This is a genomic window from Streptomyces sp. NBC_00554, from assembly GCF_041431135.1.
Lineage (GTDB): Bacteria > Actinomycetota > Actinomycetes > Streptomycetales > Streptomycetaceae > Streptomyces.
Genome location: NZ_CP107799.1, coordinates 2,297,037 through 2,353,306, shown reverse-complemented (window position 1 = coordinate 2,353,306; position 56,270 = coordinate 2,297,037). Strand labels below are relative to the sequence as shown.

General features: G+C 71.2%; 53 protein-coding genes and 1 pseudogene (2 of these 54 cut by a window edge). 29 read left to right on the top strand and 25 right to left on the bottom strand.

Annotation, left to right across the window (positions count from 1 at the left end):
• Positions 1-571 carry the 5' portion of a TetR/AcrR family transcriptional regulator gene (locus OG266_RS10335; RefSeq protein WP_371544877.1) on the bottom strand. Its footprint begins 74 nt before the window's first position, so 571 of the gene's 645 nt are visible here — the first part of the coding sequence; its start codon is at positions 569-571; the stop codon falls past the left edge of the window.
• A gap of 76 nt (positions 572-647) precedes the next feature.
• The gene (locus OG266_RS10330) at positions 648-1,397 is read right to left on the bottom strand and encodes a peptidyl-tRNA hydrolase (protein WP_371544874.1); all 750 of its coding nucleotides are present in this window, start codon (positions 1,395-1,397) and stop codon (positions 648-650) included.
• 62 nt (positions 1,398-1,459) lie between these two features.
• On the opposite strand from OG266_RS10330, the pseudogene OG266_RS10325 reads away from it, so the two are divergent.
• Together OG266_RS10325 and OG266_RS10320 are read left to right on the top strand one after the other, a co-directional pair.
• Positions 1,460-2,305 (top strand): annotated as a pseudogene (locus OG266_RS10325) (ATP-binding cassette domain-containing protein); the annotation flags it as partial.
• Positions 2,306-2,745: 440 nt separating this feature from the next.
• Complete coding sequence (locus OG266_RS10320) at positions 2,746-3,417, top strand: ABC transporter (RefSeq protein WP_371544871.1); 672 nt, start codon at positions 2,746-2,748, stop codon at positions 3,415-3,417.
• Here OG266_RS10320 and OG266_RS10315 read toward each other — a convergent pair.
• The 10 genes from OG266_RS10315 to zapE form a co-directional block, all read right to left on the bottom strand.
• Positions 3,409-3,600, bottom strand: a complete 192-nt coding sequence (locus OG266_RS10315) for a hypothetical protein (RefSeq protein WP_371544868.1) — start codon at positions 3,598-3,600, stop codon at positions 3,409-3,411. The two genes, OG266_RS10320 and OG266_RS10315, sit on opposite strands and share 9 nt — an antisense overlap.
• 31 nt (positions 3,601-3,631) lie before the next feature.
• Positions 3,632-4,477 carry a polysaccharide deacetylase family protein gene (locus tag OG266_RS10310; RefSeq protein WP_371544865.1) on the bottom strand — a complete coding sequence of 282 codons (846 nt, stop codon included), beginning with the start codon at positions 4,475-4,477 and terminating at the stop codon, positions 3,632-3,634.
• A 119-nt stretch (positions 4,478-4,596) separates the two neighbouring features.
• Positions 4,597-5,433 carry a PPK2 family polyphosphate kinase gene (locus tag OG266_RS10305; RefSeq protein ID WP_371552730.1) on the bottom strand — a complete coding sequence of 279 codons (837 nt, stop codon included), beginning with the start codon at positions 5,431-5,433 and terminating at the stop codon, positions 4,597-4,599.
• A gap of 141 nt (positions 5,434-5,574) precedes the next feature.
• Positions 5,575-5,742 (bottom strand): hypothetical protein, encoded by a 168-nt coding sequence (locus tag OG266_RS10300; RefSeq protein WP_371544863.1) that lies wholly within the window; start codon positions 5,740-5,742, stop codon positions 5,575-5,577.
• A gap of 127 nt (positions 5,743-5,869) precedes the next feature.
• Positions 5,870-7,252, bottom strand: a complete 1,383-nt coding sequence (locus OG266_RS10295; RefSeq protein WP_371544860.1) for a PhoX family protein — start codon at positions 7,250-7,252, stop codon at positions 5,870-5,872.
• Positions 7,253-7,341: 89 nt separating this feature from the next.
• Positions 7,342-8,256, bottom strand: coding sequence for a slipin family protein (locus OG266_RS10290; protein ID WP_371544856.1), 915 nt, complete (start codon positions 8,254-8,256; stop codon positions 7,342-7,344).
• A 110-nt stretch (positions 8,257-8,366) separates the two neighbouring features.
• Complete coding sequence (locus OG266_RS10285) at positions 8,367-9,821, bottom strand: SulP family inorganic anion transporter (protein ID WP_371544853.1); 1,455 nt, start codon at positions 9,819-9,821, stop codon at positions 8,367-8,369.
• A gap of 8 nt (positions 9,822-9,829) precedes the next feature.
• Entirely contained in the window at positions 9,830-10,408 is a 579-nt protein-coding gene (locus OG266_RS10280) for a carbonic anhydrase (RefSeq protein WP_371544850.1), read from the bottom strand.
• Between the two features lie 73 nt (positions 10,409-10,481).
• Complete coding sequence (locus tag OG266_RS10275) at positions 10,482-10,826, bottom strand: hypothetical protein (protein WP_371544847.1); 345 nt, start codon at positions 10,824-10,826, stop codon at positions 10,482-10,484.
• 134 nt (positions 10,827-10,960) lie between these two features.
• Positions 10,961-12,100: a cell division protein ZapE gene (zapE, locus tag OG266_RS10270; RefSeq protein ID WP_371544844.1), complete on the bottom strand. Its 1,140-nt coding sequence runs from the start codon at positions 12,098-12,100 to the stop codon at positions 10,961-10,963.
• Here zapE and OG266_RS10265 point away from each other — a divergent pair.
• The 6 genes from OG266_RS10265 to OG266_RS10240 all read left to right on the top strand — a co-directional run bounded on the left by OG266_RS10265 (position 12,099) and on the right by OG266_RS10240 (position 18,195).
• The gene (locus OG266_RS10265; protein WP_371544842.1) at positions 12,099-12,893 is read left to right on the top strand and encodes a pyrimidine reductase family protein; all 795 of its coding nucleotides are present in this window, start codon (positions 12,099-12,101) and stop codon (positions 12,891-12,893) included. The genes zapE and OG266_RS10265 overlap by 2 nt on opposite strands.
• A 133-nt stretch (positions 12,894-13,026) precedes the next feature.
• The gene (locus OG266_RS10260) at positions 13,027-13,500 is read left to right on the top strand and encodes an indole-3-glycerol phosphate synthase (RefSeq protein WP_371544839.1); all 474 of its coding nucleotides are present in this window, start codon (positions 13,027-13,029) and stop codon (positions 13,498-13,500) included.
• A 193-nt stretch (positions 13,501-13,693) separates the two neighbouring features.
• Positions 13,694-15,079, top strand: coding sequence for a UDP-N-acetylmuramate--L-alanine ligase (murC, locus tag OG266_RS10255; RefSeq protein WP_371544836.1), 1,386 nt, complete (start codon positions 13,694-13,696; stop codon positions 15,077-15,079).
• A gap of 28 nt (positions 15,080-15,107) precedes the next feature.
• Positions 15,108-15,527, top strand: coding sequence for a peptide-methionine (R)-S-oxide reductase MsrB (gene msrB, locus OG266_RS10250; RefSeq protein ID WP_266475032.1), 420 nt, complete (start codon positions 15,108-15,110; stop codon positions 15,525-15,527).
• A 195-nt stretch (positions 15,528-15,722) separates the two neighbouring features.
• The gene (locus OG266_RS10245; protein WP_371544833.1) at positions 15,723-16,685 is read left to right on the top strand and encodes an MHYT domain-containing protein; all 963 of its coding nucleotides are present in this window, start codon (positions 15,723-15,725) and stop codon (positions 16,683-16,685) included.
• Positions 16,686-16,911: 226 nt separating this feature from the next.
• The gene (locus OG266_RS10240) at positions 16,912-18,195 is read left to right on the top strand and encodes a pectate lyase (protein ID WP_371544830.1); all 1,284 of its coding nucleotides are present in this window, start codon (positions 16,912-16,914) and stop codon (positions 18,193-18,195) included.
• A 105-nt stretch (positions 18,196-18,300) separates the two neighbouring features.
• Here the strand turns inward: OG266_RS10240 and OG266_RS10235 are convergent, their stop codons facing one another.
• The 3 genes from OG266_RS10235 to OG266_RS10225 all read right to left on the bottom strand — a co-directional run bounded on the left by OG266_RS10235 (position 18,301) and on the right by OG266_RS10225 (position 23,189).
• Positions 18,301-19,266 (bottom strand): sugar ABC transporter substrate-binding protein, encoded by a 966-nt coding sequence (locus tag OG266_RS10235; protein ID WP_371544827.1) that lies wholly within the window; start codon positions 19,264-19,266, stop codon positions 18,301-18,303.
• A gap of 304 nt (positions 19,267-19,570) precedes the next feature.
• Entirely contained in the window at positions 19,571-20,593 is a 1,023-nt protein-coding gene (locus OG266_RS10230; RefSeq protein ID WP_371544825.1) for a YbhN family protein, read from the bottom strand.
• Between the two features lie 214 nt (positions 20,594-20,807).
• On the bottom strand, positions 20,808-23,189 hold the full coding sequence (locus tag OG266_RS10225) for a SpoIIE family protein phosphatase (protein WP_371544822.1): 2,382 nt from the start codon (positions 23,187-23,189) through the stop codon (positions 20,808-20,810).
• A 187-nt stretch (positions 23,190-23,376) separates the two neighbouring features.
• On the opposite strand from OG266_RS10225, the gene OG266_RS10220 reads away from it, so the two are divergent.
• Entirely contained in the window at positions 23,377-24,684 is a 1,308-nt protein-coding gene (locus OG266_RS10220; protein WP_371544820.1) for a YhgE/Pip domain-containing protein, read from the top strand.
• A gap of 15 nt (positions 24,685-24,699) precedes the next feature.
• Here the strand turns inward: OG266_RS10220 and OG266_RS10215 are convergent, their stop codons facing one another.
• Entirely contained in the window at positions 24,700-25,524 is an 825-nt protein-coding gene (locus OG266_RS10215; protein ID WP_371544817.1) for an SAM-dependent methyltransferase, read from the bottom strand.
• 252 nt (positions 25,525-25,776) lie between these two features.
• Here OG266_RS10215 and OG266_RS10210 point away from each other — a divergent pair, with 252 nt between their 5' ends.
• Positions 25,777-26,790, top strand: coding sequence for an alpha/beta hydrolase (locus tag OG266_RS10210; protein WP_371544813.1), 1,014 nt, complete (start codon positions 25,777-25,779; stop codon positions 26,788-26,790).
• Between the two features lie 52 nt (positions 26,791-26,842).
• Positions 26,843-28,372, top strand: a complete 1,530-nt coding sequence (locus tag OG266_RS10205) for a helix-turn-helix domain-containing protein (RefSeq protein ID WP_371544810.1) — start codon at positions 26,843-26,845, stop codon at positions 28,370-28,372.
• A gap of 70 nt (positions 28,373-28,442) precedes the next feature.
• On the opposite strand, the gene OG266_RS10200 is transcribed toward OG266_RS10205, so the two are convergent.
• The gene (locus OG266_RS10200) at positions 28,443-29,420 is read right to left on the bottom strand and encodes a helix-turn-helix domain-containing protein (RefSeq protein WP_266474083.1); all 978 of its coding nucleotides are present in this window, start codon (positions 29,418-29,420) and stop codon (positions 28,443-28,445) included.
• A 255-nt stretch (positions 29,421-29,675) separates the two neighbouring features.
• Here OG266_RS10200 and OG266_RS10195 point away from each other — a divergent pair, with 255 nt between their 5' ends.
• The 5 genes from OG266_RS10195 to OG266_RS10175 are packed head-to-tail and all read left to right on the top strand — an operon-like array spanning position 29,676 to position 33,702.
• Positions 29,676-31,004, top strand: coding sequence for a sensor histidine kinase (locus OG266_RS10195; RefSeq protein WP_371544806.1), 1,329 nt, complete (start codon positions 29,676-29,678; stop codon positions 31,002-31,004).
• Entirely contained in the window at positions 31,001-31,414 is a 414-nt protein-coding gene (locus OG266_RS10190) for a roadblock/LC7 domain-containing protein (RefSeq protein ID WP_266474081.1), read from the top strand. Before OG266_RS10195 ends, OG266_RS10190 begins: the two co-directional genes overlap by 4 nt.
• Positions 31,411-31,773 (top strand): DUF742 domain-containing protein, encoded by a 363-nt coding sequence (locus OG266_RS10185; RefSeq protein ID WP_266474080.1) that lies wholly within the window; start codon positions 31,411-31,413, stop codon positions 31,771-31,773. Before OG266_RS10190 ends, OG266_RS10185 begins: the two co-directional genes overlap by 4 nt.
• Entirely contained in the window at positions 31,751-32,353 is a 603-nt protein-coding gene (locus OG266_RS10180; protein ID WP_371544803.1) for an ATP/GTP-binding protein, read from the top strand. Before OG266_RS10185 ends, OG266_RS10180 begins: the two co-directional genes overlap by 23 nt.
• The gene (locus tag OG266_RS10175; RefSeq protein WP_371544800.1) at positions 32,350-33,702 is read left to right on the top strand and encodes a cytochrome P450; all 1,353 of its coding nucleotides are present in this window, start codon (positions 32,350-32,352) and stop codon (positions 33,700-33,702) included. The genes OG266_RS10180 and OG266_RS10175 overlap by 4 nt, the downstream gene beginning before the upstream one ends.
• 10 nt (positions 33,703-33,712) lie before the next feature.
• Here the strand turns inward: OG266_RS10175 and OG266_RS10170 are convergent, their stop codons facing one another.
• The 3 genes from OG266_RS10170 to OG266_RS10160 all read right to left on the bottom strand — a co-directional run bounded on the left by OG266_RS10170 (position 33,713) and on the right by OG266_RS10160 (position 36,305).
• On the bottom strand, positions 33,713-34,957 hold the full coding sequence (locus OG266_RS10170; protein WP_371544797.1) for a cytochrome P450: 1,245 nt from the start codon (positions 34,955-34,957) through the stop codon (positions 33,713-33,715).
• 251 nt (positions 34,958-35,208) lie between these two features.
• Positions 35,209-35,622 (bottom strand): DUF6114 domain-containing protein, encoded by a 414-nt coding sequence (locus tag OG266_RS10165; protein ID WP_371544796.1) that lies wholly within the window; start codon positions 35,620-35,622, stop codon positions 35,209-35,211.
• On the bottom strand, positions 35,622-36,305 hold the full coding sequence (locus OG266_RS10160) for a DUF6230 family protein (RefSeq protein WP_266474072.1): 684 nt from the start codon (positions 36,303-36,305) through the stop codon (positions 35,622-35,624). Before OG266_RS10160 ends, OG266_RS10165 begins: the two co-directional genes overlap by 1 nt.
• Positions 36,306-37,003: 698 nt before the next feature.
• On the opposite strand from OG266_RS10160, the gene OG266_RS10155 reads away from it, so the two are divergent.
• Complete coding sequence (locus OG266_RS10155; RefSeq protein ID WP_371544794.1) at positions 37,004-37,669, top strand: Tat pathway signal sequence domain protein; 666 nt, start codon at positions 37,004-37,006, stop codon at positions 37,667-37,669.
• An 18-nt stretch (positions 37,670-37,687) separates the two neighbouring features.
• Here the strand turns inward: OG266_RS10155 and OG266_RS10150 are convergent, their stop codons facing one another.
• Positions 37,688-38,623 carry a lytic polysaccharide monooxygenase gene (locus tag OG266_RS10150; protein WP_371544791.1) on the bottom strand — a complete coding sequence of 312 codons (936 nt, stop codon included), beginning with the start codon at positions 38,621-38,623 and terminating at the stop codon, positions 37,688-37,690.
• Positions 38,624-39,118: 495 nt separating this feature from the next.
• Here OG266_RS10150 and OG266_RS10145 point away from each other — a divergent pair, with 495 nt between their 5' ends.
• The 5 genes from OG266_RS10145 to OG266_RS10125 all read left to right on the top strand — a co-directional run bounded on the left by OG266_RS10145 (position 39,119) and on the right by OG266_RS10125 (position 44,145).
• Positions 39,119-40,927 carry a S8 family serine peptidase gene (locus OG266_RS10145; protein WP_371544787.1) on the top strand — a complete coding sequence of 603 codons (1,809 nt, stop codon included), beginning with the start codon at positions 39,119-39,121 and terminating at the stop codon, positions 40,925-40,927.
• 95 nt (positions 40,928-41,022) lie between these two features.
• Positions 41,023-41,652, top strand: coding sequence for a hypothetical protein (locus OG266_RS10140; protein ID WP_371544786.1), 630 nt, complete (start codon positions 41,023-41,025; stop codon positions 41,650-41,652).
• A complete protein-coding gene (locus tag OG266_RS10135) occupies positions 41,645-42,808 on the top strand; it encodes a damage-control phosphatase ARMT1 family protein (RefSeq protein WP_371544783.1) in 1,164 nt (387 codons plus the stop codon). The genes OG266_RS10140 and OG266_RS10135 overlap by 8 nt, the downstream gene beginning before the upstream one ends.
• Before the next feature lie 67 nt (positions 42,809-42,875).
• Complete coding sequence (locus OG266_RS10130) at positions 42,876-43,277, top strand: MerR family transcriptional regulator (RefSeq protein ID WP_371544780.1); 402 nt, start codon at positions 42,876-42,878, stop codon at positions 43,275-43,277.
• 4 nt (positions 43,278-43,281) lie between these two features.
• Complete coding sequence (locus tag OG266_RS10125) at positions 43,282-44,145, top strand: TIGR03619 family F420-dependent LLM class oxidoreductase (RefSeq protein WP_371544777.1); 864 nt, start codon at positions 43,282-43,284, stop codon at positions 44,143-44,145.
• A gap of 44 nt (positions 44,146-44,189) precedes the next feature.
• Here the strand turns inward: OG266_RS10125 and OG266_RS10120 are convergent, their stop codons facing one another.
• Positions 44,190-45,437, bottom strand: coding sequence for an endonuclease/exonuclease/phosphatase family protein (locus tag OG266_RS10120; RefSeq protein WP_371544775.1), 1,248 nt, complete (start codon positions 45,435-45,437; stop codon positions 44,190-44,192).
• 272 nt (positions 45,438-45,709) lie between these two features.
• Here OG266_RS10120 and cyc2 point away from each other — a divergent pair, with 272 nt between their 5' ends.
• Positions 45,710-47,893 (top strand): germacradienol/geosmin synthase Cyc2, encoded by a 2,184-nt coding sequence (gene cyc2 / locus OG266_RS10115; RefSeq protein WP_371544772.1) that lies wholly within the window; start codon positions 45,710-45,712, stop codon positions 47,891-47,893.
• On the opposite strand, the gene OG266_RS10110 is transcribed toward cyc2, so the two are convergent.
• Positions 47,856-48,620: a hypothetical protein gene (locus OG266_RS10110; RefSeq protein WP_371544769.1), complete on the bottom strand. Its 765-nt coding sequence runs from the start codon at positions 48,618-48,620 to the stop codon at positions 47,856-47,858. The genes cyc2 and OG266_RS10110 overlap by 38 nt on opposite strands.
• Positions 48,621-48,714: 94 nt before the next feature.
• On the opposite strand from OG266_RS10110, the gene OG266_RS10105 reads away from it, so the two are divergent.
• Positions 48,715-49,581 carry a LysR family transcriptional regulator gene (locus OG266_RS10105; protein ID WP_371544767.1) on the top strand — a complete coding sequence of 289 codons (867 nt, stop codon included), beginning with the start codon at positions 48,715-48,717 and terminating at the stop codon, positions 49,579-49,581.
• A gap of 92 nt (positions 49,582-49,673) precedes the next feature.
• Complete coding sequence (locus OG266_RS10100; protein WP_371544765.1) at positions 49,674-50,336, top strand: PDZ domain-containing protein; 663 nt, start codon at positions 49,674-49,676, stop codon at positions 50,334-50,336.
• Positions 50,337-50,338: 2 nt separating this feature from the next.
• On the opposite strand, the gene OG266_RS10095 is transcribed toward OG266_RS10100, so the two are convergent.
• The gene (locus tag OG266_RS10095; RefSeq protein WP_371544762.1) at positions 50,339-51,091 is read right to left on the bottom strand and encodes a phosphodiesterase; all 753 of its coding nucleotides are present in this window, start codon (positions 51,089-51,091) and stop codon (positions 50,339-50,341) included.
• Positions 51,092-51,226: 135 nt separating this feature from the next.
• On the opposite strand from OG266_RS10095, the gene OG266_RS10090 reads away from it, so the two are divergent.
• The 3 genes from OG266_RS10090 to OG266_RS10080 all read left to right on the top strand — a co-directional run bounded on the left by OG266_RS10090 (position 51,227) and on the right by OG266_RS10080 (position 54,067).
• On the top strand, positions 51,227-51,850 hold the full coding sequence (locus OG266_RS10090; protein ID WP_371544759.1) for a LysE family translocator: 624 nt from the start codon (positions 51,227-51,229) through the stop codon (positions 51,848-51,850).
• A gap of 93 nt (positions 51,851-51,943) precedes the next feature.
• Positions 51,944-53,059, top strand: coding sequence for an aminopeptidase P family protein (locus OG266_RS10085; protein WP_371544757.1), 1,116 nt, complete (start codon positions 51,944-51,946; stop codon positions 53,057-53,059).
• A 78-nt stretch (positions 53,060-53,137) separates the two neighbouring features.
• Entirely contained in the window at positions 53,138-54,067 is a 930-nt protein-coding gene (locus tag OG266_RS10080; protein WP_266474038.1) for an aminoglycoside phosphotransferase family protein, read from the top strand.
• Positions 54,068-54,105: 38 nt separating this feature from the next.
• Here OG266_RS10080 and treZ read toward each other — a convergent pair whose 3' ends face one another.
• On the bottom strand, positions 54,106-55,851 hold the full coding sequence (treZ, locus tag OG266_RS10075) for a malto-oligosyltrehalose trehalohydrolase (protein WP_371544754.1): 1,746 nt from the start codon (positions 55,849-55,851) through the stop codon (positions 54,106-54,108).
• Between the two features lie 210 nt (positions 55,852-56,061).
• Here treZ and OG266_RS10070 point away from each other — a divergent pair, with 210 nt between their 5' ends.
• A protein-coding gene (locus OG266_RS10070) for a DUF1707 and FHA domain-containing protein (protein WP_266474034.1) crosses the window boundary here: on the top strand, positions 56,062-56,270 show its beginning. It continues 343 nt past the right edge of the window; the window shows 209 of its 552 coding nt (coding positions 1-209); it begins with the start codon at positions 56,062-56,064; its stop codon lies off the right edge, out of view.

Sequence of the window (56,270 nt, the reverse complement as noted above, 5' to 3'; positions counted from 1 at the left end):
TTCGGTAGGCGGTCGTCTCGTCGTGCAGGACGGAGACGACGTTGGCCGTCTCCATCAACGCGACGAGTTCGAAGGCGAGTTGGGGAGCGTCCGTGCCGGGGTGGAGGTCGCCGAGTTCGCGGGCCTCCGCGATGGTGGCCTCCACGTGTTCCGTCCAGTCCCGCTGGGCGCGTACGACCGCGTCGTGCACGGGGCCGGAACGGGCGTCGAACTCGGCGACGACCTCGTAGAAGAAGCAGCCGCCGGGGAAGACCCGGCCCTGGGAGTAGTCGAGCCAGAGCGTGCACAGCCGCCAGAGCCGGTCGATCCCGGCCGGGGTCTCGGCCGCGGGCCGGACGATCCGCTCCATGTAGATGCGCGCCGCCTCCCGTACGGTCGCGAGCTGGAGCTCCTGCTTGGAACCGAAGAGCGCGAAGACCCCGCTCTTGCTGAGTTCGAGCTCGGTGGCCAGCCGGCCGACGGACAGCGCGTCGAGTCCCTCGACCGAGGCGATGTCGACGGTACGGCGGAGCACCAACTGCCGCGTCCGGTTGCCGCGTTCGACCCTGCCGTCCAGCCGGGTCCCGGCCATGGTGACCTCCGCATACGTCGTGAACGTGCCGCAAGCGTAGCCGCGGTGTGGCAACAGGCGTCCGGTGCCGGGGCGGTCAGTCGTGGCGCAGCGCCGGATGGTCCGCGACCACCGTGTACGACCCCGGCGCGATCTCCGTGAAGCCCGCGTCGCGGACCAACGGGAGCCCGGAGGTGGTGAGTTCACGCCAGCGGGCCGGGTCCGCGGTACGGACGGCGAGCGGGAAGCCGGCGTCGCGCCAGGCCGCCCGCTCCTCGTCCGACAGTTCCCACCAGGCGAGTTGGGCGCCGTGCCCCGCCTGCGCCATCGTCTTGCCCGCCGACATGTCGAGGTCCGGGTTGAGCCACAGCACCGGGGCCGCCAGGTCGGCGTCCATCGGCGGCTCGGGGTCTTCGAGGTCGGTGCCGGAGACCTGGAGCTTGGCGAGTTCCTTGGGCCAGCCGTCCAGCGGGACCGGCGGGAAGACACGCACCTCGGCGGACTTCCCGGTCACCGTGATCCCCGGCAGCGCCTCGGCCCGCCGCCACTCGGCGCCGCGCGCCCGCCGCACGACCTTGCGGATCCTGGCGTCCTGCCAGTCATGGATGGCCTGCGCCCACTCGCCGGCGCTCTCGCCGTCCCCGAGCGACCGCTCGTCGCTGAGGATGGTCAGCACGGCGCGGGCCGCGCTCTCCAGCGCGTCGGTACGGGCCGGGGGATCGGCCTTCTCGATGCGCACGACCAGGGGCAGCACGTACTGCGGTGCCTCGTCGCGCGCGGTGCGCTCGGAACGGAAGGGGCCATCGCCGTTGGAGGTCGGGTCGACTGCGGTCGGGTCGCTGCTCACGCCCTCCAGTCTGCCAGGCGGAAGATCGGTTCTTCTGCGGGCGCCCGTACGCCCACGCGAGGATGGCCCCCACGAATGGTGATCTGCGGCTGGAGGGCGTCGGCCGACGTTACGGGCTCCGCGGCCCCTGGGTCCTGCGCGGCGTCGACCTCGATGTGACCCCCGGCACCCTGGTCCGCGTGGACGGCGCCAACGGCACCGGCAAGTCCACCCTGCTGAGACTCCTCGCCGGGATCGACGCGCCCTCCGAGGGCCGGATCACCGGTCGCCCGCGCACGGCGTACGTCCCCGAGCGCTTCCCCGCCGCCCTCCCCTTCACCGCGTCCGGGTACCTCACCCACCTCGGCGCCGTCCACGGCCTCTCGCGTCCGGCCGCCGCCCGTGCCGCCGACGAGTGGCTGGAACGCCTCGGCGCCGCCGCGTACGCCCGTACGCCCATGGCGGAACTGTCCAAGGGCAGCAGCCAGAAGGTCGCCGTCGCCCAGGCACTGCTCGCCGAGCCGGAACTCCTCGTCCTCGACGAGGCCTGGACCGGCCTCGACACCGCCGCCCGCGCCGAACTGGAACGCGCCGTCGCGGAACGTACCGCCGCCGGCGCCGCGGTGGTCTTCGTCGACCACGACCCGCGGCGGCTGGCGGGGGTGCCCGACGCCACGTACACCGTCGTCGACGGCGCGCTCGATCTCCGTACGCCACAGGGCACTTCGGCCGGTCCGGCGGCCCCGCACGTCGTCGTCGAGGCCGAGGGTCCGGCGGGCGCGGAACCTCCCCCCGAGGCGCTGGGGCTCTCGACGTCCGTGGAACGGACCGCGGCGGGGTCCTTCCGCCTCACCGCACCCGAGTCCCACTCGGACGTGCTGCTCAGGTCGCTCCTTGGCGCACGGCCGCCGTGGCATGTGGTGGGGGTGGGGCGGTTGCCGGGCGGCGGGGAAGCGGGTGCGCCGGACGGTGATGCGCGGGGTCCGGCGGTACCGGACGTCGATGTGCGGTACTTGGCCGCACCGGGCGTCGACGTGCAGGGCTCGGTTGCGCCCGACAGGGGCGAACAGGGCCCGCCCGCGCCTGGCGACGGCGCCGAGTCGCGCACCAGGGTGCCCGTTGCTGACGCCGCTGCAGGCGCCGCGTCCAGCCCGTCAGTGCCGGGCGCAGTGGCGGCGGGTTCTGCCGGGTCGCGCGCCGGCGTGCCCGCCTCTGTCGCTTCTGCTGCCGAGCCGGCTGTAGGCGTCGAGTCCAGCCCGTCAGCGCCGGGTTCCGCGGCGTCGAGCCCCACGGCGTCAGGTGTCTCCGCGCCGCCCCCGCAGCCCGCATCCCCGGACGCCCGCCCCCTCCGACCCGAAGGCCCCCGCCAGTGAACGCCCTGATCCGCTACCAGGCCGCCCTTCTGCTGCGCTCGCAGCGCTGGCTGCCGCCGTTCATCCTGTACGCGGCCTTTCTCGGGATCGGCGTTCAGAGCGGGCAGCCAGTGCTCGACTCGCTCGGCTACTCGGCCGCCGCCGTGCTCCCCGTAGCCGCTTGGCTCGTCCGGATCTGTGCCACCAACGAGCCGCCCGCGGCGCGGAGTTGTGTGGGCGCGGCGGTCGGCCCCGGACGGGCGCACCTCGCCTGTCTGCTCGTCGCGCTGTCGGCGGCCGTTCTCATCGGGGCCGCGTCGACGCTGTTCGTCGCGGTGATCAGCGACCCGACGAGCACGGACCACCAGAAGGAGGTGCCGGTGGTCGCGGCGGGCGGCGCGGGACTCCTGGCCGCGCTCGTGTGCGCGCTGCTCGGCACCGCCGTCGGCGCGCTCACGACCTGGCCGCTGCTGCGCTCGCCGGGCCGCGCGGTCCCCGCGATGCTGCTCGCGGCGCTGCTCACGCTGGTGACCTCGGGCTCACCGGCCCAGGCGGCCCTCACCGACCTGATCACCGGCTCGCGGGCGGGCACGGTCCCCGCCCCGCTGCTGCCGCTGGCCGCCGCCGCGCTGCTCACGGCCGGCGCGCTCGCCGTGGCCTGCGCGCTCACCACCCGCCGGTCAGCCTGAACACGCGGTGCGCTGCGCCTCCTGCCACTCGCAGACGGGGCACAGCGTGATCCCCTTGTACGACTCCGGGTACTCCGTCGGCTTCCGGCACAGCACGCACTCGGCGAACGGCGGCCCGTCGGTCGTGGAGGCCGTGGGTGCCACGGGCGCCGGGTCCGCCTCGGCGCCGCAGTAGTCGCTCATGGTTCCAGCGTAAGGCGGACCACGGGACGGCCTACCGGTGGCGGCCGGCCGCCCCGATCAGCTCCGACACCTTCACGAAGCGGTACCCCTTCTTCCGCAGCTCGGGAACGATCGTCCGCACCGCCTCCTCGGTCGCCGGAGCCGCACTCCGCGTGCAGTGCATGACGACGACGGACCCGGGCCGCACGCCGTCGAGGACCTGCTGGGCCACGGCGTCGGCGTCCGTCGCGAACGCGTCCCCGCTGACCACGTCCCACTGCACCGCGGTCACCCCGGCCGCGCTCAGCGTCCGCAGCGCCCGCTGGTCGTAACATCCGCCCGGGAAACGGAAGTACGGCATCGCACGGGGCACCCCTGCCTTCTTGAAGGCGGCGAACGCCCGCTCCACGTCCGACCGCATCCGGTCCTCGGGCACGGTCGGCAGCCCGTAGCAGTCGTCCGTGAAGGCGTAGTGGCTGTACGAGTGATTTGCGACCTCGAAGAGCGGGTCCCGCCCGATGGCCCTGGCCTCCTGCGGGTACTCGTCCGCCCACCGCCCCGTCATGAACACGGTGGCCGGCACCTTGTACGCCCGCAGCGTCGAGATCAGCCGCGGATTGTCGAAGTGCTCCCCGGCCGCCGCCCGCGCCCCCTGATCGGCGGTCATGTCCGCGTCGAAGGTCAGCGCGACGGTCTTGTCCCGCGTCCGCGGGCCGTTCTTGAAGACGGGGGTCAGTCCGGCGGGGCCCGGGGCGAGTGTAGGGGGCTCTGATGCCGTGGCGCTGGCGGGAGCGGGTTGCCCTTGGCGGGCGGCGTGCGGGGTGTGCGGGGCCCCGCAGGCGGCGAGCGCGGCGCCCAGGGCGCAGGCTGCGGCGATTCGTCGTACAAGAATGGTCACCGCGTGAAGATAAGCGGGTAAATGCGACTAATCACCCATCGCGCGCTGGCGTCCGGCGAATGCGGCCGCGAACTCACCCGCCCAGGTGAGCGACTACCAGGTCTCCGCCTCGCGGAGGCTCAGCCGTCCTTCAGGAGCCGCCTCCGGCTCTCCTCCACATCGAAGTCCGCCTTGGGGTACTGCGGGTCGAGGGCCTCAAGGTGTTCCAGGAGGAGCTTGCTGATCGCCCAGTTCCGGTACCACTTGCGGTCGGCGGGGACCAGGTACCAGGGGGCCTCCGGCGTGGAGCAGCGCTCGATGGCGATCTCGTACGCCCTCTGGTACGCGGGCCACAGTGTGCGCTCCTCGATGTCGCCGACGTTGAACTTCCAGTGTTTGTCGGGGTTGTCGAGGCGTTCGAGGAGGCGGCGGCGCTGCTGTTCGTAGGAGATGTGGAGGAAGACCTTCACGACGGTGACGCCGTCGTCCGTGAGGGACTTCTCGAAGCGGTTGATCTCGGCGTAGCGGCGGTCGATCTCCTCGGGTGGGGCCAGTTCGCGGACGCGGGCGATCAGGACGTCCTCGTAGTGAGAGCGGTCGAAGATGCCGATCTCGCCGGGCTCCGGAAGCGCCTTCCTGATCCGCCAGAGGAAGGAGTGCTTCCGCTCCTCGGGGGTCGGTGCCTTGAAGGCCCGGATGCGGCAGCCGGAGGGGTTGAACAGCCCGATGACATGCTTGACCGTGCCGCCCTTGCCGCTGGTGTCCATGCCCTGGAGGACCAGGAGAATGCGCCGCCGTTCACCCGCCGTACTCGTGGCCCACAGGCGTTCTTGCAGGTCGGCGAGGTGTTCGCCCATCAGGGCGGTGGCGGCGAGACCGGCGGCCTTGTCGCGCGGGCCGGCGGGTGTCGCATCGGCCGCGTACGAGGAGAGGTCGACTCCGGCGCCGCCCGGGACGCGCAGCAGCTCGCGGAGCAGCGCGGGTGCCCCTGCGGGCTTCGGTCGTTCTTCGTCCCGCCCGCCGTCCTTCTTCTTGCTGTCTGTCCTGGCGTCCTTCTTCGGCACCGCGTGCCCCTTCCGGCCGTGTCCCTCGATGGTGCGGCGGAGGGCTGCTGTCCGCTACTCGCCGCAAAGCGCGGGCATCTGGTCGATCAGGTCGGTGCTGCGGGCATCGATCATCATTCCGATGCGGTGCAGGACCTCGGCGGCGGGCTGGGCGTCGAGGAGGCGGCCGTCGCGCAGGCGCAGGGCGACCTGGTTGTCGGCCGCCTCCCTGGGTCCGATCACCGCCTGGGTACGGGACGAGCCGGGCGGCGCGGAGGCGGGAGCCCAGGGTGCCCTGCTCGGGGCCGGCCAGGTGGGCCCGGAGTCCCTGGTCACCGGGGCGGGCGCGGCAATTTCTGCGGGCGGGCGCTCAGTTGCGCCAACGTCCCGTCACCGCGAACGTCGTCCCGGGCGTATAGCAGTTCACGTACATCGTCTCGCCGTCCGGCGAGAAGGTGACGCCCGCGAACTCGCCCCACTCGGGCGCCTCCGGGGTGCCGATGTTCTGGGCGCCGCGGGCCATGGCGTACACCTCGCCCTTGCGGGTCACGCCGTACACATGCTGCGCACCGTTGCCGTCCTCGCACACCATGAGGCCGCCGCTCGGTGCGAGGCAGATGTTGTCCGGGGACTCGCCGGGGAGTTGTACGTCGGTGTCCGGGCCGAAGACGATCACGAGCGTGAGGCGGCGGGTCGACGGGTCGTAGCGCCAGATCTGGCCGAAGTGGTCCGCGGCCGAGCCCTCCGCGCTGTGTGCGAAGGACGAGACGAAGTACACGGACTTTCCGCCCCAGTAGCAGCCCTCCAGCTTCTGGGCGTGCGTGATGCCCTTCGGGCCGAAGTCCTGGAGCCGGATGGGGGTTTGGGCGGCGAGCGGGTCCGGGACGTCCACCCACTCGATGCCGTCGAAGGTCGCGCCGGTCTCCTGGATGGAGGAGAGGTCCGGTACGCCGGGGACGCGCATCGCCTGGAGTCTGCCTCCCGCGCGCAGTGAACCGATGCCGCCCTCAGGCTTGTTGGGGAGGAAGCGGTAGAACAGACCGAAGGGTGTGAGGAACGCGTCTTCGGTCTCGTAGACGATGCCCCGCCACGGGTCGACGGCGATCGCCTCGTGCTGGAAGCGGCCCATCGCCGTGAGCGGGACGGCCCCCGTGCGACGGGGATCCACCGGATCGACCTCGAAGATGAATCCGTGGTCCTTGGTGTAGCCGTTGGTGCCCGCCTTCTCCTCGGTCTCCTCGCAGGTCAGCCATGTGCCCCAAGGGGTCGGCCCGCCCGCGCAGTTGACCGCGGTTCCGGCGATGGCGACCCGTTCGGACAGGACGCGGTTGCGGCTGTCCAGGGTCAGCGCCGTACAGCCGCCCTTGCCCATCGGGTCGTACGTCAGGCTCTCGATCGTCGGGACCGGGATCCTGGCGGTGTTGCGGTTCTCGTGGTTGCGGACCAGGTGGACGCGGCCGTGACTGCCCGCGAAGGCCGACATGCCGTCGTGGTTGCTCGGCACCAGGCCCTCCCCGGAGCGGAGCTGGTCGCCCTCGCGGGACAGCACCCGGTAGCGGAAACCTTCCGGCAGGTCGAGCAGTCCGTTCGGGTCGGGGACCAGGGGGCCGTACCCGCTGTGGCCGAGGCCCTGCGCGGCGGCGGTGCCCGCGAAGAGGTCGCCGAGGCTTCCGGCGAAGGCGATCGACGCGCCCAACACACCTGTGCGGGCGAGCATCTGACGACGTGTCGCGGAGCGAACGTTTTCTGGCATGGGGCAACCTTCCTGTTGGCGGACAGGACTGTGACCCGCCTGTGTGTATCACGGGGGCGAGGCGGCCGGAACCACGCGCGTAGCAGGTGTCACACGTCGGCTTCGGGCTTTCCGGGCTCGGCCTCGGGGATCCCCGACTCGATCTCGGGCTTCTCGGCGTCGACCTCAGCCGTGACCTCGACCTCGGCCGTGACCTCTGGCTTCTCGGACCTCGGGGGTGCCGACTGCTCAACCGCCGGCTGCCCCTGTTGCGCCCGCTCCAGGAACCGCAGCAGCTCCACCGGGAAGGGCAGCACGAGCGTGGAGTTCTTCTCGGCCGCGACCGCCACCACCGTCTGCAGCAGCCGCAGTTGGAGCGCCGCGGGCTGCTCGGACATCACCCCGGCGGCCTCCGCCAGCTTCTTGGACGCCTGAAGTTCCGCGTCGGCGTTGATGATCCGGGCGCGGCGCTCTCGGTCGGCCTCGGCCTGCCGGGCCATCGAGCGTTTCATGGTCTCCGGCAGCGACACGTCCTTGATCTCGACGCGGTCGATCTGCACACCCCAGCCCATCGCCGGGCTGTCGATCATCAACTCCAGGCCCTGGTTGAGCTTTTCGCGGTTGGAGAGCAGATCGTCGAGATCGCTCTTGCCGATGATGGAGCGGAGCGATGTCTGCGCCATCTGCGAGACCGCGAAGCGGTAGTCCTCGACCTGGATGACGGCGTCGGCGGCGTCGATCACCTTGAAGTAGATGACGGCGTCCACCCGGACCGTGACGTTGTCCCTGGTGATGCCGTCCTGCGCCGGCACCGGCATCGTCACGATCTGCATATTGACCTTGTGCAGCTTGTCGACGCCCGGGACGATCATGGTGAACCCCGGGGCGCGCACGGCTCCCGCGAGCCGCCCGAGCCGGAGGACCACGCCTCGCTCGTACTGCTTGATGACCCGGGCCGCCGCCGCGACGTACACCACCCCGGCGGAAGCGACTGCCGCGCCTGCGACCAGCAGCTCCTCGAGCATTGCGACCCCCTTTCGAGCCGCCCAGTATGACCAATATGTCCACTGTACGTCGCAGGGCTGGGCCCGCGAGGAAGCGGGCCCAGCCCCATGGGACAGCGCACCGGCCCGGGTCAGGACCCCGAGGTGACCTTCACCGGGTCGGTTCCCGCCGCGCTGTGCCGGGCCGACCAGCTCTCCAGCGCGGTGCGGCAGGCGTGGTCCAGGTGGTGCAGGCCGGAGAGGTCCAGCTCGATGGGCCGGTCCTGCGGCAGTGCCTCCAGGCTGTCGAGGATCTTCGGGAGCCGCAGGAAGGTCGCATTGCCCGACAGATGCGCCTGGACGGGCCCGGCTCCCTTGTCTATGACGTCGAGGCGCACGTGCGAGGCCTCCCACGCCGTCTTCGCGACGGCCAGCGCGAGCCCGATCAGAACCCCCTCGAACATGCTCACGGCGACGATCGACACCGCGGTGACGACGAGGATCAGCGCCTCTCCCCGGTGCTCGCGCCACAGCGACGCGATCTCGCGCAGCGGGATCAGCTTCCAGCCCGCGTACACCAGGATGCCCGCGAGGGCCGGCAGCGGAATGACGCCGAGCGCGGCCGGCAGCAGCGCCGCGAACAGCAGCAGCCACACGCCGTGCAGGACCCGGGACGCCTTCGTCCGCGCGCCCGCCTGGACGTTCGCCGCACTGCGTACGATCACCGCGGTCATCGGCAGCGCGCCGAGCAGCCCGCAGACGGTGTTGCCCGCGCCCTGCGCCATCAGCTCCTTGTCGTACTCCGTCCGCGGCCCGTCGTGCAGCCGGTCCACGGCCGCCGCGCTGAACAGCGACTCGGCGGAGGCGATCAGGGTGAAGGCGAGGACCGTGCCGAGCACACCGACGTGTCCGAGTTCCCCGAGGGCGTCGAGAGTCGGCAGCTGGACCGAGCCGAGCAGCCCCCGCACCTCGACCTTCGCCACGGGCAGGCCGAACGCCGCCGAGGCGAGGGTGGCCAGCGCGACCGCGCCGAGCGCCGCCGGTACCGTACGGACCCGCCGTGGCAGCAGCTTCCACAGCACGAGGACGAGGACGGTCCCCGCGCCGAGCGCGACCGATGCCAGCGCCTCGGGGCTGCGTGCGGCGTCGACGAGCGCCGCCGGCAGCCCGGCGAGCTTGCCCAGACCGGAGGCCGGCGCCTTCAGGCCGGCCATCGAGTAGAGCTGGCCCGCGATCAGGACGAGACCGATCCCGGCCAGCATGCCTTCGACGACGGCCACCGAGATGGCCCGGAAGTAGCGCCCCAACTTCAGGGCCCCCATGAGGAGTTGGAGTACGCCCGTGGTGAGTACAACGACTCCGAGCACGGCGAGGCCGTACTCCCGCACGGCCTCGAAGACCAGCACGGTCAGCCCCGCGGCCGGCCCGGACACCTGAAGGCTGCTGCCGCGCATCAGCCCGGTGACGAGACCGCCCACGATGCCGGTGACCAGGCCGAGTTCGGCCGGGACGCCGGAGGCGACGGCGACGCCCACACACAGGGGGAGGGCGATGAGGAACACGACGACGGACGCGGCGAAGTCCTGCCGCAGGTGGGGGAGTTTCATCGCGTCGATCACAGCGCCTCGAAGGCGCCGGTGTCCGCCCGGTGCGCCTGTACGGCGCCGGTGTGGACCTCGTAGTACCAGCCGTGCAGGCGTAGTTGACCTGCCGTCAGGGCCCGTTCCACACACGGGTATGCGCGGAGCCTGAGCATTTGCGCGCGGACGTGGTTCTGCACCGCGTCGGCGACGGCCGGGTCGTCGTGTGCCGCGCCGGACGGCGGTTCGGCCTGGGCGAGCCAGTCGCGCACGGCGGGTACGGCGGTCAGGTCGTCGCCGCGCACCAGCGCGCCGACGGCGCCGCAGTGGGAGTGGCCGCAGACCACGATCTCGGAGACACCGAGCACGTCCACCGCGTACTCGACGGTGGCGGCTTCGGCGGTCGGCCGCCCGGGGACGTACGGCGGGACGATGTTGCCCGCGGTGCGCAGCTCGAAGAGCTCGCCGGGGCGGGCGCCGGTGATCAGCGCGGGGACGACACGGGAGTCGGAGCAGGTGATGAACAGGACCTGGGGGGACTGGCCTTGGGCCAGCTGGGCGAACCGCTCGGGGCGCTGTCCGTGCGCGCGGGCGTGATCGATGAGGGGCTGCATGTGTCAGTTCCTCCTGGCGCGCCTCGATGGCGCGTCGGCTTACAAGAACGGAGCGTGGGGGGATGCGCTCCGCTCAGCAGCGGAAGACCTGAAGTGCCGCGGGGGAATGATTGGTTGACGATCTGGACGTGCGAACGGAGGTCTCGCGGGGCGGGACGAGGGGACGGCCGGCCGCCGGGTCGCTCGCCAGCAGGGCGCGGGCGGGCGCTTCGGGTACGAGGTCCTCGTCACGGCTGCGGTCGCGGGACCGGAGTGCCGGCGCCACCTTCTGCTTCTGCTGGTGCTCGGACTCGCCGCAGGAGGCGACCTCACTCTTCTGCGCAGAAGCGAACACCTGTGTGGGAGCGAAGAACTGAAGGCTCATCAGGACGGTGGCGAGTACCACGAACAGGGTCCGGGCCTTCGTACCTCGGAACATGGGCCCCCTCCCGGCTGCTCACACACGTCAACAGTCAGCGTCAAGATCTACGTTAACGCGGCCAGTTGTTTGCAGGGTTAACTTTACGTTTCGCCCTGAAGAGAGCCCGAAAGTAGGAGGGGGCGTGGCGGGAATCAGTCCTTCACGAGCCCCTTGGCATCCCGTGCCAGCGCGGTGAGCCGGGAGATCGCGCGGAAGTACTTCTTGCGGTAGCCGCCGTTCAGCATCTCCTCGCTGAACAGCTTGTCGAAAGGCATTCCGGCGGCGAGCACCGGCACCTCGCGGTCGTACAGCCGGTCCGCGAGCACCACGAGACGCAGCGCCGTCGACTGGTCCGGTATCGGCTGGACGTCGGTGAGGCAGACGGCCTTGAGGCCGTCGGTCAGAGCGCCGTAGCGGCTCGGGTGGACGCGCGCGAGGTGGTCGAGCAGGTGCGGGAAGTCGTCGAGGGACGCGCCTTCGGTGGCGTACGCCGCCTTGGTGACCTGCTCGTCGGAGAACGGCGCCGGGGCCTCGGGCAGCCCGCGGTGGCGGTAGTCCTCGCCGTCGATCCGCAGCGGACGGAAGTGCGCAGACAGACCCTGAATCTCGCGCAGGAAGTCGGCGGACGCGAACCGGCCCTCGCCGAGCTTGCCCGGCAGTGTGTTCGAGGTGGCCGCGAGCGCCACGCCCGCGTCGACCAGCTTGCCGAGCAGGGTGGAGACGAGGACGGTGTCGCCGGGGTCGTCGAGCTCGAACTCGTCTATGCACAGCAGCCGGTGGCCGCTCAGCGTCTGCACGGTCTTCTGGAAGCCGAGCGCGCCGACCAGGTTGGTGAGCTCCACGAACGTGCCGAAGGCCTTGAGCTCGGGCTCGGCGGGGGTCGCGTGCCACAGGGAGGCCAGCAGGTGGGTCTTGCCGACGCCGTAGCCGCCGTCCAGATAGACGCCGCGCGGGCCTGCGGGGGCCTGTTTGGCGGCCTTCCCGAAGCCGAACAGCCTGCGCCTGCCCGAGCCCGCGGCGTGTGCCCCGCCCAGACCGGCCGCGAAGCCGCTGAGGACCCGTACGGCCTCGGGCTGGCTCGGCTGGTTCGGGTCCGGGATGTACGTGGCGAAGCGGACCGAGTCGAAGCGCGGCGGCGGCACCATCTCGGCGACGAGCCGGTCCGCGGGGACGTGCGGCTCGCGGGCGCACAGGGACAGCGGGGTCGCTTCGGCTATCGGACCGAACCCGGCGGAGGTGGTGGAGGTCGACACGGTTCCCCACTCTAAGGGCCGTGCCACACTGCACGTCATGCGACGCCTGTTCCCTGTGACCTACGAAACAGCAGCCCAGGCCTCCGGCGGGGCACCGGATGCGGATGTGACGGACCGGGAGTGGGAGCTCGACGAGCTGGCGGAGGCGTACGCCTACCCCGAGGCCCGTGAGCCCTGGCTGCGCGCCAACATGGTGTCGACGCTGGACGGCGCCGCCCAGCACGACGGGCGGTCCCAGGCCATCTCCGGCGCCACCGACATGCGGATCTTCGGAGTGCTGCGTGCACTGGCCGACGTCGTCCTGGTGGGTGCGGAAACGGTACGCCAGGAGGGTTACCGTCCGGCACGCGCGCGTGAGGCCTTCGTGGAGCGGAGGGAGGCGGCAGGGCAGAGCACGGCGCCCGCGATCGCGATCGTCACCGCCAGTCTCGACCTGGACTTCTCGCTTCCGCTTTTCGTCTCGCCCGAGGTGCCCACGCTGGTCCTGACCGGCGCCGGGGCGGCCCCGGACCGGGTCGCGGCCGCCGAGAAGGCGGGCGCGCGGGTGGTGATCGCGGGGGACGGCATGGGCGTGGACCCCGCCCGGGCCGTACGCGCGCTCGGCGACCTCGGCATGACCCGGCTGCTGACCGAGGGCGGCCCGCGCCTGCTGGGCCAGCTGATCGCGGCCGGGGTGCTCGACGAGCTCTGTCTCACGGTCTCCCCGACGCTCACCGCGGGAGACGCGCAGCGCATCGCCGGAGGCCCGTCGATCGCTGTTCCGAAACGGTTCGAACTGGCGTCCTTGCTGGAAGAGGCCGGGTTCCTCTACGCCCGATACCGTCGGTCCTGACAAGTCGGCGGAATACCCCGTTCCGTTTTTCTTCGGCGGGGCACACTGAATTTCGCAGACCCCGTGCGGTTACGGGGCAGGATGGTTTCCGCAGGGGCCTGGGAACGGCCCACGGAGGAGAAGGGCGCCTGTCGTGTTCACAAGCGTATTGATGATCGAGAAGGCCCTGACGTCCGACGACGTGGAGTTCGTCACCACCTTGCACGGTGACGAGTCCGTCGCCTTCCACGTGCTGCTCCAGCCCCGGGGTGACCAGGCGGACCGGCTGCTGAGGGCCATCGACGACGTCGCGCTCGGCGAGCTGGACGAGGCGGCTCACGAGGACGAGACCCCCGAGGGCGACGACGCCGCCGGTCAGGGGCAGCAGGCCCTCGACGTGTCGCTGGTGGCGCTGCGGGCGACCGGGAACCAGGCCGAGGGGCGGCTGATCGAGGACCATCCGCTGGATGCGCTGAAGGGCCTGGTCGAGGAGATCGACGCGGATGAGGTCATCGTGCTGACCGATCCCCACTATGTGGAGGAGTTCTTCCACCGGGACTGGGCGTCTCGGGCTCGGCACAAGGTGGGGGTGCCGGTGCTGAAGCTGTTCTCGCACAGCAAGGCGTAGCCGCATGCCGCTGGGCTTGGCCGGGGGCGCCGTGGGGGTTCGGTGCGTTTCGGGGTGCGGGTGCGCCGTGGCTGGTCGCGCAGTTCCCCGCGCCCCTAACCGGCGTCTTCGCCGGCGCCCCTTGACAGGTGCCCAGCGTTGTACGGAATAGGCTGGGGGCTCATCGTCGTACCGGATCTTGGGAGAAACACGCATGGCACCCGGCCTTCCTACCGCCATGGACCGACCGCACTTCATTGGTATCGGCGGCGCCGGGATGTCGGGCATCGCGAAGATCCTCGCGCAGCGGGGTGCCGCGGTGGCGGGGAGTGACGCGAAGGAGTCCGCGACCGCCGAGGCGCTGCGCGCGCTGGGTGCGACGGTGCACATCGGGCACGCGGCCGGCCATCTCGCCGCCGACGCCACCTGCGTCGTCGTCTCCTCCGCGATCCGCGCGGACAACCCGGAGCTGGCCCGTGCCGCGGAGCTCGGCATTCCGGTGGTCCACCGTTCGGACGCCCTTGCCCGCCTGATGGACGGCCTGCGCCCGATCGCGGTCGCGGGGACCCACGGCAAGACGACGACGACCTCGATGCTGGCCGTGTCGCTCTCGACGCTGGGGCTGAAGCCCTCGTACGCGATCGGCGGCGACCTCGACGCTCCCGGTTCCAACGCCCTGCACGGCGAGGGTGAGATCTTCGTCGCCGAGGCCGACGAGTCGGACCGCAGCTTCCACAAGTACGCGCCCGAGGTGGCGATCATCCTCAACGCGGAGCTGGACCACCACGCCAACTACGCGTCCATGGACGAGATCTACGAGTCCTTCGAGACGTTCGTGGACCGTGTCACCGAGGGCGGCACGCTGGTGATCTCGGCGGACAACGAGGGCGCGCGCGAGCTGACGCGGCGGCTGCCGGGCCGCGTACGCGTGGTGACATACGGCGAGTCGGCGGATGCGGACGTACGTGTGCTGTCCGTCGTTCCCCACGGCCTCAAGAGCGAGGTCACCGTCGAGCTGGACGGCGCACAGCTCACCTTCACCGTCTCCGTCCCCGGCCGCCACTACGCGCACAACGCGGTCGCGGCGCTGGCCGCCGGCGTGGCACTCGGTGTCCCGGCCGCCGAGCTGGCCCCCGCGCTCGCCTCCTACACGGGCGTGAAGCGCCGCCTCCAGCTCAAGGGCGAGGAGGCCGGCGTCCAGGTCGTCGACTCGTACGCGCACCACCCGACCGAGATGACGGCGGACCTGGAGGCGATGCGCGCGGGTGCCTCCGGCCGCATCCTGGTCGTCTTCCAGCCGCACCTGTTCTCCCGGACCCAGGAACTGGGCAAGGAGATGGGCGAGGCCCTGTCCCTGGCGGACGCCTCGGTCGTCCTGGACATCTACCCGGCCCGCGAGGACCCGATCCCGGGCGTCACCAGCGAGCTGATCATCGAGGCGGCGCGGGCCGCGGGCGCGGATGTGACGCCGGTCCACGACAAGGCGGAGGTGCCGGCGGCGATCGCGGGAATGACGAAGCCCGGTGATCTCGTTCTCACCATGGGCGCGGGCGACGTCACGGACCTCGGTCCGGAGATCCTGACCCGCCTGTCGAAGTAGCCGTACCGTCTGTGAGGGGTTGAGCAACATGTCGTACGACATCGAGAAGCCGGACGAGCAGTGGCGCGCCGAGCTGACCCCTGCCGAGTACAAGGTGCTGCGCAAGGCGGGCACGGAGCCGGCGTTCACCGGTGAGTACACCGACACCAAGACGACCGGCGTCTACTCCTGTCGTGCCTGCGGCGCCGAGCTCTTCACCTCCGGCGAGAAGTTCGAGTCGCACTGCGGCTGGCCGTCCTTCTTCGACCCCAAGGACACCGACGCCGTCGAGCTGATCCAGGACAGCTCGCTCGGAATGGTGCGCACGGAGGTGCGGTGTGCTCGATGCGGGTCGCATCTTGGGCACGTGTTCGAGGGGGAGGGGTATGCGACCCCGACCGATCAGCGGTACTGCATCAACAGCATTTCGCTGCGGTTGGCGCCTGACGCGCCTGACGCCCGACCGTAATTCCGTGGTCGCTTCGGCCGCATTCTGATCATGCCCTCCGGGACCGGCGCGAACGTTCGCGCCGGTCCCTTTGATGTGGTTGATGTGGTTGTGACAAGAAGTTAATGGCCAATCGGCCGGAATGACTTGCTCCATGCGGTCATGGCACGTACACATGTCCCCCACAACGGCCGTATTCCGGGGGGATGTTGGCATATGCAGGGCACAGTTGACGGATTCAGTTACGGCCTGGTCACACCGGTGACCGCCTACGTCATGGCATGTCTGGGGGCGGCGCTCGGGCTGCGCTGTATCACCAGGTCCCTGCGCAACGAGCAGTCGTGGAAGCCCGGTTGGCTCGCGCTCGGAGCCACATCGATCGGGTGTGGCATCTGGACGATGCACTTCATCGCCATGATCGGCTTCCAGGTCGAGGAATCACGCCTCCGCTATGACGTCGGCCTGACGATTCTCAGTCTCGGCGTCGCGATACTCGTGGTCGGCCTCGGTGTCTTCGCGGTCGGCCGCTACGGCGCGAGCACGAAGGCCCTGCTCGCTGCGGGGACGTTCACCGGTCTTGGCGTCGCGGTCATGCACTACGTCGGTATGGCGGCCATACGCCTGAACGGGAGTCTGCGGTACGACGCGGTCACCGTCGGGCTGTCCGTGGCGATCGCCATCGTCGCCGCGACCGCCGCGCTCTGGGCGGCGGTCACGATCCGCGGCTTCCTGGCCAGCCTGGGAGCCAGCCTCATCATGGGTATCGCCGTGACCGGCATGCACTACACGGGCATGGCGGCCGTCAGCGTGCACCTCCACAGCAAGGGCGGCTCCTGGGCCGGCGGGTCCGCCTACTCGCTCCTGCTCCCCATGCTGATCGGCCCGGTCATCTTCCTGGTGCTGGCGGGCGTGGTGGTGATGTTCGACCCGCTGCTGGTCCTGGGCGACGGGGACTGGAGCGGTCCTGCCGCGCGCCGGGGCCCGTCCGGCGCGCCTTCCCGTACGCCGTCCAGTGCCCCGTCCCGGACGCCGTCCGGCTCCCCTTCCCGTACGCCGTCCGGTGCCCCGTACCGCGCCCCGGCCCGCTGGTCCGGTCAGCCCGACTCCTACTTCGAGGCACCGGCCGACACCGGTCGGCGTACGCACAACCGGGGCTCGTCGCCGCCGCGTCCCCGGTAGCGGCCCGGCTGCGACCGCCCTGCCGTTCCTCTCTCGCGGCGGGGTGCGCGAAGACGTTCCGGATTCGCGGCAACCCTTGCGCGGCCGGCGACCACTCACGGGCAGCCCGAACTTCCGAACGAGAGTGACGACGTGAGCGAGAGAGCGAAACCGCGCCGGTCGCGGCGCAGGAGAAACAACCGCCGGCGGAGTGTCCTGGTCGCGGCCCTGGCCACGGCGCTGACCGGTGGCGCCATCACCACCGGGGACGTACCGGATCGTCAACGGCGCCGACGGTACCTGCCTGACGGCGCCGTCGAGCGGCGCGCAGCTGGCGGCCGCGGAGTGTGCGGGCGGCGCCGCGCAGACCTGGCAACTCGCCGACTCCGACGGTGGGTTCACCGTCACGACCGCGTCCGGTGGACTGTGTGTCGGGGTCAAGGGCGCCTCGACGTCGGCCGGCAAGGCCGTGCAGCAGCAGGACTGCGACGGCGGCGACTCGCAGGTGTGGAAGCTGACCGAACTGGGGTCGGCGTTCCACCTCGTCAACGTCGCCAGCGCCAAGTGCCTCAACCTCAAGGGCCAGTTGGCGCAGCAGAACTCCTGTGACAAGGCGAGCGGCAAGAGCTGGACCCTGGAGGCCGCGGACGCCTCCTCCTCACCGACGCCCTCCGCCTCCGCCTCCGCATCGGCGTCGCGCACCGCGTCCCCGACCGCCTCACCGTCGGCGACGTCATCGTCCTCCGCGTCGAAGTCGCCCGCGGTTTCGGCTTCGGCGTCGGTCTCCGCGACCAAGTCCGCCACCGCGTCGGCGAGTTCCTCCTCCGGCAGTACCACGCTCGGCGCCTGGCCCACCGTCACCGGCGGCAAGGCGGTGACCGCCACCATCGCGGTCTCCGGCACCTACGACGGAGGCCTGGCGCGCTTCTACGGTTCCGGCGACCTCGGCAGCGCCGGCCAGGACGAGGACCAGGGGCCGCTGTTCGAGCTTGCCGACGGTGCCGTGCTGAAGAACGTCGTCCTGGGTGCACCGGCCGCTGACGGCGTGCACTGCCTGGGCAGTTGCACCCTGCAGAACGTGTGGTGGGAGGACGTCGGCGAGGATGCGGCCACCTTCAAGGGGAAGTCGGCCTCGGCCACCTACCTCGTCGACGGAGGCGGTGCGAAGGGCGCGGACGACAAGGTCTTCCAGCACAACGGCGCCGGCACGCTGACCATCAAGAACTTCCAGGTCGCCGACTTCGGCAAGCTCTACCGCTCGTGCGGCAACTGCAAGACCCAGTACGAACGCCATGTCGTGATCAGCAACGTCAAGGCGACCAGCCCCGGCAAGGTACTGGCCGGCATCAACTCCAACTACGGTGACACGGCCACGATTTCGGGTGTGACCATCGTGGGCGACAGCAGCAAGAAGATCACCGTGTGCGAGCGCTTCCAGGGCAACTCCACCGGTGCCGAACCGCCTTCGCTCGGCAGCGGGCCGGACGGCACGTACTGCCGCTACAGCGCTTCGGGCATCACCTACTCGTGAGCCACTCCGGTCGGTGTGCGTGAGGGGGCCTTCATCGGAGGGGGCCTTCATCGTCGTCGTGGCGGTGAAGGCCCCGGGGCCGCCCGTTCGCCGGGCGACCGGCGCTCAGTAGTCGTTCGACGGGCAGTACATCGGGGCCAGTTCCGTGTTGTCCTCGGTGATGAGGCGGATGGGCAGCTCGGTGATCTTCTCGACCTCCTTGTACTTACGGAGCAGGTCCACGGTGTTCTCCACCGCCAGCTCACCGATACGCATCGCCGAGTTGGTGACCGTGGCGGAGAAGCGGCCGTCCTTGAGCGCGGCCAGGCCCTCGTCGGTGCCGTTGACCGTCACGATCCTGACGTCCTCGGCGCCCGCCGCGTCGAAGGCCTTGCGGACGCCGAAGGCCATCTCCTCGTTGGCGACGAACGCGTACCGCAGGTCCGGATGCGCCTCGATCATGTTCGCGGCGACACCCTGTGCCTTGGCGGCGTCGAACATGCCGGGCGCCGTCGCCACCACCTCGGCGTTGGCCGGCAGCCGTTCGCTGAAGCCGGAGGTGAGCAGGTCGGAGGCGGCTCCCGGTGCTCCGGCGATGACGCCGACCTCCACCTGCCGTCCTGCTGCGTCCCTGGCGACCCAGTCGGCGTCCAGCTCCCCGACCTTCCTGAGGTCGACGACGACCGCCCCGAGGAGGTTCGCCGTGTCCTCGGGGACGAAGGTGGTCAGGAAGATGGGTATGCCCGCCTGCTTGGCCTTCGCGATGTCGTCCTCGAGCGCGTCGACGTTCACGGTCTGCACGATGACCGCGTCGACGTCGCGCGCGATCATGCCCTGGATGTTGGACAGCTCGGTGCCGGGGTCCTGGCGGGAGTTGGCCGTGTGGAGCGTGACGCGCTGGGCGGTGGCCTCCTCTTCGACGGCCTTGCGCAGGCAGGTGTGGAACGCGGTGTCGGAACCGTTCACGAACCCGATGGTGAGCGGGCCGGAAGCGGTGCGGGACTGCGACTGCGCTCCGCAGCCGCTCAGCACCAGGGTGGTGCCGACGACCGATGCGGCCAGCGCTCTTCGGGGCCGGGTGGACAGAGGCATGGGAGGACCGTCCTTCGTGGCGGGCGGAAGCGGCTCGATTCGCGACTGCCCGGATGCCTGCCGTCCGGTAACGCGAGCCGGAAGCTGTGCGACGGCGGCTGACGGTACCGCCGCGCGGCCAAGGCTCACCCTTCGCGGAACGCAAGGTGAACTTGCACATCCGGAGTGCATTCGAATTGCGTCCAGACCGCGTCCAGACCGCGTCCAGACCGCGTCCGGACCGCATCCAGACCGCACGGAGGCGCGGTGCCTGGTGGTGTCACCAGGCCTGAGCGGCTTCAGGCGGGTGCCGTGCCGTGGGGCCTCACAGCACCTTTCGGCGTACCAGGGCCGAGAGCACGATTGCGCCCGGCAGCAGGGGCAGCCAGACGGTCAGTACGCGATAGCCGATGACGCTCGCCGTGGCGAGCGTCATCGGCGCGCCGAACACCACGAGGGCGATCACCAGTGCCGCGTCCACCGGCCCGATGCCGCCCGGCGCGGGCACCGCTCCGGCCACCGCGCTGGCCGCGAGATACGCGAAGACCACGTGCGGCCAGGGCAGGGGCAGACCGAGCGAGGCCCCGACCGAGGCGAGCACGCCCGCCTGGAACAGGGGGAAGGCGGCCGCCCCGCCCCACAGGGCGAGTACCCGGCTGGGCCGGGTGTGCAGGATCCGCGCGTCGGTGAGGGCGGTGCGGACGAACTCGAGCAGCGGGCGCCGCAACCGGCGTACGACCGTCAGAAGCACGGCCGTCGCGGCGAGACCGACGAGCACGCCCGCGGCGACCAGCAGCAACGTCTGCCCGTCCGGGACGAGTTGGCCGATCCGCAGCGTGCCGGGGAAGGCGAGCAGGAACGCGAGGATCAACACCATCTTCGCGATCGGCTTGACCAGCGAGTACAGGGCGAGCGAGGCGGTCGCCCGCGCGAGGGATATGCCGCGGCCCTGGAGGAAGCGGAGGGTGACGGCATGAGCGCCGATCCCGGCCGGTAGGACGTGGTTCGCCGCGCCGGCGGCGAACTGCGAGGCGAGCAGCGGCCCCGGCGGAAGGCTCTCCGGGATGGCCCCCTGCCGGGTCACGGCGGCGCCCACCCAGCACAGGCAGGTGAACACCACCCCGGCCAGCAGCCACCAGGGGTCGGCGGAGGCCAGCCGCGCGGTGCCGTCGTGCATCGCACGCCAGTCGACGGCGGCCCACGCGCCGATCAGCAGCAGCGGGACCAGACTGAGCGCCAGGCGGACATGGCGTGTGGGGGAGAGAGCGGGGGAGGGGCTAGGGGAGGGGGAGGGTGAGCGAGTCAGGGTGAGCGGCCCTGGGAACTCGTCGATCCGGATCTGGGACACGGCGCACGTCGTCCTTCCGCGTCGCGTCCCGCGGGGTCACGGGTCGGACGGATACAAGGCGAGGCAAGAGGGGACGCGGGGAGCGTTCCCCGCCCGCGTGACCACAGGGTGTCCGGGAGCCGAAGCGGCGTCGGAGGCTGGGCGACTTGGCAGCCCCGACCTGTCGGTCGAGCCGCTTCCGGCTACGAGGTCGAGCAGTTCGTGCGTACGCAACTCACCGGACCGGCAGAACCTGCTCCGCCCAGATCGTCTTCCCCGTGGCCGTCGGGCGGGTGCCCCAGCGGTCGGTGAGCTGGGCCACGAGGAGGAGGCCGCGGCCGCCCTCGTCGGTGGTGCGGGCGCGGCGCAGGTGGGGGGAGGTGCTGCTGGCGTCGGAGACCTCGCAGATGAGGGTGCGGTCGCGGATGAGGCGGAGCTGGATGGGGGCGCCGCCGTAGCGGATGGCGTTGGTGACCAGTTCGCTGACGACGAGTTCGGTGACGAAGGCGGCCTCGTCCAGTCCCCAGCGGGTGAGCCGCTCGGTGGCGTACTGGCGGGCGGTGGAGACCACCGCCGGATCGGCGGGCAGGTCCCAGACGGCCACCTGTTCCGAGTCGAGGGCGCGGGTACGGGCGAGGAGCAGGGCCACGTCGTCGGCGGGGCGCCGGGGGAGCAGGGCCTTGAGGACGTTGTCGCAGGCGTCCTCCAGGTTGCCCGCCGGCGCCGCGAGGGCGGTGCACAGGGCGGCGGTGCCCGTGTCCACGTCGAGGTCGCGGGCCTCGACGAGACCGTCCGTGTAGAGGGCGAGGACGGCGCCCTCGGGCAGGGTCAGTTCGGTGGCCTCGAAGGGGAGGCCGCCGACCCCCAGCATCGGCCCGGCGGACACCTCGACGACCTCGACGGCTCCGTCCGGGAGCAGCACCACGGGCGGCGGGTGTCCGGCGGCGGCGATCGTGCAGTGCCGGGACACTGGGTCGTACACCGCGTACAGGCAGGTCGCGCCGATCTCCCCGGTCGTCGCGTTCTCGTCGGCCGCCAGGTGTCCGACCAGGTCGTCCAGGTGGGTGAGCAACTCGTCCGGGGCCAGGTCGACATCGGCCAGTGTCCACACCGCCGTACGGAGCCTGCCCATGGTGACGGAGGCGTGGATGCCGTGCCCGACGACGTCGCCGACGACCAGCGCCACCCGGGTCCCGGACAGCGGGATCACGTCGAACCAGTCGCCGCCGACTCCCGCCTGCGACAGCGCGGGAAGGTAGCGGGAGGCGAACTCGACCGCAGCCTGCCCGGCCATGGCCTGCGGCAGCAGACTGCGCTGCAGGGCCAGCGCGGTGGTGCGCTCCTTCGTGTAGCGGCGGGCGTTGTCGACGCAGATGGCCGCGCGGCTGGCCAGCTCCCTGGCCAGCGACACGTCGTCCTGGTCGAAGGGATCGGGACGGACCGGGGTGAGTTGCCGTACGAGGACCGACACCCCCAGCGTCGTACCCCGTGCCACCAGCGGTACGGCCATCAGGGACAGGTCGCCCGCGTCGAAGTCCCGCAGTTTGGCGGACCGCTCGGCGTGCCGGGTCAGCCAGGTGTCGAGGTCCGGGTCGCCGGTGCGGGTGAGCACCGCCTGCCCGGTGGCGAGGGCGCGGGCCGGCGCGGAGGAGGGCGGATAGACGTCAGCCGCGCCCAGGTCGATCGCCGCCTCCGGCACCCCGGCCGTAGGGGAGTGGTGCGCGACGCGGCGCAGCTCCACGTCGCCGCCCACCGGGCCGACGACCGGCTCCTCGCCCTGGAGTACCGAGTCCAGCAGATCCACGCTCGCGAAGTCCGCGAGCCGGGGCACCACCAGCTCGGCCAGCTCCCGGGCGGTGTGGATGACGTCCAGCCTCGTACCGATGGAGGTGGCGGCCTCGTTCAGCAGGGCGAGCCGCTGCCGTGCGGAGTGCTGCTCGCTGCTGTCGAAGGCGGCGAGGGCGACGCCGAGCAGCTGCCCGGCGGAATCCCGCAGGGGCCACATCTCGGTGTTCCAGGCGTGCATCCGCATCCCGGAGGGCGCGCGGGTCCAGCTCTCGTAGTGCACCGGCAGGCCCGTCTCGACCACTTTCCGCAGGTGGCTCAGGAAGCCGCGGCTGTGTTCCGCGTTCTCCACGGTGTCCGGGAAGAAGCGGCCCAGGAAGTCGGCCTCGTGCGAGCCCATGATCCGGGACGCCGTGTCGTTCATGCGCAGATACCGCTGCTCGGTGTCGAAGACGGACATCGACATCGACGACTGCCGGAACGCCAGCTCTCCGAGCGCCTGGCCCTGCGGCTCCGGCGCCGCGGTGATCACGTATCCCTGGCGCTCACCGTTCCCGCCCCGCAGCGGGCACACCCGCAGGGCCAGCCGGGTCCGCTGCCCGTCCCGCCGCCGTACGTCCACGAGCGCGTCGCCCGCCGTCCGCAGTGCCCGCTGTACGTCATCGGTGTCCGCCAGGTCCGACACCGGCCGTCCGGTGATCTCCGCCGAGGTGTACCCCGTCAGCAGGCGCGCGCCCTCGCTCCAGCCGGTGACGATGCCGTGCACGTCGACGACCGCCATGGCGTCACCGGCCGTGGCCGCTCGCCCCTTGTCGCCCGGCAATGTCGCCATATGTACAAGAATGGTCCGATCCGGTGATCGCATCAACCCAGGTCCCGGTATCTGCGGCGCGGTGACGCGCAGGGCGTGGTCCCGGAGCGTGTCGTCAGAGGTCCGGCGAGTCGCTGATCGGGCCTTCCCGTCGCAGCCCACATCCTGACGTGACGCACTCGTGCCGCCCCAGAACCCAGGGAGAACCATGGCCGACGACAGCGATCACCACGAGGCTCCGGCACCGGCTCCCGCACCGGCTTCCCCGCAGGCGCGCGCCGCCGGGCTGCTGCGCCGCCCCAAGCTGTGGCTGATGCCCACCGTTCTGACGGGGCTGCTCGCACTGCTGCTGTCCCTGCTCTACATGGGCGGAATCGTCAACCCGAACGGCGCGCTGCACGACCTGCCCATCGGCATCGTCAACGCGGACCGGGGCCAGCCGCTGCCCGGGCAGCAGGAGAACCTGGGGACGCAGATCACCCGGTCCATCACCTCCGGCAATTCCGACACGGTCGACTGGCGCACGCTCACCACCGCCCAGGCGCAGGACCAGCTGGCCTCCGGGAAGATCTACGGCGCCCTGGTCGTCCCCGCGGACTTCACCGCCTCCGTCGCCGCGCTCACCACCGCGAACGCCAAGGCGCGGCCGGGGATCACCGTACTGACCAACCCCGGTATGGGCAGCTTCGGTTCCTCGCTGGCGAGCAGGATCACCCAACAGGCCGCCCAGCAGGCCTCCTTGGCCATCGGCAGGGAGCTGACGGCGGCCCCCGCCACCGCACAGGCCGGCTCCACCGGGCGTCTGCTGCTCGCCGACCCGGTCACGGTCACCACCAAGGTGGGCCACCCCATCGGCGAGCACAGCGGCCTCGGCCTGACCGCGTTCTACTACACCCTGCTGCTCGTGCTGGCCGGCTTCATGGGCGCCAACATCATCGGCACCGGAGTCGACAGCGCCCTCGGCTACGCGGACACCGAGATCGGCCCCTGGCACACCCGCCGCCCGACCGTGCCCATCAGCCGTACCCAGTCGCTGCTGCTGAAGATGGGCATGACCGCCGGGATCACCGTCCTCAGCACCACCTTGATCATGGTCGCCACCGTCGCGATCCTCGGCATGGACGCGTCCCATCTGCCGCTGCTGTGGATCTACTCCTACTGCGCGAGTCTCGCGGTCGGACTCGGTGTGCAGGCCATCAACGCCGCGTTCGGCGGGATCGGCCAGCTCGTGTCCATGTTCGTGTTCATCGTCCTGGGCCTGCCGTCCTCCGGAGCGACCATCCCGCTGCAGGCCGTCCCCGGCTTCTACCGCTTCCTGTCCCTCTTCGAGCCCATGCGCCAGCTCAGCGACGGCGTCCGCGCCATCCTCTTCTTCGACGCGCGCGCGGATGCCGGCCTCACCCGCGCCTGGCTGTGGATCGCGATCGGCACCGCCCTCGCGCTGCTCTTCGGCTTCGCGATGACCCGCTACTACGACCGCAGGGGGCTGCACCGGCTGACTCCGCGGCCCGTCTGAAGCGGCGGTCGGCTCCTACGGTTTGCGGGCCACCGCCCCGTACATGGCGATGTCCTCGTCCCGTATCGGCTCGGCGGTGGCCCTGCCGGCACCGTCCGGATGCCACTTGTGGACCTGCGCGATGCCGGGCTCGACCAGGTCGAGGCCCTCGAAGAACTCCCCGGCCTCGGCGTGCGTACGCAGCCGCATGGGCATGCCGCGGGCCGCGTACTCGTTTGCGACCCGCCCCACCTCGTCGGGTGCGAACTCGGCGGTGGCGATGGACATCGCGAGATAGCTGCCCGAAGGGAGCGGGTCCAGGAGGCGGCGGACGATGCCGACCGCGTCGTCCTCGTCCAGCACGAAGTGGACGATCGCGATGACCGTGAGGGCGACCGGCTTGCCGAGGTCGAGCGTTTCGCGCAGCTCCGGGGCGTTCAGGATGCTCGCCGGGTCGCGCATGTCCGCTTCCAGGTACGACGTCCTGCCCTCGGGCGCGCCGGCCAGCAGGCCTTGGGAGAGGGTGAGGACGAGGGGGTCGATGTCCACGTAGACGACCCGGGACTCGGGGGCCACCGACTGGGCGATCTCGTGGAGGTTGGGCGAGGTGGGGATGCCGGTCCCGATGTCGAGGAACTGGCGTATCCCCGCCTCCTGGGCGAGATGGCGCACGGCGCGGTTCATGAAGTCGCGGTTGGCCCGCATGTGCACCGGCAGGGCGGGCCACTCCCGTGCCATCGCGTCGCCCGCCTCCTTGTCGGCGGGGTAGTAGTCCTTTCCTCCGATGATGTAGTCGTAGATCCGTGCAGAGTGCGCGGTCTCGGTGTCGATGCGGCCGGCCGGTCCTGGGTTGTCGGACAACGTCGTTCCTTCCGTCGAGTGGTGACCTACGTCGTCAACTGAGCGCCCGTGTCGCGGAGTTGGCATCCGCGCATCAGGCGTCGCATCTGTCTCCCGGGACACTAGTCATCTCGCGGGCGGGGGAAACCACGGGATGGCGCCCCGCCGCATGGCGGGGGATTCCAGCCGAACGGCGCGTACCCGGGCGTTCGCGCTCCGGGGCACCATGAACGCACTGGTCACACCGCAGTGACCGGAACGCGAGGAGCCGTCATGACCGCCGAGCCGACGACCGCCACTTCACCGGCACACACCGGTCCTGTCCCTCCGCCGCCGCCCTTCGATCCGGAGCTGGCCGCCGTCCTGGAACTGGTCAGGGAGCAGATTCCGACCACCTTCACGCTGGAGCAGATTCCTCTGCTGCGGGAGGCCACGAACCCCTTGCGGCCCTCGGACGAGGACCTGCGGCGCGGCGGCGCCTTCCAGGTCGAGGAGTGGTCGGTACCGGGGCCCGAGGGGGCGCCGGACGTCTCACTGCTCATCTGCCGGCCGAGCGGCGTGAACACACCGTTGCCGGCCGTGTACTACATCCACGGTGGCGGGATGGTCGTCGGCGACAACCGGATGGGGGTGCCCGAGGCGCTCGACTGGGCCGAGGAGCTGGGGCTCGTGGTGGTGTCGGTGGAGTACCGGCTCGCGCCGGAGAACCCGCATCCGGCGCCCGTCGAGGACTGCTACGCGGGCCTGGTGTGGACGGCGAAGAACGCGGGCGAACTCGGGATCGACGCGGACCGCATCATCGCCGCCGGGGGCAGCGCCGGTGGTGGACTCACCGCTGCCCTAGCCCTCCTTTCCCGGGACCGCGGCGGGCCGGAGCTGATCGGCCAGATGCTGATGTGCCCGATGCTGGACGACCGCAACGACTCGCTGTCCGGCCACCAGATGGCGGGGCTCGGCGTCTGGGACCGCACCGCCAACGAGATGGGCTGGCGCGCGCTGCTCGGGGAGGCGAGCGGCGGCCCCGGTGTCTCGCCGTACGCGGCCCCGGCCCGCGCCACCGACCTGTCCGGGCTGCCCCCGGCCTTCATCGACGTGGGCTCGGCGGAGACCTTCCGCGACGAGGACGTCGCGTACGCCACCCGCCTGTGGCAGGCGGGCGGTCGCGCCGAGCTCCATGTGTGGCCCGGCGGCTTCCACGGCTTCGAAGGGCTGGCTCCACAGGTGCCGCTGTCCCAGGAGAGCCGGGCGACCAGGCTCCGCTGGCTGCGCCGGCTCCTCGGCGCCTGACCGGCCGGTTCGCGGCCCCCGACGGTTGGCAGGGCGGGCCCACGGTCGCAGGATGGTGTCTGTGAGAGAGCTGGCAGGACGCCTCGCGGAGCTCGACCCGGACGCGGGCGCCGCGCTACAGGTCATCGCCTACTTCGACCGTCTGATGGAGGGCCGGGTAGGCCTCGAGGCCCTGGTACGCGGCGCCGCCGTACTCTCCGGCTGCCCCGCCCGCCTGATCGACGACCGCCGCGGCATCCGAATCCGCGTCGAACCGGACGGACGACGGGAGGACTCCGGGGGGCCGGCGGATCCGACGTGGCCGTGGGCGCCGCTCGACACCTCCGGAGTGCCGGGGTCGGGGGCGCGGCTGGGCATCCCGGCCGCGGCGTCCCCGGGTTCCCTCGACGCCGCCTCGGCCGCGGGGCGGCTGGGCACCCTTGACGCCGGCCTGGTCTCGAAGTCGCCGGGGAACCCGGATGCGGGCCCGGCCTCGGTGCCGGCGGGGCACCCGGACGCCGTCCCGAGTCCGGTGTCGCAGGGGAACCCGGACGTCGCCTCGGCCTCGTCGTCATCGGGCGTCCCGGATTCCGTTCGGCCGTGGGCGCGGCTGGGCTCCCTCGATGCCGTCTCGCCATCGGGGTCGCCGGGCTCTCTCGACGCAGCCCCGGCCCCGGTGTCGCAGGGGAACTCGGACGCCGCCCCGGCGTCGCCGGGTACTCCCGATGCCGCCCCGCCGCGGGCGTCGCTCGACACTCCCCATGCCACCCACGCACAGGCGCAGCTCGACACCCCCGACCTCGCCCGTCCGTCGACCCCGCAGACCCCGGCCGCACTCTGGCTGGAGACCCCCGGCCCGCCCGACGGGGTACGCGCGATGATTCTGGAGCGGGCCGCCGGTGCCGTACGGGCTGTTCTGGAGCGGACGCGTGGCTGGGCGCCCGCTGCCGCGTCGGCTCCCGATCCCGCGCTCGTAGAGGTGGTCCTCGACGCGTCCGCGCCGCGTGCGACCCGGATGCGTGCCGCAGCCCAACTGGGGTTGAGGCAGGGACAGTTGGTGCAAGCGCTGGCGCTGTACGGGGGCGGTGCAGAGATTGTGACCGCCGGACGGCCGGGGAACGAGGCGCGGCGGGCCGGGGTCGGACCGGCCGTGGAACCGGACGGGCTTCCGGGGTCGTGGGCCGCCGCCAGGACCGCGCTCCGGCTGACCGCCGAGGGCACGGCGCACGATCCGGGGCCTCGAACGGTGTACGCCGACGAGCTCGGCGGTCTGGTGCTGCTCGCGGACGCGGTGGGCCCGGACACCCCGCCGGTGCCCGACGAACTCGCCGTGGAACGGGCCGTCGCCGAGGCGCCCTGGGCGGCCGCGACACTCCACGCGGTGTCCGCCTCGCCGAGTCTGCGCGCGGCCGCCGCCGAACTGACGGTTCATCACTCGACGCTCCAGGAACGCCTCGTACAGACCGAGCATGTCCTCGGCTGGGACGTGCACTCCCCGCAGGGGCGGCTGCGTCTGCAACTCGCTCTCGCGATACGGAAGTTGCGGCGGTCGGCAAGGACCGGTCAGGCCCCGGAGGGCGCCCGGCGTTCCGACGCCCAGTAGGGGAGCGCCAGGACGGGGAGGGCCGTGCCGAAGTCGGTCACCGGCGGTGATCTCCTCCGGCACCGACGGCCTACAGCCGACGCCGCCCGCCGTGCCGCATCTCCCTCGGGCTCACCCCGTAGCGCTGCCGGAACGCCGTGCTCAGCGCACTGGCCGAGGAGAAGCCCGAGGCGTACGCGAGGTCCGTGATCGTCAGATGTTCGCAGTCACCGCACCGAAGGCGCTCGCGGACCAGGCGCAGGCGTTCCTCGCGGATGAGTTCGCGGGGGGTGGTGCCCACGCGCTGCAGGGCCAGCTGGATCTGGCGCAGCGACCAGCCGAGGGTGTGCGCCATGGACGTACCGGTGAGGGCGGGGTCGGCGGCGTGCTCGCGCACATAGCGGCGGACCATCGTCTCCACGTCGGTGAGATGCCTGGCCGAGTCCGGGCGGTCGTCGGCGGAGGCGAGCATGCACAACAGCTCGACGACGCGGTCGGAGACAGCGTTGAACTGGGGATCGGTGAGGTGGTCGCGCTCCGCGTGCAGGTCGCTCACCATGGAGTTCACCACGCGTCCGAGGCCTCTGCTCAGATCGAGGCTGGTGGCCAGTGGCGACCTGCGGTTCAGTGGCCCGTCCACCTCGTGGGCCGGGATGGTGAGGACGAACGCCTGCGCGGACGCGTCCTGGTGGCATTCGAAGGGCGCCCCGAAGGAGACGAGCGTGCCCGTTCCCGGGGTCAGCCGTGCCTCCCGCTCGTTCTGCCGTACGACGATCTCGCCGGTGAGCGGAAGCAGCAACCGGTAGTCCTCGTCCGGGTCCTCCCGGACCTGCCGCGCGGACCTGCTGTACGCGACCTCGTCCGACCGGACCCTGACGAGCTGGTAGGCCTCGGTGCGCTGGCGGACCGTCTCACCGCGGAAGTTGTCGGTGCGCGGGTACCGGTAGCCCATTTGGGGCTCGTAGGACCCGATGTGCTCGCTCCAGAAGTCGGTCCGCTCGCGCGGATCCACCTCCCCGGTCGTCCGCGTCTCCACCAAGTAGCTTTCCGCGGACAGCGACGACACCATCAACTCCCGTGCAACTCCCGTACGAACGGCCGTAGTTACTCGCGGTCAGCCTAGTCCACACGGTCAGTGCGCATGACAGCAACTTCCTTGCGCGCGGGCGCAAGCGCCGAAGCCGCCGCGAGGCTAGCGTCGTGCGCCGCGTCACTTGCGCCCCAAACGACCCACGTACGCCCCCGCTCGCGCCCTCACCGACTCACGTACGCCGCTACTCGCGCCCCCGTCGACTCACGTACGCCTTCAGAGGACTTGAACCCCATGACCGAACCGATACCGGAGGTGGCGTTCTGGTGCCTGGCCGTCTCGCTGCTCGCCGCCACCGTGCTGCTGGTGCGCCAGCGCGGGATCACCGCGCGGCAGCGCGGGCGGACCGCCGAGCTGGCGGACGAACTGCGGGCCCGGGACGAGGAGCTGCGCCATGTGGTCGCGGTCCGCCTGCCGGCCCTCGCCGACTCCCCGCAGCAATCGGGCCCCGCGACCGGTCTGCTCGACGTCCGGCTGGCCGACACCGACTTCGCCAAGTGCCTCGACAGCGTCCTCGAACGCTTCTCCGGTGCCGTGGAGCACGCGCAGTCCCGTGCCGACCAGTCCGCGAAGGCCGCCCTGAAGGCGTCGATGCGCTCGATCCAGGCCCTGGCCAACGAGCAGCAGGTGTCCATCTCGGAGATGCAGGACCGCCACGACCACCCCGACGTGCTGCGCGACCTCCTCGAAATCGACCACACCAACGCCCAGTTCGGCCGCCGGGCACAGGCCATCGCCGTGCTGTGCGGCTCGTGGCCCGGACGGCAGCGGGCCACCTCCGCGCTGATCGAGGTCGTGCGCGGCGCGACCTCCCGCATCCGCGACTACCGGCGGATCCGGGTCATCGGGCAGGTCGACATCGCCGTCGAGAGCCGGGCGGTGGAGCCGGTGGTCCTCGCCATCGCCGAACTCCTGGACAACGCGGCCCGCCACTCGCAGCCCAACACGACCGTCGAGGTCAACGTCCAGTCCGTGCACAACGGAGCCTGTGTGGTCATCGACGACGCCGGGGTCGGCATGGACGGTCAGGCGACCGAGGACGCCGCCGAACTGCTCTCCGGACGCCACGCGGTGGACGTGACCCGGCTCGACGACCCGCCCCAGTTCGGCTTCGCCGTCATTGGCGTACTCGCCGCGCGGTACGGGTTCAGCGTCTCCGTGGACACGCGCTCGCCCTACGGGGGTGTCCGCGCCGTGGTGTTCGTACCGGCCGCGCTGCTCACTCATGTGGACACGGCCGCAGTCACGGTCCAGGAGCCCACGGCCGAACCGGCGCGAACCACCGAGTCGGCGCGCGAGCCCCGCACCGCCGAACCGGTGTCCGCCGAAGCGACCACCGCCGGTGGCCTGCCGAAGCGGCGCCGCCGCGGACCAAGGGCGGCGACGGTCTCCGAAACGGCCACCGCCGCAGCCGCCGAGGAGCCCGGAGACCGCTCGGCCGAGGAGCAGGCCCGGCGCATGGGCGCGTTCGCCCGGGGCACCCGCTTCGGCCGGGCCGCGCAGGACACCCCCGACGCAGCCGATGAAACCCCCCACATGACCGAAGGGAACACACAGGGATGATCGCGCCCATGACCAACGAGCTGGGGTGGATGCTCGACGAGGTCCTGAAGGTGCCGGAGGCGCGGCACGCGATCCTGCTCTCCGCCGACGGCATGCTCCGGGCCCACTCCGCGGACATCGACCGGGACGACGCCGAGCGGATGGCCGCGGGCCTGTCCGGAGTGCAGTCGATCAGCCGCAGCACGGCCGAGTTCTGCGGCAGCCCGGACACCCCCTGGCGGCAGACGCTGATCGAGTTCGCGCACGGGTACGTCTTCCTCGTCGCCGCCGGTGAGGGTACCCACCTCGCGGTGTCGACCACCGAGAACGTGGACATGGAGGCGGTCACCTACCGCATGCACAAACTGGTCGACCGGCTCGGCAAGGAGCTGACCAGCCCGGCCCGGCAGGACACCGGCAGCCCGGCATGACGCCCGGGCGCCGCCGCCTGGGCGAGCGGCTGGTGCGGTCGTACGTCGTCACGGAGGGCCGCTCCCAGCCGTCCCGCAACACCCTGGACCTCGTCACCCTGCTGATCGCCGCCGAGGATCTGCCGCTGACCGGCCTGAGCCCGGAGAAGCGCCGGCTGATGGAGCTGTGCCGGCCCGGAGCACTGTCGGTCGTCGAGGTGGCCGGGCATCTGGCGCTGCCGGTCAGCGTCACGAAGGTGCTGATCGCCGACCTGATGGACAGCGGGCACATCGTCACCCGCGCGCCGATCCCGTCCGCCCAGCCGTCCGACACCAGCATCCTTCAGGAGGTGCTCGATGGGCTCCGCGCCCGCCTCTGACGACGTCTATCTCCGGCCCGGCGTGCAGACGGCCGTCAAGCTGCTGGTCGTGGGCCACTTCGCGGTCGGCAAGACCACCTTCGTCGGCGCGCTGTCCGAGATACGGCCGCTGCGCACCGAGGAGATCATGACCGAAGCCGGCGCTCTCGTCGACGACTTGGCGGGTACGACGGACAAGACGACCACGACGGTGGCCCTCGACTTCGGCCGCCTCACCCTCAACGACTCGCTGGTCCTCTACCTGTTCGGCACCCCGGGGCAGCAGCGTTTCTCCGAGCTGTGGCAGGACATGACTCACGGAGCCCTCGGCGCGCTCGTCCTGGCCGACACCCGGCGCCTGGGGGAGTCCTTCGAAATCATGGGCGTACTGGAGGAGTTGGGGCTGCCGTACGCCGTCGCCCTGAACGACTTCGACGACGCTTCCGCACACGCACTGGCCGAGGTGCGCGAGGCCCTCGACCTGCTGCCGGCGACCCCGCTCGTGCGCTGCGACGCGCGCGACCCGGTCTCGTCCACGGAGGCGCTGATCACCCTCGTCGAGTATCTGCTGACCCGCACCGGCGATTTGGAGCACGCGTGACCGCCGTACCGCCGCCCGTTCCCCCACGGGGCTGCCCGTTCCACGAGCCGCTGCACGGACCGGAGTTCGCGGCCGATCCCGCCGCCGTCTACCGGCGGCTGCGCAAGGCCGGGCCGACCGCGCCCGTCGAACTGGCGCCCGGCGTCCAGGCCACGCTCGTCACCGGGTACGACGCCGCCCTGCACGTCCTGCGCAGTCCCGAGACCTTCTCCAAGGACCCCCGCCGCTGGACGGACCTCGCCGACGGCACCGTACCGATGGACAGCCCGGTCGTGCCGATGATGGCGTACCGGCCGAACGCGCTGTTCACCGACGGGGAGGAGCACCGCCGGCTCCGCGGGGCGATCGCCGACAGCCTGGCCCGGGTGGAGCCGAGCATGCTGCGCGGGTACGTGGAGCGCAGCGCCGACACGCTCGTCGACCGGTTCGCGCCGCTCGGAACGGCGGACCTGCTCGGTGAGTACGCGCAGGTCCTGCCGCTGCTGGTCTTCAACCACCTCTTCGGCTGCCCGGCGGAGTACGGTGTCCGGCTGGTCGAGGGCATGTCCGGGATCTTCGACGGGGTGGACGCGGAGAAGGCGAACGAACTGCTCACCGCCACGCTGGTGGACCTGGTCACGCTGAAGCGGGCCAGGCCGGGGCAGGACATGACGTCCTGGCTGATGGCGCACCCCGCCGGGCTGACGGACGAGGAGATGATCCACAGCCTTGTCCTGCTGATGGGCGCGGGCACCGAGCCCCAGCAGAACCTGATCGCCAACAGCCTGCGCCTGCTGCTGTCCGACGACCGGTTCGCGGGGGATCTGTCCGGCGGCAGCCTGCCCGTGGAGGACGCCCTCGACGAGGTGCTGTGGGCCGACCCGCCGATGGCCAACTACGCCGTGCACTTCCCGATGCACGACGTCGTGTACGAGGGGGTGCTGCTGCGCGCGGGCGCCCCGCTCGTCGTCAGTTTCGCCGCCGCGAACACCGACCCCGCTCTGGCGGCCGATCAGCGGGCGGGCAATCGGGCCCACCTGGCGTGGAGCGCGGGACCGCACAACTGTCCCGCGCAGAGCCCGGCCCGGCTGATCGCGGCGGTCGCGGTCGAGAAGCTCCTCGACCGGCTTCCGGATGTCGAACTCGCCGTTCCCGTCGAGGAGTTGGTCTGGCGTCCAGGCCCGTTCCACCGGGCGCTCGCCGCGCTGCCCGTGCGTTTTCCGCCCGCCACGGCTGCCGTACGGACGGACGGTGGGCGGCCGTCGTACGCGAGCGCCGTACCGGTGGCGGCGGGGGAGGGGCCCGCAGCGGTGCCCGACCGTCCGAAGAGCGGCTGGGCCCGGCTGCTGGCCTGGTGGCGCGGGGAGTGACCGTTGTCGGCTAGCGGACCCGGACGGGAAGGGAGCGGTGGCCGTTGGAGATGAAGGAGTCCACCGGCCGCAACTCGTCCTCGGGAACGGCGAGTTGGAGACCTGGGAACCGGTCGAAGAGCGCCGGGAGTGCGATGCGGGCCTCCATGCGGCCCAGCGGGGCGCCGAGGCAGTGGTGCACGCCGTAGCCGAAGGCCAGATGCTCCTTGTCGGCGCGGGTGACGTCGAAGCGGTCGGCGTCCTTTCCGTGCCGCTCGGTGTCGCGTCCGGCGGCGGCGTAGGAGGCCAGGATCGCCTCACCCTTGGCGATCACGGTCCCGTCGGGGACGCCGAGTTCGGCGAGGTCGAGGTCCGTCACGGCATACCGCAGTGGCAGGCTGGCGACCGGTGCGTCCACCCGCAGCGTCTCCTCGACCACGTCGTCCCACGAGGCCCGGCCCGCCCGCACGGCCGTGAGCTGGTCCGGGTGGGTGAGCAGGGCGTGGACGGCGTTGTCGATGAGGTTGACCGTGGTCTCGTGCCCGGCGCTGATCATCAGCACCAGGGTGTCGAGGAGTTCCTGCTCGGCGAGCTGAGTGCTGCCCTCCTCGTCGCGGGCCGCGATGAGGCCGGTGGTCAGGTCGTCGCCGGGCGACTCCCGCTTGGCGGCGACGAGTTCGGCCAGGACGACGTACAACCGCTCGTAGGCGGCGGTCATCTCGCCCGGGTCGGCGGAGGTGTCGAAGATGCGGTCCACCAGCCGGCGCAGCTCAGGACCGCCCTCTTCGGGCAGGCCGAACAGTTCGCTGATCACCTGGATCGGCAGCGGATAGCAGAACTCCTCGCGCAGATCGACGACTTGGGAACCGCCTCCGGCCTCCTCGATGCGGTCGAGGAGCCCCTTGGTGATCTCCTCGATCCGTGGCTGGAGCGCTGCCGTCCGGCGGGCGGTGAACGCCTTGGACACCAGGACGCGGAGGCGTTTGTGGTCGCCGCCGTACGCGGTGAACATGTTCTGCACGGCGACCCAGGTGAACAGCGGCCACTCCGGGGTGATCTCCCCGTTCGCGAACCGGGGCCAGTGCTGCCGGGCGTCCTTGGACACCCGGGGGTCGGTGAGCAGCCTCTTGAGCAGATCGGGGCTGCTCACCGCCCAGGCCTCCACGCCGCCGGGCAGTGCGACACGGGCCACCGGCCCCGCCGCACGGATGCGGGCACCCTCGCCGTGAATGTCGCGGCCGGTCGGGTCGATCACTAAAGGGCTGGGGTTTCCCATCAGGAGCCTCCACGGCATCAGGCATGCGCCGGTCATTCGGCACATCACCCTAAGCTGCCGTCCGGTTGCCCAGCGAGATCGCCCGGCGCCCGTTGCGTACGAGGGCAACTTCCCTGCGCGTACAGGCAAGTTGATCGTTCTGGTGGTTAGGGCCTGTCCGGCGGATCAGGCCGGAGGAAAGCAACGGCACCTTGTAAACACAGGTGGGCGTGCCAGACCCCGCGTCTGCGGCCTGATCCGCCGGACAGGCCCTAGGCGTGTCCGCGGCGCAGCAGACGGCGGCGCGGGCGGCGCGGTTCCTGGTCCGGGAGCCAGCCGAACGCGAGGCAGCTGCCGACGGCTCCGAGGAGGAGGCCGACGAAGAAGCCGCCGAGGTTGGAGGTGACCCAGGTGCCGAGGGTGAGGAGGATGCCGAGGAGGGAGTAGAAGAGGCGCTGCACCGGGTTGAAGAGGATCAGCAGGCCGCAGAGCACCATCAGGGTCGGCAGCAGATAGCCGGCCAGGCCCTGTGCGCCCATGTGCATGACGACCTTCATGGACGCCTTCTCGGTGAGTAGGATCTCCGCCCCCGCCAGGGTGAGCAGCAGCCCGCCCCAGAAGGGGCGGTGCGCGCGCCACTGCCGGAAATCGGACCTCAGGTCCCCTGGCTTCGCGATGCGATTCATCAGCAACCCTGGGAGCTGAAACTGAGGTTGAGGCCGGGGAGCTTGAACACCGCCGCCGTGGTCGCGTAGTTGGTCTGCCGCAGGTTCGCGATACGGACGGTGTCGGCCTGCTGGCTGAACACGCCGATGGGGCCCTGGACTCCGGCCTTGTCGAGGGTGCTGGCGTCGTTGCCGATCTCGATGTTCTTGAAGGACGCGTCGCCCGACAGTTCCGTGGAGTCGGTGGTGAGGTGGCTCGCCTGCACCTTCTCCTCGCCGCCGCCCGCCTTGATGAGCAGGTTCGTGCCGCCCAGGTCGACGCTCTGGCACAGCTTGGTGAGGGTCGCTCTCTTGATCGCGGAGGTGACGACCAGGACCTGGCCGCCGGTGTCACCGGCGTTCGGGCTGCCCTCGGCCATGTAGTCGAGGCCGCCGAACTGCTCGAAGCCGGTTCCCTTGAGCTCGGTGGCGGTGACCGTGAACGGCATGCCGGAGATGGCGAACTGGACGCCGAGAGCGCCCTGCGCGGTGAGGATCATCAGCCCCGCGGCGATCGCGGTGGCCGGTACCGCCATCACGGCGGCTCTGCGCAGGCGGACCCGTCCGCGTCTCACCGGTTCGTCGGCGGCGGAACCGCTTTCCGTGCTTTCCGGGTCGGACGGGGTGGATGGGTTGGACGCCGTGGCGTCCGAGGACGAGGCCATGTCTGCTCCCTGGGCATGGGCGATGCGGGTTAGGGGATTCAACGGCGTGTTGTCCTGGCGCGGACAGCGGCTGCGACGCGGGCGCCCTCGTCTCTCCTGGCGGATGGAAGGGCTTTCTTGTTACGCCTCAGTAGCCGTCGAGGAAGTTACCGGGGGTTACAGGCGTGGGTCAAGGGACCTGTGGGAAAAGGGTGGCGGTTGTGCGACAGCTGTGAAGAGGGCGGCCGCTCTGATCTCCAACTTCCGTTCCCTGCCTTGACGTTGACCGTCCGGCGGGTCTAGAACTCTCCCTTGTTTCCACGGATCCGTGGCGCCGGATCCGCAGCGCGGCACATGTCACCCTCCTGGTCCCCGCTCTGTCGCGGGGCGGCGTGACACATCCGAAAGCGCTGCCATGTGCATCTGAAGCGCATCCGAAATGCGCGCGGCGCAATCTCCTGTCCAGCTCCCCCCACGGCACCGGCACGGTCGCCTTCCCCCTTGGGCCGTGCCCGGTAGCCCCGTTGTCGCTGCCGGTCCGTCGCGTACGGAGAAGACGTCACGGGCCGGCAGCGGCCCCCTGCCCGCGCACCCCCTTCGGGAACGCGCACCCCCTTCGGGAACGCGCACCCCCTTCGGGAACGCGCACCCCTTCGGGAACGCACACCCGCACCCCGTCGGAATCACGCACTCGCACCCCTCCGGAAAGAGGCACCCCCATGCGTACTCGATCCCTCCTCGCCCTCATCGGTACCGCCACGGCGCTCGCGGTGTCCGCCACCGTCCCCGCGGCCGCCGCCGACACCCCGGTGCTCACCACCGGCAGCCTCGGCGGAACCCCCGTCGCCGTCGGTGACGTCCTCAACGCCTCGCTGGCGAGCGGCACCGCTGCCACGCTCTACTCCAGCAGCACCGGCACGAGCGGCATCTCCTGCACCTCGTCCGCCTTCACCGCCACCGTCACCGACAACCCGGCGGCTCCGGGAACGGCCACCGAGTCGCTCACCGGGCACACCTTCGCCACCAGTGGTTGCACCAGCAATGTCATCGGGGTGCTCGGCGTCACGGGCATCACCGTCGACAACCTCCCCTACACCACCACGGTGGCCTCCGACGGCACGGTCACCGTCACTCCGGCCGCCGACTCGACCATCCAGACCACCGTCGTCCTGCGCACCCTGCTGGGCAGCATCACCTGCGTCTACCGGGCGCCGAGCCTCTCCGGCACGGCGAGCAACACCGACAACAGCATTGCCTTCACCGGTCAGCAGTTCACGAAGTTCTCCGGCTCGTCCCTGTGCTTCAGCAACGGCTACTTCACTGCCAAGTACGCGCCCGTCACGGACACCAGCCAGGAGGGCAGCCCGGTGGTGTACGTCAACTGATCCACGCCGGAGCCCTGTTCAGCGGCGTCGCCAAGCAGTGAGGGCGACCCCCGCGGCAAGGAGGAACGCCGCCGCTCCGCCTGCTACCAGGGGGAGCGCGGTGTTGCCGCCGGAATCGCTGTCGGCGACGGGGGTGAGGTCGTCGGGAGCGGTCTCCTGGGCCGGCGAGGCGGCCGTCTGCGTGGGTGTGGGCGTCTGCACGGCCGGAGAGGTCGTCCGCGGCGGCTCCGGCGACTTGGTAGTGGGCGAAGGCGTCCGCTGTGCCGGTGAGGATGTCGCCGGTGCGGCGGCTCCGCCCGTGCCCTTGGCCGCTGCGGGGAACACCACGTCCGAGCACGAGTAATAGGTGTCCGACGTGCTGGAGTTCTGCCAGATCGTGAAGAGCAGCTGGCGGCCGGTCCGGTCGGAAGGCAGCGTGGCCCTGACGCTGTAAGCACCGTTGACGAGCGCCGGGTCGGTGGCGGTGGCGAACGGCTGAGAGGGCAGGTCGGACCACTTCAGGGGCTGCGTCGGGTCGTAACCCGGCTTGGTCAGATACAGCTTGAAGGTCCCGGTGTGCGGGATGGTCGAGCTGTACTTGAGGGTCAGGGCCGCACCGGGAGTCAGGCGGGTCGAGGGCCAGTCGGCCCGGGCGAGATCGAGGCCCTTGTAAGCGGAAAGCCCCCCGCTGCAGAGCTGCCCGTCGGGGATCACCTCGCGGTCGCGGCCGTTGACACCGGCGACCCGCAGGTTGTCCCAGGCCGTGAAGGGCGCACCGTTCGCGGCGATCGCCGCCGCGCAGGCCGCTGTGCGGGTGTTGCTCCCGCCCATGGGCGAGCACGCCACCACCCGGCTGACCGGATCCGTCGGCGCGCCATGTGCCTGGGCCGGTCCCGCGGCGAGCGTGGTGAGCAGCAGGGGTACACCCAAGGCGACGGCGGCCGCTGCGGCGGTGCGGTGTGCGGTCACGGTCATCGGGACGGTCTCCTCGGCGGGGCGGTGGGGACAGCGGCAAGGCGGGTGCAACGGGGAAAGCGGCAAGGCGGGTATGGCAGGGAAAGCGGAAAAGCAGGTACGGCAGGGAAAGCGGCTAGGCAGGCACAGCAGAAAGCCGGTGCGGCCGCACCGCATCACTTGAGCGGCCGCACCGCACGGTGGAGTACGGGAACCGAGCGCCCTGCGTTCAGATCCGCAACGGTGCCGAACCCGGGCGTTCCCGGCCAACCGCCCGTATCCGAGGGTTGGTTACCAGCCAAGTCGAGGGTTTCCCCTGTATCCCTCTTACCTGCGCTTTGCCTATCGTTCGACCACAGCCACCCCACAGGTAACCCCTCACCGGTCGCTACGCGCATGGTCGGCCACCGCGCCGCTTTCTGGTTTTGCACCCCCCGCCGCTTCGACGACGAAGCGAATCGACCGCTGCTCCGCCTCGCACCGCGCTGCCCGGAGCCGGCCCCGAAAGGCAAGCCCTTGCGTCCTTCCCCCTCCCGCGACGCCAGACGGAAGCTGATATCCGTCGCCGCGATATCCGCCGCGCTGCTGGCCGGTACGACCACCTCGGTCGCCGTCGCCCAGACTCCCGACGCCGCCCCGGCCGCCGAGACCACCGCCGCCGCGAACGCGGCCGCCGCTCCCGCCGAGCGTCTGATCGTCGGCTACAAGTCCGGCGCCACCGAGGCCAAGTCCAACACGGCCGCCGACGCCGACGCCCGGGCCAAGGGCGAGAAGGCGGGCGAGGACCTCGACTTCCAGCGCCGCCTCGGCACCGGCGCGGCCCTGGTCGACCTGGGCGCCGAGCTCAAGAAGGCGGATGTCGCCGACGTCATCGCGCAGTACCAGGCCGACCCGCAGGTCGCCTACGTCGTACCGGACCGCATCAACAAGCCGCTGGCCGACCCGAACGACACCGAGTACTCCAAGCAGTGGGACCTCTTCGAGGCCACCGCCGGCATGAACGTCCCGGGCGCCTGGGCCACCTCCACCGGCAGCGGTGTGACGGTCGCCGTCATCGACACCGGTTACGTCACGCACTCCGACGTGGCCGGAAACATCGTCGCGGGCTACGACTTCATCTCCGACACCGCGGTCTCGGTCGACGGCGACGGGCGCGACAGCAACCCGGCCGACCCGGGCGACTGGTACGCGACCGACGAGTGCGGCACCGGCACTGGTTCCAGCAACTCCTCCTGGCACGGCACGCACGTCGCCGGCACCATCGCCGCTGTTACCAACAACAGCAAGGGCGTCGCGGGCATCGCGTACAACGCGAAGGTCTCCCCGCTGCGCGTCCTCGGCAAATGCGGCGGCTACGACTCCGACATCATCGACGCCATCACCTGGGCGTCCGGCGGCACGGTCTCCGGCGTGCCCGCCAACACCAACGTCGCCAAGGTCATCAACATGAGCCTCGGCGGCTCGGGTGCCTGCACCTCCGCCACGCAGACCGCGATCACCGCCGCCGTGAACCGCGGTACGACGGTCGTCGTGGCCGCCGGCAACGAGAACTCCAACACCTCGGGCTTCTCCCCGTCGAGCTGCAGCAACGTCATCAACGTCGCCGCGACGAGCCGCACCGGCGCCCGCGCCTCGTACTCCAACTACGGCACCCTCGTGGACATCGCGGCCCCCGGCGGCCAGACCAGCACCGGTACGGCCAACGGCATCCTCTCCACGCTGAACTCCGGTACGAAGACCGCGTCCACGGAGTCCTACGCCTACTACCAGGGCACCAGCATGGCCACCCCGCACATCGCGGGCCTGGTGGCGCTGATGAAGTCGGCGAACTCCTCGCTGACCCCGGCCCAGATCGAGTCGGCCATCAAGACCAACGCCCGTGCCCTGCCCGGAGCCTGCACCGGTGGCTGCGGTGCCGGTCTGGCGGACGCGACGAAGACGGTGCAGGCGGTGAGCGGGTCCGGCGGCTCCACGGGGGGCACCACCTTCACCAGCGCTTCGGCCGTCGCGATCCCGGACGCGGGCTCCGCCGTGGAGTCGCCGATCACCGTCAGCGGCCGCACCGGCAACGCGCCCACCGCCCTCCAGGTCGGCGTCGACATCACCCACACCTACCGCGGTGACCTGGTGATCGACCTGGTCGCCCCGGACGGTTCGACGTACCGCCTGAAGGCCTCCAGCTCCTCGGACTCCGCGGACAACGTCAGCACCACGTACACGGTCGACGCCTCCAGCGAGACCGCGAACGGCACCTGGAAGCTCCGCGTCCAGGACACGGCCGCGCAGGACACGGGCACGGTCAACAGCTGGAAGCTGACCTTCTGACAACCGGCTTCTGTCGTATCTCGTACGGTGCCTCGCGGCGTCCCGGGTTCCGGGGCGCCGCGAGGCCGTTGTACACGCCGGATACTGTGACGGCCATGGTGAACGAGTCGGCCCAAGGGGCAGCTGGCGTGATGTGTCCGGGCTGTGGCGGATCCTCGGTGCGTACGGTCGAGCAGGCCCGCTCCGAGCGGAAAGCCGGTGAGAAGGCCGGCGAGAAGGCCGACTGGAGGTCCGGCGGGAAGCCCGAGCGCGGCAGCCTGGCCGACCGGTTGGCCGTGTCGCCCGGCGCGACGGACTCCTTCGACTCGTTCATGCACTTCCTCGAAGGCATGGTGTTCACCGGCCTGGGCGTCGGACTCGCGTACACCGGTGTGCAGCAGGACAAGCCGCTGTACACGATCGGCGGGGTGCTCCTCGCGGTCCTGCTGTTCGTCGGGACCATCGTGGTGATCCGCGGCGAGGCGCGCGAGAGGGTCGTCGTGCCCAGGGGTGAACTGCGCGCGGAGCGGCTGTGGCGGGCGGGGTACTACTGCTCCGGCTGCGAGTCGGTGTTCTGCCCGGACGGCTTGCAGTGGCAGGGGACGCTGACACCCGAGCAGTTCAAGAAGCTGATGTGGACCGAGGCGGGTTACGCGGACCGGCTAGCCCATGATGACAAGGCCAAGGAGGCTACTGTGCCTGCCGAGGCCTTGTCCCGCACCGGAGGACCGCACCGCCATGTCTGACGCCGAAGGCGCACCCGTGATCCTCAGCAACGCGCCCGGCTCGTTCCCGTGGAGCGTGCTGGCCGAGCGGCACCCGGCGCTCATCCGCAAGGTGCGCAACGCCTTCCCGTACGCCCCCGAGCAGCAGCGTGCGCTCGACGCCCTGCTGAAGAACTGCGCCGAGGGCGTCATCGAACCGCTCGGTGCGCAGGCGGAGGGCCGTGAGCAGTGGGAGGTGTGGGGACGGGAGTACTTCGGCCGGTCCTGGTTCGACGTGCCCTTCCTGTGGTCCGAGAGCTACTTCTACCGCCAACTCCTCGAATCCGTCGGCTACTTCGCCCCTGGACCCTGGCGTGGCATCGACCCCTTCCGCCCCTTCAAGCTTGCCGAACTCGACACCCCGGAGGCGGACGGGGAACTCGCCGCGCTCGACGACCTCGCGCACCAGCCGGTCGAGGACCAGGAGTTGGCGCTGCTGCACGGCTCGCTGTGGGGCAACCGCGCGGACCTCGGCTTCCGCCTGGCCGGCGCCGACGGTGAAACGGCCGGCAGCCCCCAACTCGTAGCCGATGACAGCGAGTTGCTCCGTTCGCTGTTCGCAGGTGGCACCCTCTGCGTGGTCGCGGACAACGCGGGCCGCGAACTCATCCCCGACCTGCTCCTCATCGACCATCTCCTGCGCCATGGCCGCGCGGGGCGGGCCGTCCTGCACGTGAAGCCGTACCCGTACTACGTCTCCGACGCCACGACCGCGGACGTGGTCGACGCGGTGCGTCACCTCGCCGCAGCGAAGGGCGCCGCCGGTGAGTCGGGCCACCGCCTCTGGTCGGCGATGACCGACGGCCGCCTCACGGTCCGGGCCCACCCCTTCTCCTGCGCACCCCTGCCGTACGCCGACATGCCGGACGACCTGCGCGCGGAGTTCGCCGGGGCGGACGTGACGATCATGAAGGGCGACCTGAACTACCGCCGCCTGATCGGCGACCGGTTCCGCCCCGCCACCACACCCTTCGCGACCCCCACCGCGTACTTCCCGGGTCCCGTCGCCGCCCTGCGCACCCTCAAGTCCGACGTGACCATCGGCCTCGACGCCCGCACCGAGGCCGCACTCGTCGCCGCCGAGGAGCAGCGCTGGCGCACGAGCGGCACGCATGCGCTGATTCAGGCCAGGCGGTGACGGCGAACCGCCGTCCGCTGTCGGGGCGTTGACCCTGACACTAGTGTCAGGGCCCTAACGTCGCGGCGTGCGAAGGGAATCCATCGGCATGCTCATCGGGGAGCTGTCCCGCAGGACGGGCGTCAGCACTCGGTCGTTGAGGTACTACGAGCAGCAGGGCCTGCTGGCTGCCGGACGGACGGCTAACGGCTACCGGGACTACGACGAGTCGGTCGTGGTCCGCGCCGCCAACATCCAGGGTCTGCTGCGTGCGGGGCTGACCGTCGACGACATCCGGGAGCCGCTGGGCCACGGCTGCCTGGACGAACCCTTGGATCAACTGCCGCTGTGCGAAGGCGCGTTGGAGACCGCCGCCGACCGGCTCGACGAGCTGGACCGGCGGATCGGCGCGCTGCGGCAACTGCGCGAACGGCTGGCCGGACAGGTGGAGCGGACACGGGACGCGCTGGACGCGCGTGAGAGGAGCTGAGGGTATGCGGATCGGAGTGGGACCGCACCGGCTGTGGCCGGGACAGGAGAGCGATCTCGACGGGGTCCTGGAGACGGCCCGCACGGCCGAGCGGCTGGGCTTCGACCACCTTGTTGCAGGGAGCCATGTCCTCGCGGGCGACCTGGGGGTGACCGCGGACCCGCTGGTGCTGCTGTCGGCGATCGCGGGTGCGACGGACCGGATCCGGGTGGTGACCAGCGTCCTGATCCTGCCGCTCTACAACCCCGTCGTCCTCGCCCATCAGGCGGCCACCCTCGACCGCGTCTCGGGCGGCCGTTTCACGCTCGGCGTCGGCACCGGCTGGGACGCGGCGGAGTTCGCCGCGGTGGGTGCCTCGTTGCGCGGGCGCGGCAAGCGGATGGACGAACAGCTCGCCGTCATGCGGGAGTTGTGGGAGGACCGGGCCGAGGGGATGCGGCTGGGAGTACGGCCGCGCACCCCTGGTGGACCCGAGGTGTGGATCGGCGGAGAGAGCGACGCGGCACTGGGCCGGGCCCTGCGGTACGGCGACGGGTGGCACGGCTCGGGAGTCGACGCGGCCGCCCTGACCGCCGTACGGGAACGGCTCGCGACGCTCGGCAAGGAGGCCGGCCGGGATCCGGACACCCTCGCGCTGACCTCGGGCGCGTTCCTCGTGCCACCGGGCTTCTCTCCGGCCGTGGACATGCCGTGGCGGCCGCTCGGCGGCGAAGAGGCCACCGCCGACAGTGTGAACGACGAACTCGGCCGGCTCGCCGAGGCCGGTCTCGCCTCCTGCTCCCTCTGGCTTCCGGTGACGACGGAGGCGCTGCCCGACGCGCTCGCGTGGGTGGCGGCGGAGGTGCTGCCGGTGTTCTCCGGAGGCTGAGGGATCGAAGGGGCGGGCCTCCGGAGGCCCGCCCCCACTCGCCGTCAGCCGACCCGCACGTCCTGCCACACCATCCGGTGGTCGGACGTCGGCACGGTCGTGCCGTTCCCGACGAGCCGGTACAGGGGATCGTCCGACGTGGGCCAGAAGATCCCGTTGGACAGCGGCGTCAGCCCCTTCGACGGGAGGACGTGGTCCACCCGCAGATTGCCGGGCGCGACGTCGTTGAAGTCGCTCGTGTCGTACGCCGGGTTCCCGACGTGCGAGGTGTTCGCACCGCCCTGGAGCCTCGCGGCCTCCACACCGCCCGCGCTGGCGGGCGGAGTCTTCGGCAGCCGCACCGCCGGGTGGTCCAGGAGCTGCAGAATCGCGTCGTCGTAGCTGTCGCCGTCGTGCGGGTCGGCGTTCTGGTCACCCGCGATGACGAACCGCGCCCCGGGCCGCAGCCCGCCGCGTACCCCCTTGTCGTCGTACAGGTAGGCGCCGCGCCTGCGTCCCCCGATGTAGTCGGCCCACAGCCGGATCTCGTCGTGGTTGCGACGCCCGTTGCGGTCCTCCGTGCCGTCGAAGGTGGGCGGGGTCGGGTGGGAGACCAGGAAGTGCACGGTGTCGTGGCCGACGCGGACCGGCACGTCCCAGTGGCTCTTGGAGGACAGCCGCAGGATCGCGCGGGCCTCGGCGCTGTAGTAGCCCTCGGGAATGATGTTGCCGGGCATGTCCTTCCACAGGAAGTTCTGGAAGGTGCGCACCGCGCGGGTGTCGATCGGGCATTTGGAGAGCACGACCATGCCGTACTGGCCCGGGAACCAGCCGTACCCGTAGGCGTCCTGCCCGTACGCGTCCGAACCCGGCGTGGTGACCGCCCCGTTCCTGCCGTCGAGGTCCACCCCGGAGGCGACGCCGGTGTTCACGGGAGCGGTGAAGTGGTACGGGAAGTGGATCGGCTTGGAGCCGTTGTGGCCCACCGCGAGGTAGTTGCGCAGGAACAGGCCGACCGAGGTGCCGTTCTCGTCGTAGTCGAACTCGTTGATCAGGACGATGTCGGGATCGACTCTCTGGATGGTCTCCGCGACGTTCTGCGCCTGGATGTTGCCGGGCGTCGACAGGTCTGTGATCAGGGCGCCCTGGGTGCCGCGGTTCAGGGAGGCGTTGAAGGTGGCGAAGCGTACGGAGCGCTTGCGGTCGGCCGCCGACGCGCTGAACGCTGTCGACCCGGCCAGCGCCGCTCCGGCGAGTCCGGCGAGGGCGGCGCGGCGTGAGAACGGGCGGTGCGACGGGCTCGGCTGGTTCATCGGGACTCCGGGAAGGGGAGGGGACGCGTGACCCCCCGTAGTCTCTGCGCGTAGATGCGGCCGCCACAAGGGTTGTCGGCGACTTGGAGGTACGGGGACGGGATCGGCCAGAAGCCGGTGAAGTCCCGTCCAGTTGCCGTCCTTCGGCCGTACACCGTGGCTTTAGGCACGACGTTGCCGGTGCGGCGTACGTTCACACGCCGATTCACGCGATGGTGTGATCATGTCCCGGCCCGTGGATGCCCCCGGAGGGCCCTGGGTAGTGCCCGGCCATGACGCAGCCGTTCGAACTCCCGCACTTCTACATGCCGTATCCCGCGCGGCTGAACCCGCATCTCGACGAGGCGCGGGCCCACTCGGTCGAATGGGCCCGCGGAATGGGCATGCTGGAGGGCTCCGGTGTCTGGGAGCAGTCCGACCTCGACGCGCACGACTACGGGCTGCTCTGCGCGTACACGCACCCCGACTGCGACGGCCCGGCGCTCTCGCTCATCACCGACTGGTACGTGTGGGTGTTCTTCTTCGACGACCACTTCCTGGAGATCTTCAAACGCAGCCAGGACCGCGACGGCGGCAAGGCCTACCTCGACCGGCTGCCGCTCTTCATGCCGCTCGACCTGTCAACTCCCGTACCGGAGCCGGAGAACCCCGTCGAGGCGGGGCTCGCCGACCTCTGGGCGCGCACGGTGCCCTCGATGTCCGTCGAGTGGCGCAGGCGGTTCGCCGTCTCCACCGAGCATCTGCTGAACGAGTCGCTGTGGGAGCTCTCCAACATCAACGAGGGGCGGGTCTCCAACCCCGTCGAGTACATCGAGATGCGCCGCAAGGTGGGCGGCGCCCCCTGGTCGGCGGGGCTCGTCGAGTACGCGACCCGCGAAGTGCCCGTCGCCGTCGCCGGGTCGAGGCCGCTGCGGGTGCTGATGGAGACGTTCTCGGACGGGGTGCATCTGCGCAACGACCTGTTCTCGTACCAACGGGAGGTCGAGGACGAGGGGGAGCTCAGCAACGGTGTCCTCGTCCTGGAGACCTTCTTCGGCTGCACGACCCAGGAGGCCGCCGAGACCGTCAACGACGTGCTCACCTCCCGGCTCCACCAGTTCGAGCACACGGCGTTCACCGAAGTGCCCGCGCTTGCCGTGGAGAAGGGGCTCACGCCGGACGAGGTCGCGGCGGTCGCCGCGTACACGCAGGGGCTCCAGGACTGGCAGTCCGGCGGCCACGAGTGGCACCTGCGGTCCAGCCGCTACATGAACGAGGGGGCCCTGTCGCAGGGAGAGCCCTTCGGCGCCGCCGGGTTCGGGACGTCCGCCGTCGACATCGGCGCGCTGCTCTCGGCGGCCGGCGCGGAGCGGCTGCGCTCGTACACCCACGTCCCGTTCCAGAAGGTCGGCCCCTCGCAACTCCCCGACTTCTACATGCCGTTCGAGCTGACGCTCAGCCCGCATCTGGCGGGCGCCCGGGATCGGCTCACCGGCTGGATGCGGGACATGGGGATGCTCCAGGAGGGCGTCTGGGACGAGGACAAACTCCTCGCCTACGACCTGCCGTTGTGCGCGGCGGGCATCCACCCGGACGCGACGCCGGAGGCCCTAGACGTCAGCTCCCAGTGGCTGGCCTGGGGCACCTACGGCGACGACTACTACCCGCTCGTCTTCGGCAACCGCCGCGATCTGGCCACTGCCAAGCTGGTCACCGCGCGCCTGTCGGCCTGCATGCCCATCGACGGTGAGGAGGTCCCCGTCCCGGTGAACGGCATGGAGCGCGGTCTCATCGACCTCTGGGAGCGCACCGCCGCGGACATGAACCAGGACGAGCGGCGCCAGTTCCGGGCCGCGGTCGACGTGATGACGGAGAGCTGGTTGTGGGAGCTGTCCAACCAGCTCCAGCACCGCATCCCCGACCCGGTCGACTACCTGGAGATGCGCCGCGCCACCTTTGGCTCCGAACTCACCATGAGCCTGTGCCGCATCGGCCATGGCCGGAAGGTACCGGCGGAGGTCTACCGCAGCGGCCCCGTCCGCTCGCTGGAGAACGCGGCCATGGACTACGCGATGCTCCTGAACGACGTCTTCTCGTACCAGAAGGAGATCGAGTACGAGGGCGAGGTCCACAACGGCATCCTGGTCGTGCAGAACTTCTTCGGCTGCGACTACCCGGCCGCGCTCAATGTCATCCACGACCTGATGACCCAGCGCATGCAGCAGTTCCAGCACGTCGCCACTCATGAACTGCCCATCCTGTACGAGGACTTCAAGCTCTCCGAGGAGGTGCGCCAGGTCATGCAGGGCTATGTGGCGGAGCTGCAGAACTGGCTCTCCGGCATCCTGAAGTGGCACCAGGACTGCCACCGCTACGCCGCCGCCGACCTGGCCCGCCGCGCCCACGGCTTCGTACCGGACCGGGTCCCCGCACTCCCCTTCAACTGGTCGGGGACTGCGGTGCCGACGTCGGTCTGACGTTCAACCGCGCCGCCTCCGCGTGCTCCACTGCGGCTCGCGCCAGCGCCCGCACGATCGGGTGCGGACGCGAGCCGTCCCCGGACAGCTCCGGCTGGAAGAGGGTGGCCAGGAAGAAGGGGTGGCCGGGGAGTTCGGCGATCCGCGCCTGGCCGTCCTCGTCGTGACCGCTGAACCGCAGTCCATGGGCGCGCAGGGTGTCGAGGTGGCGCGAGGGGCCGTAGGCGCAGAAGTAGCGCTCGACCGTCCGCTCGGAGCCGATCACCGACTGGGCGAGCGAGCCGGGCTCGATGGTGACCGTTCCCTCGTGGCCGACGAGGGAACAGGCGAGCGGCTCGATGAGGAGGTCGTCGGCGTCGGGGTCGTTCTCGGTATGGGCGGCGTTCGTGAGACCGCAGACGTCACGGGCGTACTCCAGGAGGGCGTGCTGGAAGCCACCGCACGTGCCCAGGAACGGGATGCCGCCCTCGCGTGCGGTGCGGATGGCGGTGAGCACTCCGGCCTCGCTGCGGTACGGGCTGCCGGGCAGCACCCACACGGCGTCGAAGCCGCGCACGGCTTCCTCGTCCATGGCGTCCTCTGACGGGATCCAGTAGGCGTCGAGGACGAGCCGGTCACGGGTGGCGAGGGCGTCGAGCAGGAGCGGGACGCGGGTGTGCGAGACGACGTTGGGGGAGCGGTCGCCCACGAGGGCGAGGCGAGCGGTGTGCGTGGCGTTGTCCGTCATGCCGACATCCTCGGCGGCCCTGCTCGTTCACGTCCAACGATGATTTCTGCACCCTCGATAAGCAACGCTGATGTGGTCGGGGATCCTTGAGCACATGGACCCGCATCTCCTGCGTACGTACGTCACGGTGGCCCGGCTCGCCTCCTTCTCGGAAGCCGCCCGCGAGCTCGGCTACACCCAGTCCGCGGTGTCCCAGCACATCGCCGCGCTGGAACAGGACCTCGGCACGCCGCTGCTCACCCGCCGCCCTGTGGTGCCCACCGCGTCCGGCGAGCGGCTCCTCGAACACGCGGGACCGCTGCTGCTGCGCCTGGACGCCGCCCGCGCCGACGTCGTACGGATGGCGGCCGCGCCCGAGCACGGGCTGACGCTCGCGGTGGCACCGACGGCGCTCGGGCCGCGTACGGTCGCCGCGCTCCCCGCGGCCGGTGTGACCGTGCGGGTGCTGGCCCGCGACGAGATCCCCGCGGCGGTGGCCACCGGCGTCGCGGACCTGGGCCTCGTCGACGGACTCGCCGCGCCCAGCGACCCGCTCCGGCTGCCCGACGTGGCGCCGCTGACCACGCGGAGTGTCGGGGAGGAGCCGGTCTGCGTGCTGCTGCCCGAGTCCCATCCCCTCGCCCGCCGTACGGGGTTGCGCCTCGGCGACCTGGTCGACGCCCGCTGGCTGGACGCTCCCGGTGCGGGCCTGCCGTTGGCCCAGCTTCGTACCGCGAACGGCAGTGGAGGCTTCCGCCCGGCGCTGCGCTACGAGGGCACCGACATCCGCACGCTCACGGCGCTGGCCGCGGCCGGGCACGGCCTGACCCTGCTTCCCCGGGCGATGGCCACCGGTGTCCCGGGAGCCGTCGCCGTGCCCCTGGTGTCGCCGCGTGTGGTGCACCGGACGGAGCTGGTGCACGGCGGATCACTGCGCGGAGCCGCGGCGACAATGGCGGACAAACTTCTCGAACGCGCTTGACAGTCTCACTCGTTCGTGAATCGTCGCGCGCCCGGGCGCCGGGTAGAGCAACAGCCGGGGGCGGTCCGTAGAGCATCTGCCGGAGGCGATCAATGGAACAGACCGCGTTGCGTCCCAAGCCGATGCCCGGTCAGGAGCCGGGCGGTGGCCGTCCGTCCGGCGGCGTCCGGCGTCCGCACGCCGCGCGGCGACGCGGCAAGCGGCTGATGACTCTGCTGTTCGGCCTCTTCGTGGGGACCGTCCTGGTCCTGTCGGGCGTCGGACTCGGCACCGTGGGCGCCACGGTGATCGGGATGAGCAAGCTGGCGGATCTGCAGAAGCAGGCGGCGGGGGCGGGCGCGCCCGGCCAGTCCGCCCCGTCGGGACAGACCTCCGGAGCGGCATCGCCCGGTGACTCCAAGTCGGCGCCGGACAGCGGGAGTTCAACCCCCGCGAAGGAACCGAAGGAACCGGGGAAGTCGGAGGACGAATCGGGGAAGGAACCCGTGCGCGCAACGCTCGGCGTCGAGGCCGTCGACGCCTCCGAGGACGCGGGCGCACTCGTCGTCGGCGTTCACGTCCCCGGCCCGGGCTACGCGGCAGGACTGGTGCGCGGCGACGTCCTGCTCGCCTTCGGCGAGACCCGGATCGACTCGGCCGCCGACCTGGCACGGGCGGTCGCCGCGGCCGACCCCGGGAGGTCCGTCACACTCACCGTGCGGCACGCGAACGGCAACCAACAGCAACTGTCCACGACCCCAGGGGTCGTGACCTGAGCTCAGACCACCCTGAAGTGGCTGGTCAACCGCCCCTCGTCGTCCAGCACATGAAACGCGAACCCGGGAGGAGCATCCCGGTCCGCCGCTCCCTCGCCCTCCCAGGGCAGCCGCAGCGTCCACGTCACCCCGGGTCCGACGACCAGCGGCCGCCCGGCGAAGGAGGTCGCGGCGGGCGTGTGCGCGTGGCCGGTGATGAGCCCCGCCACCTCGGGGCGCCGCTCCAGCAGCGCGGCCAGGGAGCGCGGCCTGCGCAGCTGGTAGGCGTCCGGCAACGGGTGGTGCAGCGCCACGGGCGGGTGGTGGAAGGCGAGCAGCGCCGGCACATCGCCGTTCAGCTCGTCGAGCGTCGCCTCGATCCAGGCGTACGTCTCCTCGTCGAGCTCGCCCTCGTCGCGGCCCGGAATGCTGGAGTCGCACATCAGGACGGCCGCGTCGTCGAAGACATGGACGCTGTTGACCGGCCCGTCGGCAGCGGGTTCCCCGAGCAGCGCCTTGCGGTAGGGCGCGCGGCTGTCGTGGTTGCCCGGGCAGGTGAGTACGGGGAAGGGTGTCGCGCTGTCGCGCAGCCCGAGAAGGCGCGCAGCCTCCTCGTACTCGGCCTCCGTGCCGTGGTCCGCGATGTCCCCGGTCACCAGGAGTGCGTCCACCTTCCCGGGAAGCCCCCACAGCCGGTCGCGTACCCGCTCGGCCCGCTCCGTCGCCCGCTCGGTCCCATCCAGATGCAGGTCACTGATGTGTGCCAGTACGAGCATGCCCATCCCTTCATCGCCCTAATGGGTGAAATCGATCTAACCATTAGATCTAATGGCGTGGCAACGATTGGCCATTAACTCCGAGTCGCCGGAAAAGGGTTGGCCGAGATCGGGACCGCACGCCACGATGGCGGCATGCTGAGCACCCTCCTCGCCTTCCTCGGCGCCTGCACACTGATCGCCGCCTCGCCCGGACCGAGCACCGTGCTGATCATCAAGCGCTCACTGCACAGCAGGCGCTCCGGCTTCCTGACGGTGCTCGGCAACGAGACCGGCGTCTTCGCCTGGGGAGTCGTCGCCGCATTCGGCCTGACCGCACTCCTTGCCGCCTCCGAGCTGGCGTACGACGTCATGCGGATCGTCGGCGCGGCCGTGCTCGTCGGCTTCGGCGTCCAGACGCTGTGGCAGGCGCTCCGTTCCAAGGGAACCGTGAACAGCGAGGGCTGGGAGGGCGCCGGGAAGAGCGACTGGGCCTCCTACCGAGGTGGTCTGCTGCTCAACCTCGCCAACCCCAAGGCGGCCATCTTCGCGATGTCCTTCCTCCCGCAGTTCGTGCCCGAGGGCGCCCCGCATCTGCCCACCATGGTCGGACTCGCCGCGCTCTGGGCGGTCTACGAGGTGGGCTATTACGGCCTGTACGTGTGGTTCGTCGGCCGGATGAAGGCCGTACTGTCCCGGACCGGCGTGCGCCGGCGCCTGGAGCAGGTCTCCGGGGGCGTACTGCTGCTCCTGGGCGCCCGGCTGGCCCTGGAGAGCTGACGCGAGCGCGGCAACCGGCTCGCGCCCGCCCCACTGGAGGGGCAGGATGCTGCCCGTAGCCCCCTGGGGAATCCGGGAAAGACGGAGGCATGGATGACCGGCACACCCGCGCCCTTCACCGCCGGTGACTACGAGGCCCGTATGCGGCGCGCGGCCGATGCCGCCGCGGACGCGGGGCTCGACGGCGTCCTGGTCGCGCCGGGGCCCGATCTGGTGTGGCTGACCGGGTACCGGCCCGTGGAGACCGAACGGCTCACCGTGCTGGTGCTCAGGCCCGGCCAGGATCCCGTCCTCGTCGTGCCCACCCTGGAGGCCCCGGACGCGGCAGCGGCGGCCCCCACGCTGGCACTCCGTGACTGGACCGACGGCAAGGACCCGTACGAGGCGACCGGCGCCCTCCTCGCCGGCTCCGGCCGCTTCGGCGTCAGCGACAACACCTGGGCCCTGCACCTGCTCGGCCTCCAGAAGCGGCTGCCGGACACGCGCTACGTCGCCTTCACCGAGGCCCTGCCGATGCTGCGGGGTGTCAAGGACGCGGCGGAACTGGACCGCCTTGCGGCTGCAGGGGCCGCCGCGGACGCGACGTACGAGGAGATCAGGAAGGTTCCCTTCGCGGGCCGCCGGGAGACGGACGTCGCCGCCGATGTCGCCGCCCTGCTGCGGCAGTTCGGGCACTCCCAGGTCGACTTCACCATCGTCGCCTCGGGCCCCAACGGAGCCAACCCGCACCACGAGGCCGGCGACCGCGTCATCGAACGCGGCGACATGGTCGTCCTCGACTTCGGCGGCCTCAAGCACGGCTACGGCTCCGACACCTCCCGCACGGTCCACGTCGGCGAACCGGACGACGAGGAGCGCGCGGTGCACGACATCGTGCGCGAAGCGCAGGAGGCGGGCTTCCGGGCGGTGCGGCCCGGTGCCGCCTGCCAGGACGTCGACCGGGCGGCCCGCGCGGTCATCACCGAGGCCGGGTACGGCGAGTACTTCATCCACCGCACCGGGCACGGCATCGGCGTCACCACCCACGAACCGCCGTACATGATCGAGGGCGAGGAACTGCCCCTCGTCCCCGGAATGTGCTTCTCCGTGGAGCCCGGCATCTATCTGCCCGGCCGCTTCGGAGTGCGCATCGAGGACATCGTGACGGTGACCGAGGACGGCGGGCGCCGCCTCAACACCACTTCCCGAGAGCTGGTGATCGTCGAATGACCGGAAGTTCTTCCCACGCCCGACCGGAAAGTCCTTCCACGCTCGGTTCCCACGTCCCCGAACGACAGCGGCGCGACCATGACCCAGGCACCGACACCGACCGCGGACGCCGTCCGCCGACTGGTCCGTACCCTGCTCGCCGACGCCCCCGCGGCGGGCCGGGGCCCCGACGTCCGGCCCATCACCGAGGGGGGCGGACACTCCACCTGGTGGGTCGGTTCGCGTCATGTCCTGCGGCTCGCCCCGGACCGCGAGGCCTCCGCACGCCAACGCCGTGAACTGCGGCTGCGTGACGTGGTCCGCCCGCATGCCGGGGTGGCGGTCCCGGTGAGCGTCGCGCACGGCGAGTGGGCCGCCGGTCTGAGCTACACCCTCGACACCAAGCTGGCCGGCGTCACCGGCGAGGAACAGGACGTCTCCGCCATCGGCGAGGCGGACCTCGCGGCGCTCCTCGCGGGGCTGCGCGAGGTGCCCGTACGACAGGCCGAGGCTCTCGGTGTTCCGCGCGCCGCGCCGCGCTCCCTGGAGGCGCTGCGGACGTCCGCCGGACGGGCCGCCGAACAGCTCGCGTCCGCCGACGAGTTCGACCCCGCCCGGCTCGCCCAGCTCACCGCGGCAGCCGCCGTCAAGCTCGCCGGACAGCCCGGCGCCGCCGTCCTCGTGCACCACGGCCTCAAGGGCGGACACCTCGTCGTCAGCGCCGACGGCCGGGTGCGCGGTGTCCTGGACTGGACCGACGCGGTGATCGGCGACCCCACCGAGGACATCGCCGGGCTCGCCGTCGCCGTCGGCGCCCCCGCGGCCGTACGCGCCGCCACCCTCGCCGGGTACGGCGCCCGCCCCTGTCTGCGCGGCCTGTGGCTGTCCCGCTGCGACACCGTGATCCGGCTCGCCGACCGTTTCCAGGGGCGTGACGAGAGCCCCGTCGCCCTCCTGAGGACCCAACTGCGCCGGGCCTGGGAGCCGATCCTGCTGGAACGCGTCACGGAACTGACGGGCGACGACTGAACCACTGTGGGCTCACGCCCGCTCGACCCGCCACCGGATCACGCCTGCCTCAGCACCACACACGACTCGCCCGGCACGCTCAACACTCCGTCCTCGCCCGGCGCCCGGACCGGCTCCCAGGCGGCCAGCACGCGCGCGTGGCGGATGCCGAGGGGGATCTCCGCGGTCTCCTTGGAGAGGTTCACGGCCACCCGGACGTCCCCGCGCCGCAGGGCCAGCCAGCGGGCCTCCTCGTCGTAGGCGACCTTGACGGCGGCGAGGTCGGGGTCCGAGAGGTCGGCCTGGCGCTGGCGCAGGGTGATCAGGTCGCGGTACCAGGCCAGTACGCGCGCGTGGGGTGCCTCTTCGGGCTCCGACCAGTCCAGGCAGGAGCGGTCCCGGGTGGCCGGGTCCTGGGGGTCCGGGACGTCCTCCTCGGCCCACCCGTGCGCCGCGAACTCCCGGCGCCTGCCCCGCCGTACGGCATCGGCGAGCTCGGGATCGGTGTGGTCGGTGAAGAACTGCCAGGGCGTGCCCGCGGCCCACTCCTCGCCCATGAACAGCATCGGAGTGAAGGGCCCGGTGAGCGTCAGCGCGGCGGCGCAGGCCAGCAGCCCGGGGGAGAGGGAGGCCGAGAGTCGGTCGCCCTGAGCGCGGTTGCCGATCTGGTCGTGGGTCTGGGCGTAGCCGAGCAGGCGGTGGGCCGAGACGCGCGTACGGTCGAGAGGGCGGCCGTGGGAGCGCCCGCGGAAGCTCGAGTAGGTGCCGTCGTGGAAGAAGCCGGACGTCAGCGTCTTCGCCAGCGACGCGAACGGGGCGCGCGCGAAGTCCGCGTAGTAGCCCTGCGCCTCACCGGTCAGTGCGGCGTGCAGCACATGGTGGAAGTCGTCGTTCCACTGCGCGTGCAGCCCGAGGCCGCCCTCCTCGCGGGAGGTGATGAGCCGAGGGTCGTTCAGATCCGATTCGGCGACCAGGAAGAGCGGCCGCCCCAGGTCCGCGGCGAGGCCGTCCACGGCCGTCGACAACTCCTCCAGGAAGTGCAGCGCCCGGCTGTCCCGCAGCGCGTGCACCGCGTCCAGGCGCAGCCCGTCAAGACGGTAGTCGCGCAGCCACGCCAGCGCGCTGCCCACGAGATACGCGCGCACCTCGTCCGAACCGGGCGCGTCCAGGTTCACCGCGGAGCCCCAGGGCGTCTGGTGGGTGTCCGTGAAGTACGGCCCGAACGCGGGCAGGTAGTTGCCGGACGGACCGAGGTGGTTGTGCACGACGTCGAGGACGACGCCCAGGCCGAGTTCGTGCGCCCGGTCGACAAAGCGCTTCAGCGCCTCGGGGCCGCCGTACGGTTCGTGCACGGCCCACAGCGAGACACCCTCGTACCCCCAGCCGTGCCGTCCGGGGAACGGGCACACCGGCATCAACTCGACGTGGGTGATGCCCAGTTCCTGGAGATGCCCGAGCCGCTCGGCGGCCGCGTCAAGGGTGCCCTCGGGCGTGTACGTCCCCACGTGCAGCTCGTACAGGACCGCGCCCGGCAGCGGACGCCCCGCCCACTCCGTGCGCCAGCCGTACCTCTCCGGGTCGACCACCGCGCTCAGCCCGTCGGGGCCGTCCGGCTGCCGCCGCGAGCGGGGATCGGGCAGCACGGGGCCGTCGTCCAGCGCGAAGCCGTACCGCGTCCCGTCCCGCGCCTCCGCGTCACCCGTCCACCACCCGGCACGCTCCGGATCGTGCTCCAACGCGCGCGTGGTGCCCTCGCAGTGGAGTGTCACCCGGTCGGCCTGCGGTGCCCACACCTCGAACCGCACTGACGGTTCCCCCTTGTTCGCTCAGCGTTGATCGCTCACCGTTGTCCGCTCACCGTGACGCAGCTTGTCCATGGTGCTTCACGCGAGATCAATTCGCTTTCGAATCCACCCTTTTGCCGCGTGTTCGCCACCTGGAACGGTCCGGTCGGCCGCAGCCGTCGTTTCCGTGTTTTCTGGACACCCCGCCCGCGCTGCCCGACAATCACGAGCGTGACGTCGTCCTTCGAGTTCCACACGTACCCCGCGCGGCTGTCCGACGCGGAGCGCGACCGGGCGCTGAAGGCGCTCCGTGACGGCGTCGCCCTCGGGCGCCTCTCGCACGACACGTTCATCCGCCGCATGGAGCTGGCGCTCACCGCCCGCAGGTCCGACGAACTGGCCGTGCTCACCGCCGACCTGCCCACCGAGAACCGCTGGTC

Coding starts and splice junctions, on each gene's coding strand:
- OG266_RS10315 (WP_371544868.1), bottom strand. CDS start 3,600: ATGAGCGACTACTGCGGCGCCGAGGCGGACCCGGCGCCCGTGGCACCC.
- OG266_RS10295 (WP_371544860.1), bottom strand. CDS start 7,252: ATGCCAGAAAACGTTCGCTCCGCGACACGTCGTCAGATGCTCGCCCGC.
- OG266_RS10290 (WP_371544856.1), bottom strand. CDS start 8,256: ATGCTCGAGGAGCTGCTGGTCGCAGGCGCGGCAGTCGCTTCCGCCGGG.
- OG266_RS10285 (WP_371544853.1), bottom strand. CDS start 9,821: ATGAAACTCCCCCACCTGCGGCAGGACTTCGCCGCGTCCGTCGTCGTG.
- OG266_RS10280 (WP_371544850.1), bottom strand. CDS start 10,408: ATGCAGCCCCTCATCGATCACGCCCGCGCGCACGGACAGCGCCCCGAG.
- OG266_RS10275 (WP_371544847.1), bottom strand. CDS start 10,826: ATGTTCCGAGGTACGAAGGCCCGGACCCTGTTCGTGGTACTCGCCACC.
- OG266_RS10265 (WP_371544842.1), top strand. CDS start 12,099: ATGCGACGCCTGTTCCCTGTGACCTACGAAACAGCAGCCCAGGCCTCC.
- zapE (WP_371544844.1), bottom strand. CDS start 12,100: ATGACGTGCAGTGTGGCACGGCCCTTAGAGTGGGGAACCGTGTCGACC.
- murC (WP_371544836.1), top strand. CDS start 13,694: ATGGCACCCGGCCTTCCTACCGCCATGGACCGACCGCACTTCATTGGT.
- msrB (WP_266475032.1), top strand. CDS start 15,108: ATGTCGTACGACATCGAGAAGCCGGACGAGCAGTGGCGCGCCGAGCTG.
- OG266_RS10245 (WP_371544833.1), top strand. CDS start 15,723: ATGCAGGGCACAGTTGACGGATTCAGTTACGGCCTGGTCACACCGGTG.
- OG266_RS10235 (WP_371544827.1), bottom strand. CDS start 19,266: ATGCCTCTGTCCACCCGGCCCCGAAGAGCGCTGGCCGCATCGGTCGTC.
- OG266_RS10225 (WP_371544822.1), bottom strand. CDS start 23,189: ATGGCGACATTGCCGGGCGACAAGGGGCGAGCGGCCACGGCCGGTGAC.
- OG266_RS10220 (WP_371544820.1), top strand. CDS start 23,377: ATGGCCGACGACAGCGATCACCACGAGGCTCCGGCACCGGCTCCCGCA.
- OG266_RS10210 (WP_371544813.1), top strand. CDS start 25,777: ATGACCGCCGAGCCGACGACCGCCACTTCACCGGCACACACCGGTCCT.
- OG266_RS10205 (WP_371544810.1), top strand. CDS start 26,843: ATGGTGTCTGTGAGAGAGCTGGCAGGACGCCTCGCGGAGCTCGACCCG.
- OG266_RS10200 (WP_266474083.1), bottom strand. CDS start 29,420: ATGGTGTCGTCGCTGTCCGCGGAAAGCTACTTGGTGGAGACGCGGACG.
- OG266_RS10195 (WP_371544806.1), top strand. CDS start 29,676: ATGACCGAACCGATACCGGAGGTGGCGTTCTGGTGCCTGGCCGTCTCG.
- OG266_RS10190 (WP_266474081.1), top strand. CDS start 31,001: ATGATCGCGCCCATGACCAACGAGCTGGGGTGGATGCTCGACGAGGTC.
- OG266_RS10185 (WP_266474080.1), top strand. CDS start 31,411: ATGACGCCCGGGCGCCGCCGCCTGGGCGAGCGGCTGGTGCGGTCGTAC.
- OG266_RS10180 (WP_371544803.1), top strand. CDS start 31,751: ATGGGCTCCGCGCCCGCCTCTGACGACGTCTATCTCCGGCCCGGCGTG.
- OG266_RS10170 (WP_371544797.1), bottom strand. CDS start 34,957: ATGGGAAACCCCAGCCCTTTAGTGATCGACCCGACCGGCCGCGACATT.
- OG266_RS10165 (WP_371544796.1), bottom strand. CDS start 35,622: ATGAATCGCATCGCGAAGCCAGGGGACCTGAGGTCCGATTTCCGGCAG.
- OG266_RS10160 (WP_266474072.1), bottom strand. CDS start 36,305: ATGGCCTCGTCCTCGGACGCCACGGCGTCCAACCCATCCACCCCGTCC.
- OG266_RS10155 (WP_371544794.1), top strand. CDS start 37,004: ATGCGTACTCGATCCCTCCTCGCCCTCATCGGTACCGCCACGGCGCTC.
- OG266_RS10150 (WP_371544791.1), bottom strand. CDS start 38,623: ATGACCGTGACCGCACACCGCACCGCCGCAGCGGCCGCCGTCGCCTTG.
- OG266_RS10140 (WP_371544786.1), top strand. CDS start 41,023: ATGGTGAACGAGTCGGCCCAAGGGGCAGCTGGCGTGATGTGTCCGGGC.
- OG266_RS10135 (WP_371544783.1), top strand. CDS start 41,645: ATGTCTGACGCCGAAGGCGCACCCGTGATCCTCAGCAACGCGCCCGGC.
- OG266_RS10125 (WP_371544777.1), top strand. CDS start 43,282: ATGCGGATCGGAGTGGGACCGCACCGGCTGTGGCCGGGACAGGAGAGC.
- OG266_RS10120 (WP_371544775.1), bottom strand. CDS start 45,437: ATGAACCAGCCGAGCCCGTCGCACCGCCCGTTCTCACGCCGCGCCGCC.
- cyc2 (WP_371544772.1), top strand. CDS start 45,710: ATGACGCAGCCGTTCGAACTCCCGCACTTCTACATGCCGTATCCCGCG.
- OG266_RS10110 (WP_371544769.1), bottom strand. CDS start 48,620: ATGACGGACAACGCCACGCACACCGCTCGCCTCGCCCTCGTGGGCGAC.
- OG266_RS10105 (WP_371544767.1), top strand. CDS start 48,715: ATGGACCCGCATCTCCTGCGTACGTACGTCACGGTGGCCCGGCTCGCC.
- OG266_RS10100 (WP_371544765.1), top strand. CDS start 49,674: ATGGAACAGACCGCGTTGCGTCCCAAGCCGATGCCCGGTCAGGAGCCG.
- OG266_RS10095 (WP_371544762.1), bottom strand. CDS start 51,091: ATGCTCGTACTGGCACACATCAGTGACCTGCATCTGGATGGGACCGAG.
- OG266_RS10090 (WP_371544759.1), top strand. CDS start 51,227: ATGCTGAGCACCCTCCTCGCCTTCCTCGGCGCCTGCACACTGATCGCC.
- OG266_RS10085 (WP_371544757.1), top strand. CDS start 51,944: ATGACCGGCACACCCGCGCCCTTCACCGCCGGTGACTACGAGGCCCGT.
- OG266_RS10080 (WP_266474038.1), top strand. CDS start 53,138: ATGACCCAGGCACCGACACCGACCGCGGACGCCGTCCGCCGACTGGTC.